General features: G+C 48.9%; 58 protein-coding genes, 1 tRNA gene, 1 other RNA gene and 2 pseudogenes (2 of these 62 running past the window's edge). 36 read left to right on the top strand and 26 right to left on the bottom strand.

Annotation, left to right across the window (positions count from 1 at the left end; all coding sequences use genetic code 11):
- Window positions 1–2,005, top strand: the 3' portion of a protein-coding gene (locus Mpt1_RS02960; protein WP_048111995.1) for an FAD-binding protein. It extends 710 nt beyond the left edge of the window; the window shows 2,005 of its 2,715 coding nt (coding positions 711–2,715); its start codon lies off the left edge, out of view; it ends in the stop codon at window positions 2,003–2,005.
- Window positions 2,006–2,027: 22 nt separating this feature from the next.
- On the opposite strand, the gene Mpt1_RS02955 is transcribed toward Mpt1_RS02960, so the two are convergent.
- Entirely contained in the window at window positions 2,028–2,711 is a 684-nt protein-coding gene (locus Mpt1_RS02955; protein ID WP_052399261.1) for an HAD family hydrolase, read from the bottom strand.
- A gap of 51 nt (window positions 2,712–2,762) precedes the next feature.
- An RNA gene (gene rnpB, locus Mpt1_RS07440) (RNase P RNA component) lies at window positions 2,763–3,052 on the bottom strand.
- Window positions 3,053–3,249: 197 nt separating this feature from the next.
- Here rnpB and Mpt1_RS02945 point away from each other — a divergent pair.
- Window positions 3,250–3,801 carry a TetR/AcrR family transcriptional regulator gene (locus Mpt1_RS02945; RefSeq protein ID WP_048111987.1) on the top strand — a complete coding sequence of 184 codons (552 nt, stop codon included), beginning with the start codon at window positions 3,250–3,252 and terminating at the stop codon, window positions 3,799–3,801.
- A 57-nt stretch (window positions 3,802–3,858) separates the two neighbouring features.
- Entirely contained in the window at window positions 3,859–4,296 is a 438-nt protein-coding gene (locus Mpt1_RS02940; protein WP_048111985.1) for an RrF2 family transcriptional regulator, read from the top strand.
- Between the two features lie 82 nt (window positions 4,297–4,378).
- Here the strand turns inward: Mpt1_RS02940 and nifU are convergent, their stop codons facing one another.
- The 4 genes from nifU to Mpt1_RS02920 all read right to left on the bottom strand — a co-directional run bounded on the left by nifU (window position 4,379) and on the right by Mpt1_RS02920 (window position 6,751).
- The gene (nifU, locus tag Mpt1_RS02935; RefSeq protein WP_048111975.1) at window positions 4,379–4,840 is read right to left on the bottom strand and encodes a Fe-S cluster assembly scaffold protein NifU; all 462 of its coding nucleotides are present in this window, start codon (window positions 4,838–4,840) and stop codon (window positions 4,379–4,381) included.
- Between the two features lie 2 nt (window positions 4,841–4,842).
- A complete protein-coding gene (gene nifS / locus Mpt1_RS02930) occupies window positions 4,843–6,027 on the bottom strand; it encodes a cysteine desulfurase NifS (protein WP_048111962.1) in 1,185 nt (394 codons plus the stop codon).
- A 130-nt stretch (window positions 6,028–6,157) separates the two neighbouring features.
- Complete coding sequence (locus tag Mpt1_RS02925) at window positions 6,158–6,610, bottom strand: DUF3788 family protein (protein ID WP_048111959.1); 453 nt, start codon at window positions 6,608–6,610, stop codon at window positions 6,158–6,160.
- Between the two features lie 67 nt (window positions 6,611–6,677).
- A tRNA-Cys gene (locus Mpt1_RS02920) sits at window positions 6,678–6,751 on the bottom strand.
- A 97-nt stretch (window positions 6,752–6,848) separates the two neighbouring features.
- On the opposite strand from Mpt1_RS02920, the gene Mpt1_RS02915 reads away from it, so the two are divergent.
- Complete coding sequence (locus tag Mpt1_RS02915; protein ID WP_048111956.1) at window positions 6,849–7,688, top strand: DUF7714 family protein; 840 nt, start codon at window positions 6,849–6,851, stop codon at window positions 7,686–7,688.
- On the opposite strand, the gene Mpt1_RS02910 is transcribed toward Mpt1_RS02915, so the two are convergent.
- From Mpt1_RS02910 to Mpt1_RS02900, 3 genes are read right to left on the bottom strand one after another with little or no spacing between them, the layout of a single operon-like run.
- Window positions 7,680–8,066, bottom strand: a complete 387-nt coding sequence (locus tag Mpt1_RS02910) for a tetratricopeptide repeat protein (protein WP_238603145.1) — start codon at window positions 8,064–8,066, stop codon at window positions 7,680–7,682. The genes Mpt1_RS02915 and Mpt1_RS02910 overlap by 9 nt on opposite strands.
- A gap of 31 nt (window positions 8,067–8,097) precedes the next feature.
- On the bottom strand, window positions 8,098–8,862 hold the full coding sequence (locus Mpt1_RS02905) for a dihydroorotate dehydrogenase electron transfer subunit (protein WP_048111938.1): 765 nt from the start codon (window positions 8,860–8,862) through the stop codon (window positions 8,098–8,100).
- The gene (locus tag Mpt1_RS02900) at window positions 8,855–9,754 is read right to left on the bottom strand and encodes a dihydroorotate dehydrogenase (RefSeq protein ID WP_048111931.1); all 900 of its coding nucleotides are present in this window, start codon (window positions 9,752–9,754) and stop codon (window positions 8,855–8,857) included. The genes Mpt1_RS02905 and Mpt1_RS02900 overlap by 8 nt, the downstream gene beginning before the upstream one ends.
- Window positions 9,755–9,814: 60 nt before the next feature.
- Between Mpt1_RS02900 and Mpt1_RS02895 the strand changes: the two genes are divergently transcribed.
- Complete coding sequence (locus tag Mpt1_RS02895) at window positions 9,815–11,026, top strand: aminotransferase class V-fold PLP-dependent enzyme (protein ID WP_048113740.1); 1,212 nt, start codon at window positions 9,815–9,817, stop codon at window positions 11,024–11,026.
- Window positions 11,027–11,099: 73 nt separating this feature from the next.
- Here Mpt1_RS02895 and Mpt1_RS02890 read toward each other — a convergent pair whose 3' ends face one another.
- The 5 genes from Mpt1_RS02890 to Mpt1_RS02870 form a co-directional block, all read right to left on the bottom strand.
- A complete protein-coding gene (locus Mpt1_RS02890) occupies window positions 11,100–11,498 on the bottom strand; it encodes a hypothetical protein (protein ID WP_148305812.1) in 399 nt (132 codons plus the stop codon).
- Complete coding sequence (locus Mpt1_RS02885; protein WP_148305811.1) at window positions 11,491–11,907, bottom strand: hypothetical protein; 417 nt, start codon at window positions 11,905–11,907, stop codon at window positions 11,491–11,493. The genes Mpt1_RS02890 and Mpt1_RS02885 overlap by 8 nt, the downstream gene beginning before the upstream one ends.
- A 17-nt stretch (window positions 11,908–11,924) precedes the next feature.
- On the bottom strand, window positions 11,925–12,392 hold the full coding sequence (locus Mpt1_RS02880; RefSeq protein ID WP_048111925.1) for an Ig-like domain-containing protein: 468 nt from the start codon (window positions 12,390–12,392) through the stop codon (window positions 11,925–11,927).
- 65 nt (window positions 12,393–12,457) lie between these two features.
- Window positions 12,458–13,006: a hypothetical protein gene (locus Mpt1_RS02875; protein ID WP_048111921.1), complete on the bottom strand. Its 549-nt coding sequence runs from the start codon at window positions 13,004–13,006 to the stop codon at window positions 12,458–12,460.
- A 99-nt stretch (window positions 13,007–13,105) separates the two neighbouring features.
- On the bottom strand, window positions 13,106–13,522 hold the full coding sequence (locus Mpt1_RS02870) for an S-adenosylmethionine decarboxylase family protein (protein ID WP_048113739.1): 417 nt from the start codon (window positions 13,520–13,522) through the stop codon (window positions 13,106–13,108).
- A gap of 205 nt (window positions 13,523–13,727) precedes the next feature.
- Here Mpt1_RS02870 and Mpt1_RS02865 point away from each other — a divergent pair, with 205 nt between their 5' ends.
- The 6 genes and pseudogenes from Mpt1_RS02865 to Mpt1_RS02835 all read left to right on the top strand — a co-directional run bounded on the left by Mpt1_RS02865 (window position 13,728) and on the right by Mpt1_RS02835 (window position 22,151).
- Window positions 13,728–14,843, top strand: a complete 1,116-nt coding sequence (locus Mpt1_RS02865) for a DUF362 domain-containing protein (RefSeq protein WP_048111919.1) — start codon at window positions 13,728–13,730, stop codon at window positions 14,841–14,843.
- Between the two features lie 7 nt (window positions 14,844–14,850).
- Window positions 14,851–16,206: an MFS transporter gene (locus tag Mpt1_RS02860; RefSeq protein ID WP_052399260.1), complete on the top strand. Its 1,356-nt coding sequence runs from the start codon at window positions 14,851–14,853 to the stop codon at window positions 16,204–16,206.
- A gap of 37 nt (window positions 16,207–16,243) precedes the next feature.
- Window positions 16,244–18,067, top strand: coding sequence for an SEL1-like repeat protein (locus Mpt1_RS02855; protein ID WP_052399259.1), 1,824 nt, complete (start codon window positions 16,244–16,246; stop codon window positions 18,065–18,067).
- A 738-nt stretch (window positions 18,068–18,805) separates the two neighbouring features.
- Entirely contained in the window at window positions 18,806–19,456 is a 651-nt protein-coding gene (locus Mpt1_RS02850) for a cobalamin B12-binding domain-containing protein (protein WP_048111918.1), read from the top strand.
- A 6-nt stretch (window positions 19,457–19,462) separates the two neighbouring features.
- A pseudogene (locus Mpt1_RS07435) lies at window positions 19,463–20,848 on the top strand (monomethylamine:corrinoid methyltransferase).
- A 55-nt stretch (window positions 20,849–20,903) separates the two neighbouring features.
- Window positions 20,904–22,151, top strand: a complete 1,248-nt coding sequence (locus Mpt1_RS02835; RefSeq protein ID WP_052399258.1) for an ammonium transporter — start codon at window positions 20,904–20,906, stop codon at window positions 22,149–22,151.
- 32 nt (window positions 22,152–22,183) lie between these two features.
- On the opposite strand, the gene Mpt1_RS02830 is transcribed toward Mpt1_RS02835, so the two are convergent.
- The 3 genes and pseudogenes from Mpt1_RS02830 to Mpt1_RS02815 all read right to left on the bottom strand — a co-directional run bounded on the left by Mpt1_RS02830 (window position 22,184) and on the right by Mpt1_RS02815 (window position 25,856).
- Window positions 22,184–23,782, bottom strand: coding sequence for a methylamine methyltransferase corrinoid protein reductive activase (locus Mpt1_RS02830; RefSeq protein WP_238603144.1), 1,599 nt, complete (start codon window positions 23,780–23,782; stop codon window positions 22,184–22,186).
- Between the two features lie 130 nt (window positions 23,783–23,912).
- Window positions 23,913–25,295 (bottom strand): annotated as a pseudogene (locus Mpt1_RS07430) (monomethylamine:corrinoid methyltransferase).
- 153 nt (window positions 25,296–25,448) lie between these two features.
- Complete coding sequence (locus tag Mpt1_RS02815) at window positions 25,449–25,856, bottom strand: hypothetical protein (RefSeq protein WP_148305809.1); 408 nt, start codon at window positions 25,854–25,856, stop codon at window positions 25,449–25,451.
- A gap of 736 nt (window positions 25,857–26,592) precedes the next feature.
- On the opposite strand from Mpt1_RS02815, the gene pylSc reads away from it, so the two are divergent.
- Genes pylSc through Mpt1_RS02790 form a run of 5 tightly spaced genes read left to right on the top strand, consistent with a single transcriptional unit; the run spans window position 26,593 to window position 30,936 of the window.
- Window positions 26,593–27,300: a pyrrolysine--tRNA(Pyl) ligase large subunit gene (pylSc, locus tag Mpt1_RS02810; RefSeq protein WP_238603143.1), complete on the top strand. Its 708-nt coding sequence runs from the start codon at window positions 26,593–26,595 to the stop codon at window positions 27,298–27,300.
- Between the two features lie 10 nt (window positions 27,301–27,310).
- Window positions 27,311–28,372: a methylornithine synthase PylB gene (gene pylB, locus Mpt1_RS02805; protein WP_048111905.1), complete on the top strand. Its 1,062-nt coding sequence runs from the start codon at window positions 27,311–27,313 to the stop codon at window positions 28,370–28,372.
- Window positions 28,369–29,529 carry a 3-methylornithine--L-lysine ligase PylC gene (gene pylC / locus Mpt1_RS02800; protein WP_048111903.1) on the top strand — a complete coding sequence of 387 codons (1,161 nt, stop codon included), beginning with the start codon at window positions 28,369–28,371 and terminating at the stop codon, window positions 29,527–29,529. The genes pylB and pylC overlap by 4 nt, the downstream gene beginning before the upstream one ends.
- On the top strand, window positions 29,529–30,347 hold the full coding sequence (gene pylD / locus Mpt1_RS02795; protein ID WP_048111900.1) for a 3-methylornithyl-N6-L-lysine dehydrogenase PylD: 819 nt from the start codon (window positions 29,529–29,531) through the stop codon (window positions 30,345–30,347). The genes pylC and pylD overlap by 1 nt, the downstream gene beginning before the upstream one ends.
- A 31-nt stretch (window positions 30,348–30,378) precedes the next feature.
- Window positions 30,379–30,936 carry a flavodoxin family protein gene (locus tag Mpt1_RS02790; RefSeq protein ID WP_048111898.1) on the top strand — a complete coding sequence of 186 codons (558 nt, stop codon included), beginning with the start codon at window positions 30,379–30,381 and terminating at the stop codon, window positions 30,934–30,936.
- Here Mpt1_RS02790 and Mpt1_RS02785 read toward each other — a convergent pair whose 3' ends face one another.
- The 4 genes from Mpt1_RS02785 to Mpt1_RS02770 are packed head-to-tail and all read right to left on the bottom strand — an operon-like array spanning window position 30,937 to window position 34,944.
- On the bottom strand, window positions 30,937–32,241 hold the full coding sequence (locus Mpt1_RS02785) for a phenylacetate--CoA ligase family protein (protein WP_048111896.1): 1,305 nt from the start codon (window positions 32,239–32,241) through the stop codon (window positions 30,937–30,939).
- 9 nt (window positions 32,242–32,250) lie between these two features.
- A complete protein-coding gene (locus tag Mpt1_RS02780) occupies window positions 32,251–33,213 on the bottom strand; it encodes an EF-Tu/IF-2/RF-3 family GTPase (protein WP_048111894.1) in 963 nt (320 codons plus the stop codon).
- 4 nt (window positions 33,214–33,217) lie between these two features.
- Entirely contained in the window at window positions 33,218–33,646 is a 429-nt protein-coding gene (locus Mpt1_RS02775) for an ACT domain-containing protein (RefSeq protein ID WP_048111893.1), read from the bottom strand.
- Window positions 33,646–34,944: a phenylacetate--CoA ligase family protein gene (locus Mpt1_RS02770; protein WP_048111891.1), complete on the bottom strand. Its 1,299-nt coding sequence runs from the start codon at window positions 34,942–34,944 to the stop codon at window positions 33,646–33,648. The genes Mpt1_RS02775 and Mpt1_RS02770 overlap by 1 nt, the downstream gene beginning before the upstream one ends.
- A gap of 90 nt (window positions 34,945–35,034) precedes the next feature.
- Here Mpt1_RS02770 and Mpt1_RS02765 point away from each other — a divergent pair, with 90 nt between their 5' ends.
- From Mpt1_RS02765 to Mpt1_RS02755, 3 genes are all read left to right on the top strand, one after another.
- On the top strand, window positions 35,035–35,658 hold the full coding sequence (locus Mpt1_RS02765) for a class I SAM-dependent methyltransferase (protein ID WP_048111888.1): 624 nt from the start codon (window positions 35,035–35,037) through the stop codon (window positions 35,656–35,658).
- A 207-nt stretch (window positions 35,659–35,865) separates the two neighbouring features.
- Window positions 35,866–36,156, top strand: a complete 291-nt coding sequence (locus Mpt1_RS02760) for a hypothetical protein (RefSeq protein WP_148305808.1) — start codon at window positions 35,866–35,868, stop codon at window positions 36,154–36,156.
- A gap of 9 nt (window positions 36,157–36,165) precedes the next feature.
- Window positions 36,166–36,690 carry a YkgJ family cysteine cluster protein gene (locus Mpt1_RS02755; protein WP_048111884.1) on the top strand — a complete coding sequence of 175 codons (525 nt, stop codon included), beginning with the start codon at window positions 36,166–36,168 and terminating at the stop codon, window positions 36,688–36,690.
- Between the two features lie 47 nt (window positions 36,691–36,737).
- On the opposite strand, the gene Mpt1_RS02750 is transcribed toward Mpt1_RS02755, so the two are convergent.
- Complete coding sequence (locus tag Mpt1_RS02750) at window positions 36,738–37,523, bottom strand: alpha/beta fold hydrolase (protein WP_048111882.1); 786 nt, start codon at window positions 37,521–37,523, stop codon at window positions 36,738–36,740.
- Between the two features lie 238 nt (window positions 37,524–37,761).
- Between Mpt1_RS02750 and Mpt1_RS07695 the strand changes: the two genes are divergently transcribed.
- The 13 genes from Mpt1_RS07695 (at window position 37,762) to Mpt1_RS02690 (ending at window position 49,559) form a co-directional block, all read left to right on the top strand.
- Window positions 37,762–37,902 (top strand): hypothetical protein, encoded by a 141-nt coding sequence (locus Mpt1_RS07695; RefSeq protein WP_158386740.1) that lies wholly within the window; start codon window positions 37,762–37,764, stop codon window positions 37,900–37,902.
- 458 nt (window positions 37,903–38,360) lie between these two features.
- Complete coding sequence (locus tag Mpt1_RS02745) at window positions 38,361–39,494, top strand: IS110 family RNA-guided transposase (RefSeq protein WP_048111096.1); 1,134 nt, start codon at window positions 38,361–38,363, stop codon at window positions 39,492–39,494.
- A gap of 1,059 nt (window positions 39,495–40,553) precedes the next feature.
- Window positions 40,554–40,781, top strand: coding sequence for a 4Fe-4S dicluster domain-containing protein (locus Mpt1_RS02740; protein ID WP_048111880.1), 228 nt, complete (start codon window positions 40,554–40,556; stop codon window positions 40,779–40,781).
- A gap of 1 nt (window position 40,782) precedes the next feature.
- Window positions 40,783–41,832, top strand: coding sequence for a 3-methyl-2-oxobutanoate dehydrogenase subunit VorB (gene vorB / locus Mpt1_RS02735; protein ID WP_048111878.1), 1,050 nt, complete (start codon window positions 40,783–40,785; stop codon window positions 41,830–41,832).
- On the top strand, window positions 41,829–43,241 hold the full coding sequence (locus Mpt1_RS02730; RefSeq protein WP_048111876.1) for a 2-oxoacid:acceptor oxidoreductase family protein: 1,413 nt from the start codon (window positions 41,829–41,831) through the stop codon (window positions 43,239–43,241). The genes vorB and Mpt1_RS02730 overlap by 4 nt, the downstream gene beginning before the upstream one ends.
- Before the next feature lie 13 nt (window positions 43,242–43,254).
- Complete coding sequence (locus Mpt1_RS02725) at window positions 43,255–43,806, top strand: helix-turn-helix domain-containing protein (RefSeq protein WP_048111866.1); 552 nt, start codon at window positions 43,255–43,257, stop codon at window positions 43,804–43,806.
- A 9-nt stretch (window positions 43,807–43,815) separates the two neighbouring features.
- Window positions 43,816–45,465 (top strand): AMP-binding protein, encoded by a 1,650-nt coding sequence (locus Mpt1_RS02720; RefSeq protein ID WP_048111864.1) that lies wholly within the window; start codon window positions 43,816–43,818, stop codon window positions 45,463–45,465.
- A 401-nt stretch (window positions 45,466–45,866) separates the two neighbouring features.
- Window positions 45,867–46,091, top strand: a complete 225-nt coding sequence (locus Mpt1_RS02715; RefSeq protein WP_048111860.1) for a hypothetical protein — start codon at window positions 45,867–45,869, stop codon at window positions 46,089–46,091.
- Window positions 46,088–46,627, top strand: a complete 540-nt coding sequence (locus Mpt1_RS02710) for an N-acetyltransferase (protein ID WP_048111857.1) — start codon at window positions 46,088–46,090, stop codon at window positions 46,625–46,627. The genes Mpt1_RS02715 and Mpt1_RS02710 overlap by 4 nt, the downstream gene beginning before the upstream one ends.
- Before the next feature lie 145 nt (window positions 46,628–46,772).
- Window positions 46,773–46,997 carry a hypothetical protein gene (locus Mpt1_RS02705; protein WP_048111854.1) on the top strand — a complete coding sequence of 75 codons (225 nt, stop codon included), beginning with the start codon at window positions 46,773–46,775 and terminating at the stop codon, window positions 46,995–46,997.
- Window positions 46,994–47,530 carry an N-acetyltransferase gene (locus tag Mpt1_RS02700; RefSeq protein ID WP_048111851.1) on the top strand — a complete coding sequence of 179 codons (537 nt, stop codon included), beginning with the start codon at window positions 46,994–46,996 and terminating at the stop codon, window positions 47,528–47,530. The genes Mpt1_RS02705 and Mpt1_RS02700 overlap by 4 nt, the downstream gene beginning before the upstream one ends.
- A gap of 209 nt (window positions 47,531–47,739) precedes the next feature.
- Window positions 47,740–48,318, top strand: coding sequence for a flavodoxin family protein (locus Mpt1_RS02695; protein ID WP_048111845.1), 579 nt, complete (start codon window positions 47,740–47,742; stop codon window positions 48,316–48,318).
- Between the two features lie 2 nt (window positions 48,319–48,320).
- On the top strand, window positions 48,321–49,559 hold the full coding sequence (locus Mpt1_RS02690) for a 2,3-bisphosphoglycerate-independent phosphoglycerate mutase (RefSeq protein WP_238603142.1): 1,239 nt from the start codon (window positions 48,321–48,323) through the stop codon (window positions 49,557–49,559).
- Here the strand turns inward: Mpt1_RS02690 and Mpt1_RS02685 are convergent, their stop codons facing one another.
- The 3 genes from Mpt1_RS02685 to Mpt1_RS02675 all read right to left on the bottom strand — a co-directional run bounded on the left by Mpt1_RS02685 (window position 49,560) and on the right by Mpt1_RS02675 (window position 53,058).
- Entirely contained in the window at window positions 49,560–50,000 is a 441-nt protein-coding gene (locus tag Mpt1_RS02685; RefSeq protein WP_148305807.1) for a hypothetical protein, read from the bottom strand.
- Window positions 49,991–50,398 (bottom strand): hypothetical protein, encoded by a 408-nt coding sequence (locus tag Mpt1_RS02680; RefSeq protein WP_048111841.1) that lies wholly within the window; start codon window positions 50,396–50,398, stop codon window positions 49,991–49,993. Before Mpt1_RS02680 ends, Mpt1_RS02685 begins: the two co-directional genes overlap by 10 nt.
- 755 nt (window positions 50,399–51,153) lie before the next feature.
- Window positions 51,154–53,058 carry a peptidase U32 family protein gene (locus tag Mpt1_RS02675; protein ID WP_048111838.1) on the bottom strand — a complete coding sequence of 635 codons (1,905 nt, stop codon included), beginning with the start codon at window positions 53,056–53,058 and terminating at the stop codon, window positions 51,154–51,156.
- Between the two features lie 136 nt (window positions 53,059–53,194).
- Between Mpt1_RS02675 and Mpt1_RS02670 the strand changes: the two genes are divergently transcribed.
- From Mpt1_RS02670 to Mpt1_RS07255, 4 genes are all read left to right on the top strand, one after another.
- A complete protein-coding gene (locus Mpt1_RS02670; protein ID WP_048111836.1) occupies window positions 53,195–53,728 on the top strand; it encodes a hypothetical protein in 534 nt (177 codons plus the stop codon).
- Window positions 53,728–55,614, top strand: coding sequence for a type II/IV secretion system ATPase subunit (locus Mpt1_RS02665; protein WP_052399257.1), 1,887 nt, complete (start codon window positions 53,728–53,730; stop codon window positions 55,612–55,614). Before Mpt1_RS02670 ends, Mpt1_RS02665 begins: the two co-directional genes overlap by 1 nt.
- A gap of 1 nt (window position 55,615) precedes the next feature.
- A complete protein-coding gene (locus tag Mpt1_RS02660; protein ID WP_048113715.1) occupies window positions 55,616–57,016 on the top strand; it encodes a hypothetical protein in 1,401 nt (466 codons plus the stop codon).
- An 86-nt stretch (window positions 57,017–57,102) separates the two neighbouring features.
- Window positions 57,103–57,633 (top strand): DUF2085 domain-containing protein, encoded by a 531-nt coding sequence (locus tag Mpt1_RS07255; RefSeq protein WP_052399255.1) that lies wholly within the window; start codon window positions 57,103–57,105, stop codon window positions 57,631–57,633.
- Here Mpt1_RS07255 and Mpt1_RS02650 read toward each other — a convergent pair.
- Window positions 57,630–57,671, bottom strand: the 3' end of a protein-coding gene (locus Mpt1_RS02650; RefSeq protein WP_048111835.1) for an adenosylcobalamin-dependent ribonucleoside-diphosphate reductase. Its footprint extends 2,220 nt past the window's final position; the window shows 42 of its 2,262 coding nt (coding positions 2,221–2,262); the start codon falls outside the window, past its right edge; the stop codon is at window positions 57,630–57,632. The genes Mpt1_RS07255 and Mpt1_RS02650 overlap by 4 nt on opposite strands.

Genomic DNA, 57,671 nt, shown 5'->3' with positions numbered 1-57,671 from the left:
ACACCCAAGCATAAAGCCCCGAAACATCATATGGTGCGCAAAGAATCTGACGATCGCTTTTGTACTGGACGGTTCAAAAGGCTCGGTAGACTTGGAAGAACAGTCAATAGATGCGATAATGGAGAAGATCCAAGCTTCAAAACTGGATAAGGCCGAAGCATGCAAGGTATGCAGAGTGGTATGCGGGCCGAAAGCCCCGAAGGCCGCCAAAGCGATAATTCCTCTGCACAACTGGAAATCGATGGTCGAAGCATGCGGCAACAAGGTATACGGGATAATCGCCGACCGCAGCACCGCCTATGTAATGTCACAGGATGAGAAAACCCTCATGGACAACGCCTCAAAGTTCGGAGGGAGGTCCGTCGTGTGCGAATCATTCAGGTGGACCCCGTCAAAGCCCGCAGAAGAAGAAAAGAAAAGTTTCAAGAGAGAGGTAACTGATGAAGTTCTCTCCGAAATTGCGGACATCGTCGGAAAGAACAACATGACCGTCAACGGAATGGACCTCCTGCTTTACAGCAAGGACCTTGCTCCGTTGCCGAAAGAGGCCGGTATGGCATTCAAGAACATCCCGGATGTGGTCGTAAGGCCGTCAACAGTAAGCCACATATCACAAATAGTAAAGATCGCACACAAAAAAGGCATACCCGTGGTACCCAGGGGCAACTCGTCATGGGGACTCGGAGGTTGCATGCCTGCCAACGCAGGAATTGTCCTCGATCTCGCATCAAAAATGAACAAAGTGATGGAGATAAACACCGAAGAAATGTATGTCAAGGTGGGTTCGGGATGCACCTGGAAAGAAGTGCTGGACAAATGCATGAAGAAAGGTTACATCATCGGTTCATACCCATCAAGTTTCCCATCTGCGACCATCGGAGCATGGATCGCAACAAATGGGATGGGAATAGGCTCCTATAAGTATGGGTCCGCAAAAGACAACGTACTGAACATGGAGGTCGTCCTATCGAACGGAGATATGCTGGAGACCGGAGACGACCACATGGGATCGTACGGTATCGGATACAACCTAAATCAAGCGTTCGCAGGTTCAGAGGGAACATTATGTGTCTTCGGGACAGTTACACTCAGGATCTATCCCATGGGAGTTATACACCCATTGGCGTACAGCTATCCGTCATTGGCAGATATGCACGGAACGATCGAAAAGATAGTTAACAATCCGTCTATAAAGCCGCTGCACATAGCTTTCTCGGACGAGCTTCATTTTGCCAACCAGAGGAAAGCAGGAATAAAAGCACCCGATGTGCAAAGCCTGCTGCTTCTCACACTGCAGGGCGACAAGGCCTTTGTAGATAGGGATCTGGCAGAGTTGGATTCAATAACAGCGGGATTCGGCGGCAAGAGGAATGTCGATGCAATTTCGGAGCATGAATGGGACGAGAGATGCTATGAGTTCAGGGCAAGGAAGATCGGTGTCGGAGAGATACCTGCTGAGATAATCGTTCCTACTTCGCAATTCGGCAAATTCACAAAAGAGTGCTACGAAGGCTTCAAGAAGATGAAGATGGAGGCGGGCGGAGTGATAGGTGTGGTCGTAGACCGCAACACTGTAATGTTCATGCCTTACTATTTCAAGGATGACGAGTCCCTGCTGGGAATGGCCGCCTTTGCATTCAACTTCTATCTGGGGGACAGAGCCGTTGAGTACGGCGGAAGGACCACAGGATTCGGAGTTTTCTTCGCTTGGAACCTGGATAACGTGCACGATGCGGCAACCGTCCAATACATGAGGGAAATGAAGACCTCGGCAGATCCGCGCGATATCATCAACCCCGGACATCTCGTATGCGGGAACACAAGATTCGGCATAAAAATGAGCAAGCAGCTGATGGGTATCGGAAGCGCAATGATGCAGATGATGAAGAAGCTTTTGCCCGCGGACACGACGTTTGCCGACAACAAGAAAAGGTTCAGGTACAACGAAGTGGAACACCGCAAGGATGCGGACAGGACCCACAAACTCGGCGACGGGACCCAGTAAACCACTTTCAGCGATCTCTTTTTTATTCTATCATATCGAGCAGCGAAGCCACCCCATCGATCAATTCGATATTCGGGTCGATAGCATTCCATCCCTCGCGGCGCAAGCCTCCTGTAAGCACACCGTAGAATCCCGCACCCGAATCCCTGGCTGTCAACCAGTCCATCTTACTGTCGCCGAGGAAAAGTATCTCTTCGGGTCTGACACCGACAAGATTCCCGAAATTGATCATTGCCTTAGGTGACGGTTTTGCTTCTTCTTCGGGATAATCATCTCTCGCAACGATCGCATCGAACAGGCCGATGACGTTGTTCATGCCGAGGATGCACTCTGCATATTCCCGCCCCCCTTTTGTGACAATGCCCGTCTTATAACCGCGCTCGCGCAACATTCCGACGGCTTCCGCGGCACCGTCGAACGGTCTGGATAAATAAGAGAATTCTTTTTCTATGGAGGTCCAACGTTTCGAAGCATGTTCGTAAACCTTGCATGCATCATCTTTTCTTCCGTTGTCATTGAGCCAATGGATCCCGCTCTCGATTTCTCCTTTTGTTCCGTCTGTTCTGATTATCGCCGATTCCGGCACACCCATGCAGATAAGTTCATCAAAAACGGCGTTGGCCAACTTTATGTAATCTATCTTTGTTTTCATGAACGTCCCATCCATGTCAAAGCCGACAGCCTTATATTTCGGATCCAAAGCCACGGTAATGGGATGGCAACAGTTTTTATTAAACTTAGGATGAGGAATAGTGTCAAGTCATGATAGTACTCCCTCTTCTGTTTCAGGCAGCATTCAACTAAGCGCTCTACCCGCCGGTCTCGGGCGGTCATCCCGACTGTATGAGTTTGCTCCGATGAGGTGTCGCCGTTTCACCATATCCTTGGGAATGTCACTGTCCGCAGATCATCCTTAACCAAGGCTGTGTCGTTTCTGGGCCCTTGCCAAAGCTCTCGCCTTACCGATCTCCCGGTTCATCTTGCCCTGTGGAGGAGGGAAGTTCCTCAGCTGGACTATGTCCTACCGTCGGCTGCCCTTCATCTCTTGACGGTATCTGTACGCACAGTGGGTATTTTTCATTAGTGGTCGGGAAGAGGAAAAGAGGTCTCTCAAAAAACACGGCCATGATCCGACAGTTCTGTAAATAGAACATATTAAACACGTTTAAAAACAAATTAAACATGTTTAACAAAATCTTTTTGCAGAAAAAATTAAATATATTTAAAACATGTTTAGTAATGGAATGCACGTTGAAGAAAAGAAAAAAGAAATAGTCATGAGGACTGCAAATCTCGTTTCTTCAACTGAAGGAAGGGAAATTACCACTCGCAGGATCGCCGAAAACGCCGGCATCAATCCTGCGATGGTAAACTATTACTTCGGTTCCAAAGGCAACCTCCTAAAATTGGTCATGTCGGCAATGACCCGGGATCACATCTCGGATGCTTCTCTCTCACCCGAGATATCCAGAAAAACATTATTCGATCAACTTGTGGGTATATGCGAGACTTCCATGCAGTATGCTAGGTTTGGGATAAGCAGAGATACAGAAACATTTTCAAGAGACGTTTTGGAATATTCACGTAAGATCGTTGAAATGAAAAAGCGGCTAAGCAGGAAGACCAATGATGTTGAGGATAAAATATCAATCTTCAGAACCCTATGCTTCCTGATGATGATTTCTGAGGACCCAGAGGGGTTTGCGTCTTATTCTGGGATAGATGTCCGCGATAAGAGTCAGCTCCGGGTACTTGTTTCAGAACAACTGGATATTCTGTTGGGGGAAGCTCTTTGAAAGATAATACTGTAAATTAGTAGGAAATATTTTACGCTTGAAGAATGATATACATTTGTGCTCATATCTGCCAAGGGACGTTATGCATTGAGATGTATGCTGGACATCTCGCTGAATGGTACAGAGGACAATGTGAAAATAAAAGATATCGCAGAACGGCAGGATATTCCTTTGAAATATCTGGAACAGATCGTTTCTACGCTAAACAAAGCAGGTTTTGTTAAAGGAAAAAAAGGACCAAATGGCGGATATCGTCTCTCAAGACCCCCCGAAGAGTACACAGTCGGGATGATAATAAAAGTCATTGAGGGGAACACAGCCCCCGTATCGTGTTTGGCAGACGACTGCGGCAGATCCGACAAATGTGTTTCGATGATATTATGGAAGAAACTCGACGATGCCGTTAATTCTGTTCTTGACGGAACCACACTCGCAGATATGATGGACTGGAGCTCAAGAGGCCAGCTCATCGAGATCGAAATTCCGGATTACTGAAACATCACCTGAGGAAAGGTTATCATTCGATATCGGCAACGATCTTTGCGTCGATATCAAAGATCCGAAAGGTCCTCTTTGATCATATCATCGGGATGTCATTGTCATGATCGTGACCGTGTTCGTGCTCATCTATATCGGAGACGGGCGGTTTCAGGCCCTCGATCTTAATTCCTTTTTTCTCTGCATAGTCCCAGAGTGCCGCATGTACGGCCTCTTCGGCAAGCAGGGAGCAGTGCACTTTGATGGGAGGAAGACCATCGAGCGCCTCCATCACACTTTTGTTTGTGAGTTTCAAAGCTTCATTAATGCTCTTGCCTTTTATGAGTTCTGTGGCCATGCTGCTTGTTGCCACAGCTGCACCGCACCCGAACGTTTTGAATTTCACATCTCTTATGATGTTGTTATCGTCAATGTTGAGGTATATCCTCATTATGTCCCCGCATTTTGCGTTGCCGACCGTTCCGACGCCGCTCGCGCCTTCTATCTCCCCGACATTCCTTGGATTTGTGAAGTGATCCATCACCTTTGCGCTATATTGCATTCTTATGCCTCCTTTCTTCTTACTGCGTCCTCATACAACGGGGACATTGCTCTCAGTTTTGATACGACCTCTTTCAGTACCCCTACTGTGTAATCAAGGTCTTTTTTCGTTGTGTCTTCCGACATGGTCAATCTTATCGAACCGTGTGCGATCTCATGGGGCAGCCCTATTGCCAGAAGTACGTGTGAAGGGTCAAGCGAGCCCGAAGCGCATGCAGACCCGGTGGATGCGGCAACACCCTTCATATCGACCATCATCAGCATCGATTCTCCCTCTATGAACCTGAAACTTATGTTCACGCTTCCCGGGAGCCTTTTGTCTCTGTCGCCGTTGAGCTTCGAGAACGGGATCTCTTTAAGGATCTTATCCATGAGGTAGTAGTTCATCTCTTTCAGCTTTGCACCGTTGGCTGCCATGTTCTTTTTTGCGATCTCCGCCGCTTTGCCGAACCCCACTATTCCGGGTACATTCATCGTCCCGGCTCTCCTGTTCCTTTCCTGAGCTCCGCCGTGAATGAAAGGGGTCAATTTTATGTTGTTCTTCATATAGAGCATCCCTACGCCTTTTGGACCGTGGAGCTTATGTGCGCTGGCGCTGAGAAGATCTATATTGTCTGCCTCCACATCGATCGGAATGTGTCCGTAAGCTTGAACCGCATCCGTATGGAAGAGTATGCCCTTCGAGCGTGCGAGGGCCCCGATCTCTCTGATAGGCTGTATCGTACCTATTTCGTTGTTTGCGTACATCACCGATATCAGGATGGTATCCTGGCGGATGGCCGCCTTGAGTTCATCCATTTTTATTATTCCTTTATCATCGACGCCGACGAAAGTGATCTCGAAACCGTCTCTTGCCAAGAACTCGCAGGTCTCAAAGATGGCATGATGCTCTATCGCTGACGTGATGATATGCTTTCCTTTGCTCTTTTTCATGTATGCGACGGATTTCAGGGCCCAGTTATCGGATTCTGTGCCTCCCGCCGTAAAGTATATCTCGTTCTCTTTTGCGTTGATAACGCTCGCCACTTTTTTTCTGGCTTCATCGCAGGCTGCGTTGCATGAAGCACCGAAAGAGTGGATGCTTGACGGGTTGCCGTATTTATCCGTCAGATAGGGCATCATTGCGTCAAGGACTTCGGGCAGCATTTTGGTCGTGGCGGCATTGTCAAGATAGACGAGTTCGGGCATTAATTTTCACCATCAGTTTCGTTCATATCGATTCCATACTATTTTGATATGAATTAGGTACGAAGTAGATTTTACAATATTTAATTGTTTGTTGAGTACTCCATGAATTGGGTTCAGATCGATCCGAGCGTCATCGCTTCAGCGTTCTCTTAAAATCGACGAGAATGAATATTTCATCGAACAACTCATCTGAACGGGGTTCGAAGGTCAGCGAGATGGTCTTCATCTTTTCCATCTGCGTTGAATTCTCTATTCTTTTCCTTAATTCATTAGATAATGGAAGGTTCAACGCATCGGCGCGTGAACTCGCCGGGAAGTAAAGGCTTACTTTGAAGAACCCACTCCAGACAGAAAGCCAAAAGGCCGTCATTTCTTTTTGTGTACCTCGGGCGGTCGTCCACTTGTATAATGCCTTTCCGAGCCACCCGCCGTCATTATAGTAGCGCCAATCGACCTGAATATCATGATGTTTCGCTTCCTCGATGAATTTATCGTATGCGGCACCGGCACTGCCGAGCCCCTCAGCAATGGTCTCACCCGTCGGTTCGTTGTTCTTATCGCGCAGTAGTTGCCGCTCTTCCATTCTATTGATCCCGGTTGGATATAGTATTGGATGATATTGTTTGGATATATTCCGGTAAAAAACAGGATGGGGTCGGGAGAGGGAATTGAACCCCCGTATGCGGATCTGCAGTCCGCCACATAGCCACTGTGTTATCCCGACACTGAACATCCCCACATATGACTGATTAATAAACGTTTCGTGTCCGTTGTCTGATGATGGACGGCAGGATTATAGGCAAAACGGAAGATACGGTCGTATGCACTGCAAGGACATTTCACTTCACGATGTAGACTTTCCTTTAACAAAGAATAATATTGTTAAAGAAGTGTCAAAATGGAAGGTCTATGTCCGGACAGAGTATTTTGTGTTGAAGAACGGGAATGAACTGGCTACCGTCAGGGTGGACAGAAGTGAACCGGAAGGCCTTTTCAGAAAGGTGACCGGCGTGGAGGTGATATCCCTGCCGAAAGATACTGTTTTTGTAAGGGATCCGAGTATAGATGTTCTTAATGTCCCCGCTGTTGCTTCTGTGCAGGAGAAATATCCGGGTAAGACCGTCGTGATAGAAGGGATGTTCTCGTACATGAGTTTTATATCCGGAATGAGGCCGCTTAAGCTGAGGGCGATAGATAACATACCTCCCGGACCATCCAGATTGCGCATTCTTGTAGACAAAGCATTATCTTCCGGAATGATAGAGCACCCGATAATACCCGAATTTGTGGATATGGATTTGGAAGACAAGATCAAATACGTCAAGACAGAAGCGGTGATGTTCCCGTGCAGAGTATCCGGTCTGAAAGCGGAGATGCCATACTATTTCCTGGATAGGGCTCCGGAGGTGAAGCATGATGTAACGCTCATCGGCTGCAGTTTATCCAACAGGATATATCAGGCGATCTATGACAGAGATGTTCCACTTATCAACGTATGTCCGGTCGATGCCGTCCCTAAAGACGGGACAAAAACGATAGTCAGATGCTGCACCGTAAAGAACGGCCATGAGATAGACGGGAACATCGCGAAAGTACCATGGGGAACGACAGTTCCGGAAGTGATCGACGCGATCAATGCTTTGTACGCTGATTCAGAATAATTCTCTTCCCCTCGCAAACGCTCTGTAGCCCTCTTCCGTTTTGCCTGTTTTACAGAGAAGCTCTCCGAGTGCGTACCATAGATCAGGATCGTCGGCATCCATCTCCAAGCGCCTTCTCAGGTGTTTGATCGCTTCTTCGGGTCTGCCCTGTGATTCCAATTCTCTGCTCACGGAAAGGCCGTTCGTTTCCTCATTGCGTATCTCGACCACGGTCTTTCTGGCCTTTTCCATCAAGACATCGAGAGAATTGTCGGTGAGCCAGGGATATCTCTGCTTCAGAATCTCTCTGAAAGCGGCAGCCTTTTCCTTATCGATCGTTGCACCGTCTCCTTTGAAGATATTTCTCGGAACGTTGACAGCAAGTTTGCCGTGGGTCACCTCGAAATAACCTTCCGGGGTCGAGATATTATCACCCGAGCTTCACAAGACGTCCGCATTCATCTCTCTTCGATACACCGAAGTCGCTCATCTTTGAGATCTGTTCCTTTGTGAAGACCGGACCGTCCTTGCATACACGCATATCATCCATCATGCAGCATCCGCAGACGCCGGCACCGCACTTCATGTATCTCTCCAATGACAGTTGGCAGTCGATGTTCAATTCAACGCACGCTTTGTAGAGATGATATTGCATTATCTCGGGGCCGCAGGCAATGACCATATCGTACTTGTTCTCCCGAACCTTTTCTTTCATCAGTTGTACGACATTCCCGCGGAACCCTTTGGTACCGTCATCTGTAGCAAGCCACAGATTCTTAGCGTATTTCCCCGCGACCTCATCCATGATGATATCCTTGGCGGATCTGGCACCGATTATCGTATCTGCACCGGTCTCTTTCACAACGGGTATGACTGCGGCGGTCCCCACTCCTCCGCCTATTATCAGCATATTCTTGCTTTTCTTCATATCGAAGCCTTTACCGTAAGGGCCTCTGATCCGGATAGGGTCTCCGAGACCCAATTCACACAATTTTTGAGTATCTTTTCCGATATTCTTTACCGTGATGCTTTTTATACGGCTCGTTTTGGAAAGGGACATGGGTATCTCTTCCATTCCGGGCTTCCAAACCATAATGAACTGTCCCGGGCTCACTTTATCATCCCACTGGAATTCGAACGTCTTTGTATCGTGGGAGTCGGTGATAATACTCATGATCTTTACTGTATCACTCATGGGCAACACCTACCATATCTGCGATGCTGTTGTAACCGAAATCCTTCATGAATCTTTCAAGTTCAGTGTTGATCGTATCGAATATCTCTATCCCTTTCATGCCGATAGCGCTTCCGATCTGGAATGCGCAGGCACCCGCCATAAGATACTGAGCGGCATCCTTCCAGTCCGATATCCCTCCGACCCCCACGATCGGGATATCGACAACCATTTTGATGTCGAATACAGCCCTGACGCCTATAGAACGTATGGCGGGACCGGAAAGCCCGCCGAACTTATTGCTCAGAATGGGTTTTCCCAATTGAGGGGAGATGATCATGGCCTTGACTGTATTAATGGCGACAATAGCGTCGCCGTTCGCTCCCTGAACAGCTAATGCCAGGTCTTTGATCATATGTGTGTTGGGAGTAAGTTTCGTCCAGACGGGTATCGATACCGATGACTTAACTGCCGAAACAATGGTCTTGATCACTTTTGGGTCAGTCCCCAACTCCATCCCGTAACCGGTCGCATGCGGGCACGACAGATTAAGCTCTACTGCCGCGGCGCCGTAATCTTCCATCTTACCCGCTAATATCGAGAACTGTTCCGGCGACGATCCGTATATCGAACCTATTATGTTCCCGGCTTTCGCCGCAATCTCCATCTCTTTCCCGAAAAGTTCTATCCCCGGATTGGGAAGGCCCATTGCATTGATGTACCCGCCCTTCACTTCAGAGAATGTCGGATTAGGGTGTCCTTTGTTCGGTTCCATCCCGATGGATTTTGTTACAACGGCACCCGCGCCCGATCTCAGCATCCTCACCATCGACGGGCCGGTCTCATCCATTATGCCGGATGCCACCATTCCCGGTCTTTCGAGCCTGAGTTTTCCCACAGAGGTCGTCAGCATTTTATCAGATAGGGATACACATAACCGATTATTAAATAATACTAAGTAATGGGCTGCAACATGAACATGTCCGCTGTCAGAAACGATTTTCCTACTATTCGTAAGGGAGGGGGAGTTTACCTGGACAGCGCATGTCAGTCGCTCAGGCCCGACCAGGTGATCAGAGCAGTAACCGAATATTATGAGAATTACCCTTCCTGCGGAGGAAGAAGCATTCACGGAATGTCGGCAAAGGTATCGCTTGTCACCGACGAGGCCAGAGAAAAGGCGGCCGGATTCTTCGGCACAGACGACCCTGAGTGTTATATCTTCACAAAAAACTGTACAGAGGGGATAAACACCGTTGCAAAAGGTTTCAGATTCAGAAAAGGCGATGCGGTTGTTACCACCGACACAGAACACAACTCCAACCATGCCCCATGGACAGTTTTGTCCGAAGAAATAGGGTTAAAGAGAAGGTATTCCAAAGCCCGGGACGATGGGGAGTTCGATATCGAGAGCTTCAAAAAGGTCATGGGGAAGGATGTAAAACTGGTATCTGTGCATCATGCGAGCAATGTCACAGGATGTGTAGTGCCGATCAAAGAAATAACGGAGATAGCTCACGATATCGGTGCAAAGGTCCTTGTGGACGGGTCTCAGGCAGCACCGCACATGAAGACAGACCTGAAGAGAATGGATGTGGATTATTATTCGCTCTCTGTGCATAAGATGCTGGGTCCTTCTGGAATGGGCATATTATACGGGAAAAGAGAATGCCTGGAATCTCTCAAACCGCTGACCACGGGGGGAGGCACGGTCGGCATGGCAACATATGAGCGTGTAACATCCGCGCCGATACCGGACAAATTCGAAGCGGGGCTGCAGAACTATTCCGGCATAGCCGGAACAAAAGCAGCTCTGGAATACCTAACATCGGTGGGAATGGACAAGATCCTTGAACATGACAGAGATATGATGAGATCCATATTCAAAAGGGTCGGCGAAATAGAAGGATTGAGCGTCATAGGGCCGAACGACCCGGACAGAAGATGCGGGGTCTTCTCTTTTAATGTCGAGGGTCTGTCGCCGCATGATGTGGCGATGATGCTGGATAAGATGGACAACATCATGATAAGGTCCGGCATGCACTGTACCCATCCATTCTTTGTATCAAAAGGCATCGAGGGCAGTGCCAGAGCTTCTGTGTATCTTTACAATAACGAGGAAGACATTGAAAGGTTCGCGGCTGCGTTGATAAATATCGCAGAAACATTCGGCGATAAGAAATAAAAAATACGAACCCATCCGCAGGGCATTCGTTATCTTCCTGCGGCGGTATTTTTTGTGTAATGTTTAATGGCACTCAAACAGTTGCATCTATGTCGTTGCTGCCCAAGTTTTTCGCTGCCGAAGGCTCATTTTTGGATATAGTCACAACATCCCCGTAGCCGATAACGATCTTGTCCATATTCTCTGCGATCATCGCATGATATGTTCTGTCTCCCAGAAGGACTGTGAGTTTGTGGCCTTCTATCTCGATCGAACAATCTGATGACGGCAATATCTCCCATCCCCTGATCGTCATTGTGTCAGCATTTGATGCCCAGAACTCATCTAATATGAACGAGATATGATCTGCGGTATCCTCCATCGAACTGTCGTAGCTTACATCATAGAATGACTGTATAGGCACCGCAATTGCGGCGAGGATCGCCACACCGCATACGATCAGCATAACCCTTGACAATGTGAACTCAATCAATCACGCTCACCTCCACGCCGTAGACGCCTCCAACTATCACGCACTCAATGGAAAGCGTTCTATTTCCCATGACATAGAGCGGGTCTCCCAGGAACTTCACCGAAGGTCTTTGGAGATAGTTCTTCTCTACGACCGTGTCGTCGTGCATTATCGAAATGCAGTATGAATCGGAACCTCCCCCTCCCAGCAACAGACACATTCCTCCGGATAGAGATATCGAGACCGTATCGGTACTTCCGGCGCCGGAATAGTATGTCCTCTTCACGGCATCCTCGATCTTTTCCGATTCAGCCCTTGCGGCAGATACGGCAGAGTCATCCTGCAGATCACCCATCATATTGAGGGCTACCGGCACGAAAACAGCTAAAATCAAAAAGGTCACGACCAGCCAGATAGGCAGGTCGATCACACCTTTTCTGTTTAATTTTATGAGATCACCGCCACCCTTGTGGAGTTGTTCTCACCATATTCCGACATCGATACGTTGACGGTAATGAAACCTATATCGGCGCCCCTCAGCGTCAGACATAACCCATCGAACTTTGCGTACCCCTTGCTGTCTGTGTTGGCATATGCGGTCTTTCCGTTCTTGTCGCTTACTCCGAGGCCTGAAAGCACGACCGTCGCACCGCTCAGAGGATTACCGTCCTGATCGGAGACGTATACTTCTATCATCCCGTCGGTAGTGCTGTTGCCGTCAAGTATTATGTCTCCCGAGACGACCTCGACCGAACCGATGCTCTTCGGAGAATCGATGTTCCCCATCCATCCGACGAGGATGGCGGTACCTATCGTCGCAATGATGATCATTATCATCAGCTGCAGCGGCAGCCCCTCGATACTCCCCTTCTTATTCTTGTTCAATTTCCTAATGAGACGTTCTGTTTTTCTCATGCTTCATTGATTGTCTGCATGAGTGTATATAATGAGTATAGTACAGTTATACTACGTTTTCATTTTTACAGGATGTTGAAAGCCATGATCGCCGATGCGATCCTCGCATCCCCGAGAGGGATCCCGAAATGTTTTCTGAGCATAATGTCGGTCGATGTCGCGGGATACATTATTACGGGGTCTTTCACCCCTTCGCTCTCGCCTACGCATTTTACCCTCAGAGGAAGCATGGCCATCACCATTTCATGTGATACCGCCCTGTTGGGGTATATCGCAAAATCATCGCAAAGCCAAATGATATCGGGATCGTCCTTCTTGTACTGGTGCATCTTGCAGGAAGGAACATCGTGCCCGATCCAATTACCGCAGCAATCTTCCATTACCATGACGTGGTCCGAAGGGGGCTCGAAGGAGCCGTAGCAGAAAATACAAATGGCCATCTCTTTTGTTTTGATCTCTTTCAGCGCCCTGTTATCTAAAGGCATTCCGAAGGTGCATTCTATGATGCTGCTTTCTTCTTCAATGACCTCTTCATAAAATTCCCCTTCTAACAGGAATGCCGAATTCACATTCTTGTCCGCGCAGATCTTTGAGAGGACCTCCTCTAAGCCCATATCCTCCCGTATACATTCTGTAATAATATTTTATTGTAATACAGAAAAAGGCCGTCCGGCCCGTAAGTTAAAAATCGCCGGCTTTGCCGGCATTGAAGTTTAAATGTCCCTGAAGCAGAATGAGAATTCCATCTTCTTTGCGCCGAAGTACTTTTTGACGTACTCCGCAGTCTTTTTCGCTGGGAATCCTTTGCATGAGAACACATCTATGAACGCTCTGTTCGTGTCCTCGGCAAAGTGTCCAGAGATCTGAGACGTCTCGATCAGCTGTACCAGGGAATACCCCTGCACTTTGGGCTCAGCTCCGAAGAATACGACTATCGGATCGCCGTACCTCTTCATTTTGATCTCGTCGGCAAGGTCGATAGCGAACTTAGTAATGTGCTCTTTGGACGAGACCTTAGCGTGATCGCATTCGCCGAGGTCGATGCATATGGCAAGCCCCCATTTCTTCTCTTTGTCATATCTTTTCATTATCTCCTCGTCCGAAGCGAGGTTGCCGTTCTTAGAACTCATTATTTCCATTGGAATCCACTCTGATTTCTATTTAAAGACTAAGTTCATTTTCAGTATTTTAAGTATTTGCCGCTACAAATTGACCGATATCCGACAAGAGACATAAGGGCAGGCAAACTGTCTCAAATGCGATTTTTGCTATTCTTTTTCGACATTCCATCTCCGGTCGCAAACCCTATTTATAGTAAACCGAGATACTGGTCTGATGCCCAAGGGAACACCAAAAGTGTATTACACGAGCATGCACACAGAATTAGAGGACAGTCTTTTGGACAAGTTCGGAAGATTGATCGATGCAGCCGGCATAAAAAGCATCAAAATGGATAAAAAGTTCGTCGCAATCAAGATGCACTTCGGCGAAATGGGAAATCTGGCCTTTTTGAGACCGAATTATTCAAAGGTCATTGCCGACAAGGTCTCGGAGAAAGGAGGGGTACCGTTCCTGACGGACTGCAGCACGCTGTATCCGGGGAAGAGGAAGAATGCGATAGAGCATCTCAACACGGCGAACTACAACGGTTTTAACACAATGTCCGCAGGCTGCCAGATAGTTATCGGGGACGGACTGAAAGGAACTAACGATGTTGAAATTCCGATCAACGGCGATTACGTGGAAACCGCAAAGATCGGCCGCGAGATATACGATGCGGACGTTCTGATAACGCTCAATCACTTCAAATGCCATGAACTCACGGGGTTCGGCGGCGCATTAAAGAACATAGGTATGGGCTGCGCATCAAAAAGAGGGAAGATGGAACTCCATACTTCCGGCAAGCCGAGCGTGGACCAGGAGGAATGCAGAGGCTGCAAAAAGTGCCTTCAGGCATGCGCTCATTCCGCAATAACAGTCAACAAAAAAGCATCGATCGACCACAACATCTGCGTCGGGTGCGGAAGATGCATCGGCATGTGCCCCTTTGACGCGATCAGCGCCAATATGGACGAGGCAATGGACATAATCTGCTGTAAGATAGTGGAATACTCCGCAGCACTCTTGAAGGACAGACCCAATTTCCATGTTTCGATAATAGCGGATGTCTCGCCCTTCTGCGATTGTCACAAAGAGAACGATCTTCCGATAATACCGAACGTCGGGATGCTGGCATCCTTCGATCCGGTAGCTTTGGATAAGGCATGCGTAGATCTCTCCCAGAAACAGCCAATGATAGTCGGAAGCAGGCTGTATGTCAATTCCAAAGGAAAGAGGCCGGCCGACATCTTCAGGTGTGTACATCCCAACACAAAATGGCAGTCAACGTTCGAACACGCTGAAAAAATGAAACTCGGTTCATCTGATTATGAGCTCATAGAGGTCAAGTGAGCCCATCATGAAGATTACAGCACTATTCAAAAAAGATACTTTCGCTGACGTAAAAAGTCAAAGCTCAAAAACGCCACAGGAACTGAAAAGGACTCTGTACAGATATCGCTGGGTCATATTCATCATACTTACCACAGCGTACTTCTTTGTCTATTTCCACAGGATCTCCGTCGGCACTGTCGGCAAGGAAATAGTGGCAGATGTCGGCGGTACAGTGGGACTACTGAGCACGACCTATTTTTGGGTATATGCGGCGATGCAGATACCAAGCGGACTGCTCGCAGATCATCTGGGTCCCAGGAAAGCAGCCTTCATATTCATGATGATCGCAACAGTGGGTTCATTCCTGACATTCTTAGGAACAGAATTCTGGATGATCTTATTGGGAAAAATTATGATCGCTGCCGGAATGGCGGTCATTTATATCCCATTGATGAAGATCATTTCTGTCTGGTTTGGAAAGAAGGATTTCCCACAACTCGCTGGTATAGTGGTCGCAGTAGGCAATGTGGGGGCGATAGCTGCAACGGCACCACTGGATATTCTTGCGGACGCAGTGGGTTGGAGAAATGTGTTCCTGCTCCTGGGACTGGTGACCTTGACAATAGCGTTGCTTTGTTATGCGTTCGTTAGGGACCACCCGCATAAAATGGGTCTTCCCGCCATCGAAGAGATAGAAAAAGAGGAGCAGGGAACACATACAACGGATGCAACAAATGCAAAGATCTCTGTGGTCAAAGGACTGATCACCGTTTTTATGAGCGGCAGGAAGTTCTGGACCATGGCAATGGCATACTTCTTTGTCTACGGATCGATAATGGTCTTTCAAAGCACATGGGCAACAATTTACTTCAACGAGGTGTACGATTTCGCTTTGGCGGCATCGTGGCTGATTCTTGCTTTGGGTATAGGAAAGATATTGAGCTCGGCGATAATAGGTATTTTGAATGGGAGAGGCATCGTTAAATCAAAACGTACAGCGATGTTCTGGGGAACTCTGTTGTTCGCAGCCACATGGGGAATAATATGGGGATTCGCAGGAGAAATGGACAACTACTGGTTCTGGATGGCCATATGTTTCGTTTTTGGGTTCTCCGGAGGATTCATGACATTGTCCTACACTCAGGTGAGGGAGTGGTATCCGACAGCGATATCAGGAACGTCGGTGTCTGCGTTGAATTTCTTCCTTTTCCTGGGAGCAGGAGTTTTCACACTGATTACCGATCCGATAATAAAGGCCTCTTACACACTGGGCAACTTCGCCTTGGTTTGGGGGATAATGTTCATTGCGACGGTCGTAGCGCTGATTATGATAGCGCTCTCTGTAGAAAAGAAAGATAGCGACCCCCTTGTTGGGACATAAGTTAGATTAATATAATGTAGGCTGATAATGGGTATCGATGGAAATTCTGGAAGAAATGATTTCCAAAGCTGAAGCGAACGATGTAAATTCCTGCTTCAAACTGGGGCAGAAATACGCAATCGGCGACGGCCTGGATGTTAACGAGGCGGAAGCATTCAGATGGTACATGAAGGCCGCATCATTAGGGCACACGGACTCGGAATTCATCATTGGAAAATGCTATGCCGAGGGTATTGCAGTCACAAAAGATGTCGACGAATCCATTATGTGGTTCTCGAAAGCCGCTCTGAAAGGCTACCATGAGGCAGTCAGAGAATTGAACATCATTTTCAAAGAAACAGATGTCCCCAGGGACAAAAAACTTTTTGAATACCATTCAAAGAAGGCCGGGGAAGGTTCTCCCAGCTCAATGTACATGCTTGGTGTGTTCTATGACCTCGGCATCGGCACCGATTGGAATGCGGAAAAGGCGTTCCAAATGTTCTCCTCTTCTGCGGAGAAAGGAAACATCGATGGGGAGTACTCGACCGCACTATGTATTCTCAAAGGCAACGGGATCGCCCGTGACAGAAACAAAGGTGCATCATTGCTGAAAATATGCGCAGACAAAGGCTCTGAAAGAGCAAAATGCGAGTATGCAAGATGCTATGAGCATGGGATAGGCGTTCCGAGGGATATGAAAGCGGCATTTGATATATATTCAAAGATGGCCGATGCGGGATCGCCAATGGGGCAATATCATTTGGGAAGATGCTACATGGACGGCATCGCCGTCGAAAAAGACCCGATCTTCTCGAACAGTTGGTTCACAGTGGCGGCAAAGAACGGCTCTATTGACGGAGAATTCGGGCTTGCCAGATGTTATATGGGCGGGATAGGTGTCGATAAGAACAGGGACGAAGGCCTGAAAAGACTGAAAGACGCCGCAGAGAAAGGGCAGACAGATGCCATGATCATGCTCGGCAACCTCTACGCAAAAGGAGGCCAGGTCGCAAAGAGCGATACCGCTTCGGCGGAATGGTTCAGAAAAGCGGCAGATATGGGCGACCCGTATGCAGAGTATACGACAGGCATGAACTATACCGACGGAATAGGGGTAAGGAAGAATCCGAAGAAAGCAGCGTATTACTTTGAAAGGTCCGCTAATCACGGGAACACCACCGCATGCCACATGATAGGCAGTGCCTATATGTCCGGGAATGGGGTGGAAAAGAACGAGAAAAAAGGATTCGACTGGTGTTCCAGATCTGCGGATGACGGGTATCTAAAATCACAATTCATAATAGCGGAATGCTACGCCAAGGGCAGAGGGGTGAAAAAGGATCCTCAAAAGGCGTTCGAGCTTCATTCATTCCTGGGAGAGAAAGGTTACGGTAAATCCCAGCTCTATGTAGGTTCTTATTATTTTGATAACAGAGAAGTTAAAGGAAACGATAAGAAGGCCATTGAATGGTTCACAAAAGGCGCAGAGAACTCCAACCCGATATGCCAGTACTATTTGGGATACTGTTATGCGAACGGCATCGGCGTGAAAGCCGATGAGAAGAAAGCACTCCTCTGGTATACTCGTGCCGCAGAAAAGGGGCACACAGTGTCAAAGAATATCGTCGAAGAGTACACAGGCAACGCTGTGGTCGTAAAAGGAGAAGCGTCACCATTCGAATCATACAAATATGCGGCAGAGAACAACGATCCAGAAGCGATGTTCATTCTTGCAAGATATTATGAAGAAGGCATCGGTGTTGAGAAAGATATCAACGAGGCGAAAAAGTGGTATAATAAGGCCGCATCGCTTGGACACTTCGGTGCGAAGAAAGCAATGCTCCGTTTCAGGAACAAGGAACGCCTGGACAAGGTCTGAGATCCATATGTTTATTTGATGATCTCAAAGTAAACAACAACGATCATTACCAATACGATCGCGAACGCTATTGCGGGAAAAGCATTCATCAATCTCGATCCCGTTGTTTTTTTGAAGGTGTCTGCCATGAGCACTTGAATGGTCATTAAGGTATAAAGCTGTGTGTAAAAAAAGACGTCCGAACACCTCTAATGAAAAACCGATCGATTGTGTGCATTATACAAACGATAAACTACCATGGCAGGATGACCTCTTTTCTTAAATGAGCACCATAAAATGAAAGTTAAATGTTGGATGGATTCGCATCCATCCCGGATACCGGGTAAGATGTCCGATCCGAAGATCATTTTTTTTTCAAATACGAAGTGCGGACATTTGAAAAGTTGTAAAAAAAATAGCAGTATTCTGAGACCTCTTATAGGAATAATATAGTAAAAATATAACTCATAGAAAGGGTCTTTTTTTAAATAAATTTGTATTATAATTTAAAGGTTCTTGCTGACTGTATACGTTGTATTTTTATATATGAACATAAATTGATGAAAAATTGTAAGATAGTTTTATATACATTATAAGCAGATATTTTTTCGGCAAGGTTTGTATGATGAGTCCCAAATCCGAATAGGCATTGTTGCAGGTTTCGATGAGAGGCTCTATTGTCTTTCCTTGACAGCCTAAATCCGAAACCCGAGCGACAAACAACGTTTATGGATCAGGATTTGGCAAAGTGGTGATTAGATGAGTGGAAAAGAAAAAATAATAGCAGACCTCAAAAAGGCCGTCGAAACGTGGGATTTTAAACTTGCTGAGAGTGCCACAAAAGCGGCAATCGAGGCCAAGATCGATCCCAAAGTGATAGTACAGGACGGTCTTGGAAAAGGAATGGAAACGATCGGTGAGCGTTTCGACAAAGCAGAGATCTATCTCCCGCAGGTAGTTGCGGCTTCGAAAGCAATGGAAAAGGGGCTTGCAATACTCGCACCGCTCATGACCGCCGGTAACAATGTGATGAAGGGTACCATAATAATGGGGACCGTTCAGGGGGATATCCACGAGATTGGCAAAAACGTTTGTTGCGCAATGCTCCGTGGGGCCGGTTACAAGGTCTATGATCTGGGACCCGATGTATCGCCGGAGGCGTTCATGGAAGCAGGCGCAGAACACGGTGCACAGGTGCTCGGCGGTTCGGCGCTTATGACAACGACCATGATTGTACAGGGCGAAATGGTCAAAGCGGTGAAAGAAGCAAAAGCGGCTTTCAAGGTGATCATCGGTGGCGCACCGGTTACACAAAAGTGGTGCGACGAGATAAAAGCCGACGGATACTCTGAGAACGGTGCCGAGATCGTTGAGCTCGTGAACAAACTAATGGCAAAAATGAAGGGGTGAATGAAAATGGCAGCAGAAAGACCGCTTAACATATGCGACGTGTATGATAGGTTCATCGCCGGAAAGAAAGTCTCCGAAGAAGAGTGGGACTATTCGACAATTCCGAACAACGCGACAAAACTTAAAGAAAAATACAAGCTGAACTTCGGCAAGAAGATCATACCGGAAGACAAAACAACGATGAACAACTTGTTCAACGCCGGTTTGGAAATGCTGGTTCAGACCGGATTCTACAACCAGGACCTCAAGAGGGTATTGAAAATTACCGAAGAGGAAGTATGGGAAGGAATAAAAAAGACCCCCAAACAATTGATACTCGGAGAGGGAAGAGACTGCGCGCGCTTCTACCCCCGCAGAGGTAACAGTCCAGTTAAGCCGATAATCCAGGGAGGACCCACAGGTGCCCCGGTTACGGAAACGATATTTGTTCAAGTCATGCAGAGTTATGCACAGGAGTCGGTCGTCGACACACTCGTCAACGGTGTTATGTCAACGATCGAGGGACACCCTGCGCTAACGAACACCCCCTATGAGATACGCGCCATGATGGCAGAGATCAGGGGAGTGGATGAGGCGAGGACAAGGGCAGGCAGGCCATATATGGCTATGTAGGGACCGGAGACGCCGCTGTCCGCAGCTGGACGTCTCGCCTCTGACATGAGATACACGGGAATGAGACCGTGCGACTCACACGAATGCTCGCAGTTGAACGAATTGAAAGTGGACATGGCCGCACTGAACATGCTCGCAGGATGGACCGCCAACGGTAACACCATCATGATCGAGCAGATGCCGATTTTCGGAGGATATTGCGGCGGTATCGAAGAGACAGCGATCTGCGACGTTGCAACAACACTCGCATCCTTCGCTCTGTTCTCGGGGAACTACCACCTCGACGGACCTATCCACATAAGGTGGGGAATAACCACGGCAAGGGAGACCTTGCAGATAGCCGCGCACGCGGCGGCAGCGATCGATGCAAACACCGACCTGCTTCTGGCAAACCAGTACTATCCGATCGCAGGACCCTGCACAGAGATGTGTCTCCTCGAGACGGCCGCACAGGCAATTGCCGACACGGGATCAGGAAGAGAGCTTCTCTCCGGTTCCGCTGCCGCAAAGGGTGTGGCAATGGATAAGACAACAGGTATGGAAGCCAGGATCATGGGAGAGGCTGCAATAGCCACTGCCGGCATGAAGATACCCGATGTCAATGCGGTTCTTGAGAAGCTTGTCTCAGGCTACGAGAAGAACTACACCAAAGCGCCTCCCGGAAAGACATTCAGCGAGTGTTATGACGTATTAACCGTCAAGCCGACCGCCGAATACCTGAAGGTATACGCAGGTGCAGTCAAGAAGCTGAGGGAAGCCGGTCTGGACATAAAGCACTGAGTATCCCCTTACCCAAACCTTTTATTTTCCTTTATTAGAGAAAAGGGGTGAAAAGATGAAAATGTATGTAAAGACTGTGGTGGCTCTGGCGGCCTTCCTGATGGTAGCAGTCATTTCTTTTGTACTGTTCTTATCCGGCGATTCTTCTGCTTCGTCGGGTTATACTACCACCGGCGATACCGGCCTGGAGAACTTCAAGTTTGTAAAGAATATAATGATCTGGTTCATGTTGATGCTGGTCGCATTCTTGATGCTCTTCATTAAGAAATATGAGTGGGGAGTCGCACTTGCGGTGCTTCTGTCCGCAGCCGGCAGCTTTGTTGTCTACTTGGCAATAAAGCAGTTCCTGTTCGGAGTGTCCATAGAGGAAGCTTGGAATCAGGATCTGATGCTGATGGGCGTGATATGCGCGATCACTGTGGTCATTGCGATAGGATGCTTCCTCGGAAAACTGAAGATGTGGCAATACTTCGTTGCAGGTATTTTGTTCGCACCGGTGTTCCTGATAGTTGAATGGTTCCTGTTCGGCATAGGCCTGGAACACGAAGGCTTGCTCCACATGGTTTTCGGATTCAATGCTTCGGATGCCGGAGGATCGATGCTGGTCCACATGTGTGCGGCATACTTCGGCCTTGGTGTAGCAATAGCACTGAGAGAAAAGAGAGCGTTCAACGAACCCATGTATACGACGACGCACAGCGTATCGTTCGTATGGCTGGCATCAATGCTGCTGTGGGTCCTCTGGCCGTCTTTCGTTACCGCACTGCTGCCCGCAGACCAGGTGTTCTGGGGAATGATGGTGTGCTACCTTGCCGGAATCGGATCGATAATAAGCGCATGGATAGTGTGCACCGCGATACAGAAGAAGGTCAACCCGCTGATATACACATATGCGATGCTTGCCGGTCCGGTCGCGATCGGTGCGCCTTTGCTGATGATCGGTCCGTGGGCGGCACTCGTAATCGGTCTGATCGCAGGAGTGATCTCGGCACTGAGTTTCATATACCTGCATCCGAGGCTTACAAAGGCGATCGGCGCGTTGGATGTCATGGGCGTACACAACCTGCACGGAGTGGCAGGATGGTTCGGTGCGATCGTGGCAGTAATAGCAATACCGCTGTACGGAATCGATGGTGCTGACTCTCTGACGAATCTCGTCGGTGCGATAGGCGTATTCGCCATTTCGATAGCACTTGGTATCGTGATAGGGTTCGTACTCAAGCTCACCCGCGGAAAGTTCCCCGATGAGCACATGTTCAGCGATGATGCCGACTTTATCAAGAGCGAAAAACCAGCCGAATAAAAAATAAACAGTGCGCCCAGAGGGCGCACATCTTAATTTTCTTTTATTCTCAGTGTTTTTATCTGCAGCACCTTTTCGGGACATATCATCTCGCAGCGTTTGCACGCAGTGCCCATGCATCTGTCCGACTTGATCGTGATAGCGGCTTTTTCCACACTTATCGCCGACTCTGGACATTCTTTGACGCATTTTCTGCACGAGATACAACCTTGAACCAGGCCGGAGAGCTCCACACCCGCGTTCTCAAGGATCGATACCTTTTTCCCCCTCAGTTCCGGGAGATCGGTGGCAGACCTGCGCTCGGATGTCGATCTCTCAGGCTCTGCAGGCACGTGCTTAAGACCATACACATCCATCATCTCATTGTATGCTGACCACGGCATCCCATATGACCACAGGGATATCTCTACCGAATAGATGTCTTTAAAAGCGTCGGACGAGGCGAACATGCAGTGTTTTGCTCTCAGCTTCTTTGTCATATCCCTAAGTTCATCCAGCGTTTTCTCTCCAGTCACCATCTTTCTTGCCAGCATGATCGAAGTGTTCCCATACTGCACTATCTCCGTTGCACCAGGGGTCACCATACCTATCTTCTGTGCCTTTTTGGCATCGACATAAAGGCCGGAAGCGCCGGACATATATGCGGTCTTTACATCATCGACCCAAATGCCGGCTTCCAACATCAGCGTAAGATATCCGGCACGTAAGGCGCCGATGGCCTTTCCGGCCTCATCGATGTCTTTTGATGTTATGTTCACACCGTCCTGCAGATGCAGCGTGCCGTCCGGGGTGAGTATCTTGGAACCCGAAACGAGACCCGATTCGAAACCGCATGCTATTGCCGCAACGACTCCTGTGCCGGTGATCCCGACCGCTTTTCCGTCCATCTTGCCCTTTGAAACGATCTTTCCGGAGACCGGGTCGATCAGATCGCCCGTCTGCGGAGTGAGTGCATCGTCAAGAACATAACAGAGCCACCCATTTTCTTTTATCTCAATGTTCGAAATGGCACCGGGTGCCGCAAGCATACCGTCCTTTATCTGCTGGCCCTCCAGTGCGGGACCGGCCGCAGCCGAACCGGTCAATATATTGTCCCCATGGATCAATGCCATTTCGGCGTTGGTCCCATAGTCGACCACGATCCTGATCCCTTCTTTCTCAAGGACGCCTGTCTCTGTAAGCATGGCCATTGCGTCAGCGCCGATCTCATGTGTCACAGCCGGAGGTATGATCACATCGGCGTCAATGCCCTCGATCCCCAGAAGGGAGGTTTTTATGACCGCACCGTTCCTGTCGGGAGGAGTAATGCCAAGTTTTTTTATCATGGATTTTCCTGCAAACGCGAGGTCCCTGATCTCAATGTTCTGGAACAATGACATCTGGAACGGATTCCCGCAAACTGCGATCCTGCATACTTTTGAAAGATCCACTTCTAAAAGTTTAAAGAGATTATTGATCGCCCCGATCATAAGTTTGTTCGCAACATCCCTGCCGGCATCCATTGCAAAATTCACATGGTCTATTACATTCATCCCCGGGATGGGATGACGGGAGGTCATTGCCGACGATAAGGTCTCTTTTGTTTCAAGATCAATCGCCTGGCACCTCAATCCGCTTGTTCCAATATCCAAAGCTATTCCATACTACATCTTATCACCGACCTAATAACTGTGCAGAGCCTGCCTTAAGCTCCGACACCTAATATGAGAAAATGTTTGTAAAAACTTTTTTTTCTGTGAAAAGTTCGATCATAACACCGCCTCAATTTTTTATGTACAGGCCCAACTCGCTGAGCAGATTGATGCTGTTCTCATACACTCCGAGGTATTCGTCGGAAGGCGTGATCGTCTTAAGATCATAACAATCCTGGAAACGTTTGCTCTTTGGAGGGTGGTGGAATTCCGTCTCGTAGCTTCCGATAAGGCGGTCTAAGATCTCATTCACATCTGTGATCTTCATACCGGCGGTGGCGATCGCAGCCTCTCCCATGATCCTCGCTTCGAGCGGTGTTACTTTGTCTCTCGCGACACCCTTAGATGCCGCTGACCCGGATATCAGTTCTCTTCCCGAGGCGGTATCCGCTATCGACTGCGCTGCGGTCTCGAGCAGACACATTTCTGTGCACGGTCCCGCCAAAGGATAATACTGGTTCGAGAGCAAAAGGTCTGTGTTCAGATCCAATGCGGCCCCAACATGGGATGATATCTGGAGGGTCTCTCTCGCCGTCGTTATTCCCCATCTGATGTGTATCGGGCCGTCCAAATGGATGTGCGATCCGAACATTACGAATGAAGCAAGGGTGGTTGCGACGTCACATATCGCCGTTTCTTCCGCTTCGCCGCAATACCCTCCGAAAATGGGCATCTGTTCCATCAGGATCGTGTCCCCATTTACGGCCCAGCCGGATAGCATGTTCAATCCCGTCATGTCCAATTTCATCTCGTTAAGCTGAGAGCATTCATGAAGATCGGTCTTTTCCAGACCGGAATGAAGGCTCGAAACGAGTCGTCCGGCAGCGGACAGCGGGGTATTCGGTCCCTATATGGCCATACCGGGACGTTCTGCCAGCGTCATTCCTTCTCTCACTGCACGGATCTCAGCTAAAGTAGCTTTGATCTCCCAGGGAGTATTGACGGTCGGTGCATGACCGCCCACCGTAGACATAACGCCGCTGACCAATGTATCAACAGTCGATTCTTGAGCGTACCCCTGCATCATCGGAACGAATACCTCTTCCGACACGGGGGCACCCGTCGGCCCTCCCTGAATGATAGGCTTTGTAGGAGCGTTCCCGCGGCGCCGTTGGCACATAACTTCATCTCTACCGCTCCCCAATCTCAGATATTTCGGAGCTTTTTTTATGCCCTCAAGTACTTCAGACTCAGTGACATACATGACCCTTCCCAGATCGGGATTGAAGAATCCGGTCTCGACAAGCATTTCTACTCCTGCGAGGAAGAGTCTGTTCATCTCATCCTTGTCTTCCGGGATAATGTTCTTTCCGAACTCTATCTTGTATTTTTCTTTCATCTTTGTGGCATTGTTCGGAATTGTCACATAGTCCCAAGTGTCCTCGCGCTCTTTTTTTCCATTTAGAAATCGGTCGTATGCTTCGAATATTGTTATAGGTTTTGCCGCCACCATCTTATCACCGAATAACATTCTTTTTTAATATATCCTTGACGTGGTTATTGATATATAAACATATGGAATATGTTTTTATAATATGTTTTTCGCAATGATTTTTTAAAAGAAATTACTATATATTGTTATCTGAATTTTTGAACATACTGCGACTCAATCAGACAAATTCTCGTCAACAAATGCAGAACAACTGAGCCCGCCGAAACTATTCAAGACAGGTTCTTTAAAACAGACAGGCACTTGGTGGCAGATCTCTTTCGCTTTGAGCACCTTTGCGTCGGGAAATGCGGCAATTATGTTCGCTGCGTCAATATCGACATAAAGGAGTATGAAGTTATTTTTCTTCATTGTAATCATTGAATGGATATAATTCAACGAGTTCTTCTCATGCTCTTCTGTTACACGAATGATGTTCACAGAATCGTCGATGGATATCCGATCGGCTATCATATCTAAGAGCGCCCCCGTCCCCATTCTTCTGTCTCCCCTGAGCGTTTTCGCATCAGAACGAGAAAGGAACGAATCTATTCTGCCTATGATCGGGGGTTGAGTGTTCCTCACATTGTTTTTGATTGTTTCCTGGATATTAAACATATCTCTTTAATAGATGCTTCTTTTTTCTTTGATCCGGAGTCGGAATCACTCGATGTCAAAAATACCGAACATTGTTGAGCCGACGGCAGTTTCGGCCGAGGGGCCGATCTTATCTGTGCATCCTGTGCCGATCCAAAAAATATGGTCTGCCTGCATTCACAGTATTTAATAGTATTCTACAACTTGTTTATGGCAATTAATTACTTTTAAATATAACTTTATACAAATATCAAATAATAATAGTAATATTTATATACAAACACTAAGATATTATTATTAGGTGGCATATGAGCAGAATGCCGCTGCAGATCTATCCCGTTAAGGATCGACCTCGTCTGACTCTCATTCGGGGACCCTGTCTGCATACGGGCGCTCTACTCCTCCTCCTATAAATAGAAAGATATGCGGACAGGAAAAACCCCTTTCAAGCTGAAACCCAGATGTTCACAGAAATAAAATATTCAGGAGAAACAATCATGATGTACGATCAATGTGAAGGGAGACGGTCTGGGACCAGTAGGCCTCTAAAGCTCAACCAGCGGGGTTCGATCCCCCGGTCTCTCGCCAGGACAAGGGTGGTGTTACTATCAGTATAGGATTCACCCCTTCTCAGATCCAGAAGTTAAGGGAGTTCGGAGAAGACCCGAGAGACAATTCCACATATCAAAATGTTGAGCAGAGGGATAAGGCATTCTCAAAATTAATGTCCGACCTGGTCTCATCGAACGAAAAAGAGATAGCCGGAATGTTAAGGTCGCCTTCAAGACATCAGCTTGCCGCACTTGAAGAGGATCTTGCCGCAGCGCTTATTGCAAGAGGGTTCATCGAAGTGAAGACCCCGGCTTTTGTTTCTGTCGCTTCCCTTGAAAAAATGACGATAACGCCGGAACACCCACTGTACAAACAGGTCTTCATGATAGACGACAAACGATGTCTGCGCCCGATGCACGCAATGAACCTGTATTATGTGATGAGAAAGCTCAGGGACCACACAGACGGTCCTGTGAAGATATTCGAGATCGGTTCATGTTTTAGGAAAGAATCTCACAGCGGTTCCCACCTGGAAGAGTTCACAATGCTGAATCTTGTCGAGCTCGGGCCGGAGGGCGACGCTACCGAAGCCCTGAAAGACCATATTGGTGCTGTGATGAAGGTCACGGGCCTTGAATATACTCTTGTCAGGGAGGAGTCCGATGTATATGTCGAGACCCTTGATGTGGAGATCGACGGCGGCGAAGTAGCTTCAGGCGCCGTCGGTCCGCATGTACTCGATAATGCGCACGATATACACGAACCGTGGTCCGGCATCGGATTCGGGTTAGAAAGATTACTTATGATAATGAACGAAAAAAGTACAGTTAAGAAGACTGGCAGGAGCCTGAGTTACTTGAACGGTGCGAAAATAAACTGAAGGGAAAGTGATGAGTGTTTCTGATATAATAGAGCAAATAGAAATGGGCGGAAGCGCATCGACGGGAGATGTTGCAGAGCTCCTCTCCGTTCGGAGCGAAGATGACATATCCAGACTGTTCTCGGCGGCAGCCTCTGTAAGAGACAGGTTCTTCGGGAAAAAGGTGTTTATGTACGGGTTCGTTTATTTTTCGACCCATTGCAGGAACAACTGTGCGTTCTGCTACTACAGAAGAACAAACGATCTTCCCAGGTACAGGAAGACAAAAGAAGAGGTTCTGGCGTTATCGGCAAGCCTCAAGGATGCCGGGATAAATCTTGTGGATCTGACAATGGGCGAGGACCCGTTCATGTGCGCTAACGATTATGAGGAGTTCTTGGATATAACAAGGACGATCAAGGATGAGATCGATATATCTGTAATGGCATCTCCGGGAGCCGTTCCTAGCGGTTCTTTCGTAAAATTCAAGGAAGCTGGAACAGATTGGTTCGCCTGTTACCAAGAGACATACAATCGAGAACTTTTCAATAAACTTCGCCTCGAACAGAATTTTGACAACAGATTGAGTCAGAAGATATGGGCAAGGGAGGCCGGCATTCTGGCGGAGGACGGGATCATGGTCGGTCTCGGAGAGAGCCTTAAGGACAGAGCGGATTCCATAATAAAAATGGGGTCACTCGGCTGCGAACAGATCAGGGCAATGACGTTCGTCCCGCAGAAAGGGACGCCGATGGAGAAAATGAAACCGTCCAGACCAATTGATGAACTTATTGCGATCGCAGTCATGCGCCTTATATACCCAGACAGGCTGATCCCCGCTTCCCTTGATGTGGAAGGGATCGCGGGGTTAAAGAGCAGATTGGATGCCGGGGCCAATGTGATAACATCGATAGTTCCGCCCCATCAGGATCTCGCCGGAGTGGCTCAGCATGAATTGGACATCGAGAACGGTCACAGGTCGGTCGCACACGTGATGCACCTCCTTGATGAGATGGGAAAGAAGGCCGCCTCAAACACAGAATATGAAAGTCTTCTGAAAAAATTGAAGGAACAACAGCCGGTGGTAGGATGAAGATCGGAATCGTAGGCGGGGCTCTGCAGGGGATGGAGGCGGCGTTCCTTTCAAAGAAAGCGGGATTTGAAACAATGGTGATCGACAGGAAAGGCACCGCTCCCGCACTGTCGCTGTCAGACTCACACGAGATACTGGATGTGACCAAGGATACCGAAAAAGCGAGAAAGGTCCTTCATGACTGTGATGTTGTGATCCCCGCATGCGAAGAGATCGACGCTCTGACCGTGTTGGACAAAATGATGAAAGGATCGGACATCCCGTTCCTTTTCGATCTTCATGCCTATAGATTTTCTTGTTCAAAGAAGAGGACCAACGATGTCATGGAAAAAATAGGCGTACCGATGCCGCAGCCGTGGCCGGAATGCGGGTTCCCCATAATAGTCAAACCATCTTCTCAGAGCGGAAGCGTAGGAGTTTCCGCGGTCAACGACGAACAGGAAATGAAAGCCGCGCTGAAGATCGTCAAAGATCTCGGTGATATACCGATAATGCAGGAGTTCGTTTCCGGAAAAAGTGTTTCCATCGAGGTGGTCGGAAAGGGGGTTGCGGCAAGATCCTTCGTCACGACCGAGGTCATACTCGACTATAATTACGACTGTAAGATGGTAGAATGCAGACCGAACATTTTACCGAAAGAAGATGACGACCTGTTCAAGGATATCGGACAGAACATTGCAAAGGCCATCGAACTGAAGGGGCTGATGGATGTGGAAGCGATATACACGAAAAAAGGGCTCAGGGTGTTGGAGGTTGATGCCCGTATCCCCAGTCAGACCCCGGCGGCGATATGGGCCGCCACCGACATAAATATCCTGGAAGAGCTTGCGTTCTCATTCATGGACAAAAGCACGGGAAGGAAGAACAGAAACGAATGTTCCGCATATGAACATTATGTAGTCGAGAACGGACGCTTATGCACCTCCGGTGAAAAGGTCTTCGGAAAAGTGAACGGACCGAGGTTCGAAGAGAGGCTTTTCGGTGCGGACGAGGCGATAACCGACTACGCCCCGGGCAAAGATGTATGGAGGGCAACGGTGATGACAAAGGGAAAGACCCCGGCCGAGGTCCTCGAAAAGAGGAAGAAGTTCATCAGGAACGTGATGGACGAATGCGAACTGGATGAATATGTCGACAGGTCTCCGAGGATGGTATAATGACAAGACTTACCGACGGAATGGTCAAGGATATCATCAGGTCCCTGGACAGTGCCAACGAGATGCTGATAACCCTGACGGGCATGGATACGATAGAGCTGGCGTGCGATGCGATCGGCATCACGCCCGATATGATCGACCTTGACGGGATCAAGGTGGGAGTAGTGCCTATCACGGCCGGTAAAGGAACTATTTCAAAATTCTCCGAATCTGTTGCGGAAATAGTCAGAAGGATAGGGATGGAACCGTTCGTCACAAACGGGACCGATGTGAACGGCCTCGCAGAAGCCCTCTCCGCCAAGGCGGATATTGTTTTTATGGCAGACGATATCAAATTCATCGCAGTCAACACTAAAGACGGAAGATATTCGGACAATTCGTTCGCAACGGCTGCAGGGTACGTCTCGGCACTCAAAGGAGCGGCAAAAGGACTCAAAGGGAAAGATGTCCTTGTACTTGGGGCGGGGAGAGTGGGAAGCATCGCCGCCGAACTCATGAACGAGATGGGTGCGGCAGTGACAGTTTACGATATAGACAGAAAGGCTGCGGAAGAACTTTCTCTCCGTGTTCCGATAAAGATCGCAGACGATGCTAATGCGGCCCTGTCATCGCATCTGCTTGTGCTCAACGCATGCCCGGGTGCGATAGACGGGAGATTTGTGAAAAAAGGAGCAATAATATCATCTCCGGGGATACCGTTCCCCTTTGATGGGCTGGGGATCAAAAGGGCGGAGACAATAATCAACGACCCCCTGGACATAGGGGTTGTTGTCATGGCGGTGCAGAGCGCATCTTTCACAAGACTCAAAAATCTATAAGGGGCGGCATATCGATACAGTTACGATAAAAATGAAGATAACTGTAATGAACGGTTCTCCCCGCCCCAACGGCAACACGTCCGAACTCGTAAAACAATTCCTGAAAGAGGCGGATGACAAAGCAAAGATCGAAGAGGTGCGGATATTCGAAATGAACATCAAAGGCTGCAGCAACTGCGGCTCTTGCCAACGGGGTGAGATCAGAAATCATTGCACAATGAAGGATGACATGTCCATCCTTTATCAAAAGTTCTTGTCATCGGACATGATAATCTTGGCATCTCCCATATATATGTGGCAGCTCACCCCCTGTACTCTGGCATTTTTGAACAGGTTACATGCCCTTTGTTCACATTCAAAAGATTCACCGTATAATCACATGGAAGGAAAAAAGATTGCCCTGCTCATTACATTGGGTGATGAAGAAGAGATCGCAGACTATGCCGTGAACGCAATGAAGGACTTCTGCGAATATTTCCTGATCGATTACAAAGGAGATCTCAGAATACCCTTTGCCGAGAAGGAAAAGATATCTTCCGGTGAATATGAACTGGAGTTGAAGGAATTCGCCGCAAAGATCCTCGGATGATCACCAATCGTATCTGCGGTTGTCCGTTACGTGCTGTGATTTTCCCTCAAACCTCTTCAATGTTCCAGGCAGGACAAGTTTGACCTTAATGGTCAGATTAAGAACGCTTTTCATACGTTCTTCGACCTGTCTGACCATTTTCACAAGATCCACCATGTCGTCCTTCAGAGACGACTCGTTGAGTTCTATCTCTACGATCATATCATCCCTGTAGTCTTTGTTCTCTACGGTAATGTGGTAGAATGTGCTCAGGAAAGGCATCTCGCCGATGACGCTCTCTATCTGCGACGGGAACACATTTATGCCGCGTATCGACAGCATGTCATCAGTCCTTCCGGATATCCTCATCAGGCGCGGGTGCGTCCTTCCGCATTCGCATTTTTCCCAAACGAGAGATGATATGTCCCCTATTCTGTATCTTATGAGCGGGAACGCCTCTTTTTTCAGCATGGTGAAGACCATTTCCCCTCTTTCGCCATCCGCACAAGGGTCGCCGTTATCATCCAATATTTCCATCAAGCATATATCGGCCCAGACATGGACGCCCGCTTGTTTTTCACATTCAAGGAAGGACGGTCCGTATAGCTCGCTCGCACCGTAGCAGTTGTGGACGCGAAGCCCTGTTTTATTTTGGATCTTCACCCTCATACTTTCTGACCACGGCTCGCCGCCTGCGATCGCAAGCCTGACCTTTGTATCCCTTTGAAGGTTTACGCCGATCCTGTCGCATTCGTCTGCGATGTGGAACAGATATGACGGGGTTCCCACGAATGTGGTCACGGGAACATCCCTCATAAGCTGGATCTGTCTGTCTGTGTTACCCGTGCTTGCCGGGATCACCGTAGCGCCTATCTTCTCCGCTCCGTAGTGAATTCCCAGACCGCCGGTGAAAAGTCCGTACCCGTGCGAGTTCTGCACGATGTCCCTGCGGGACATTCCGAATGATATCATTCCTCTTGCCAGTGATTCTGCCCAATCGTCGAGATCGTTCCTCGTATACCCGACGATCTTCGGCTTCCCCGTTGTTCCGGATGATACATGCAGTCTCACAAGTTCATCGTAGGGTCTGACAAAAAGGTGATCTGGATAATTCTTGGTGAAGTCCTTCCTGTCCATGAACGGGATCTTCCGGAAGGTATCGAGGTCGACCACGTCCTCGGGGAGTATGCCTGTGGCCTTCATGCCGTCGTGCACGAATTTCGAGGAATCGTACATTGTGCGCAATTGTTTCCTTAGAAGGCTCATCTGCAGCTTCTCAAGCTCTCTGCGCGGCATCGTCTCTATTTTTTTGTTCCAAAAATCCATTGTATCACATCATTCTAACTTTACAGATCCGACGATCCTCAGCTTCCCGCCTTCCAGATACATCATGACCGATGTATCGCCGGGTTTGTGTATCATTTCCGTTTCCATCTCTATCGTAAGGGAAGGGTTCCTGAAATCGCTTCCGTTATCGACGCCGGTGATGCGGCAGGGGATCATCTGCATCCAATGACCCAGATGAAGGACCATTCCTTCCTTCAGAGGTGCGGGCCAATATTTTATCAGCTCCGCTTTTCCGACTACCTTTTTGGTCATTTTCATTTTCGGATCCGTTGTGAGAACATACCCTCTGTCCAGTTCTTCGGATTCTATCCCTCTCAGGGCCAATCCGACATGATCTCCCTTTACGCCGTTATCCGCATCGATGTCGTGTTTCTGTATAGACTTCAGCACGACCTCTTTTTTTATCGGGAACACCTGCATCTTGTCATGTTTCCTGAAATATCCGTCGATGACCGACCCGAGGACCACTGTTCCGACGCCCTTAACGTTGAAGTGGCTGTCGACCGGGCAAGACCCGCAGGTACCGTCGCCGGGCTTGCGGGCCTCTTTCTGAGCGATATCGAGGATATCTTCTCTCATTTTTACGTGGTCTTCTTCTATATAAACAAATTTTTCAAGAGAAGTGCCTGCGATCAAAGGAGCAAGCTGCTCTTTTTGAATGTAATTCCTGAGGATTATCCACCCGTTCCTTATTTTGAATATATCTGCCATCAGGATGGATTCTCCCAGGAAGGAGTCTATCTTATCCACTACCAATATCGCAAACTCGGACATACCCACAGAATAGAAAAGCGACGAGAGCTTCTCCGGATACTTCGACGGCTCTATCAGAGTTGCGGAATCGTTCCCTCTTTTTATCTCGAAGAACGTGACATCCGTGACGGTACCTTTCTTTCCTATTTTCTCGGCGAGGTCTTTTGCCCCGAGTACCGCAACGTTCAGGTTCCCCATCGGATCATATCTCCGATCTCTTGATCAGCCTTATTTTAGCCTCTTTCAGCACCTTGATCGCTTTATCGATGTCATCTACCTTCACAAAAAGATAATTGAGGTTCTTGCCGCTGTACGCATACGCATATTCCACATTTATCTTCGATCTTCCTAGCACATCGGCAGCCACAAAGAAAGAGCCGGGGGAATCGCCGAGGGCGACCGCTATCATGTCAGTCTTTTTTACGATCATACCTTTTGACCGTATCTGTTCGAACGCTCTGTCCGGTTCATCCACAATCGTTCTCAATATTCCGAATTCCGATGACTCGGCGAGATTGAATCCTTTGATGTTGATCTTGAAATCACCTAATACGCTCGCTATGGCGGCCAACCGCCCCGGCTCATTGCTTACGAATATCGAAAGCTGTGTGATAATATTCTCATTTTCCATCAGATCACCCTCTTATCAATCACTCTTTTTGCTTTACCCTCAAATCTGGGAAGCTCGCCGGGGGCTTTAAGCTCTACCGCGGCCGCTATCTCCAGATGTTTCTTCAACTCTGTCTCTATGCGCGCTCTTAGTTTCACCATATCAGTGACGCTGTCGCTGAACATTTCCGGTTTCAGCTCGACCTGTATCTTCATGTTGTCGAGAGGTCCTTCCCTGGTCACTTCTATCATATACTGATCGCCGATCTCTGGGATCCTCATCAGTGTGTATTCGATCTGCGACGGGAAGACGTTGATCCCGCGGATGATCAGCATATCATCGGTCCTGCCGCTGATTCTGGTAATCCTCGGCGATGTTCTTCCGCAGGGACAGTCTCCCTTTAAGATCGACGAGACATCCTTTATCCGGAATCTTACAATGGGGAGAGCTTCCTTTTTGAGCATAGTCACCACCATTTCACCCTTCTCGCCGTCCTCCAGCACTTCGCCGGTATCCGGATCCAATATCTCCACATACATTATGTCCCCGCAGATGTGGATGCCGTTCCTCTCCTCGCATTCTGTGAACATCGGACCGGCCAGTTCCGATGTGCCGTAGATGTCATACGCTTTGATGCCCATTGTTTCTTCCATCTTTGTACGCATGCTTTCGGACCAAGGCTCGGCGCCGAGGACGGCTTTTTTCAAGCATGTATCCCGCCTGAAATCTATACCCATTTTCGCCGCCACGCCCATCAGGTACATCAGATACGATGGCGTGCAGGCTATCACGGTCACGCCCAGGTCCTGCATAAGTTCGATCTGCCTTTCGGTGTTGCCGGTGCTGGTGGGTAAAACGGTGGCCCCGACCCTTTCTGCTCCGTAGTGGAGTCCCAAACCTCCGGTGAAAAGTCCATAACCGTAAGAGACCTGCAGAGTATCTTCTTTACCGACGCCGATCGAGGTAAGGGATCTGGCGAGAGCGTCGCTCCAATAATCGATGTCGTTTGGTGTGTACCCCACAACAGTAGGTTTTCCGCTGGTCCCCGATGAAACATGATATCTTGTCATTTCGGTGTTGGGCACGCTGAACAGCTTTGTGGGATAATTCTCCCTCAGGTCCTGCTTGTACATGAATGGAAGCTTTTGAACATCCTTCAGCGAAGCGATGTCGGAGGGAAGCACTCCAACACTTTTCATCCTGTCATGGTAGAATCGGTTGGAAGCGTAAAGTTTCTCTATAAGAGTTTTGAAACTCCGATATTGAAGCTTCTTCAGGTCTTTGGCGGGCATACATTCGACATCTTTATTCCAATACATGTTCAACACTCCTACAATTGCATTTTGAGCACACTTATCCTATTCTATCCTAATGTTGGTCTTATTATTTATGAGTGTCATATTCTCCCTATGAGTGACGGGCGGGAGGAACCGGAAGGCGGCAGACAGGCCGACCACTGGGAAAGGTTCTATACAGAGCATAAACGTCCGTGGAGAGGGATAGGGAAGGTGGCCCTCGATATAGGGCCGGGTTCTAAGGTATTGGATGTCGGGTGCGGCACCGGGAAGACGACAGCGGCTCTTCTGAAATCAGGGGCGGATGTCACAGGATTGGACTTCTCACCGTCTGCGATAAGCCAATGCATCAGTGTTTTCGGGGATAAGGCAAAATTCATAATAGCGGAATGTGACAAGATGCCGTTCCCAGACGATCATTTCGACGCTGCCGCGGCCGTTCACATCTTGGAACATCTGGACGACACTCAGTTGAGAGATACGGTAAAAGAGATATCGAGGGTGCTGGTCCCCGGCGGGCTCGTGTTCGTAAGAGTTTTCGCCGTGGAGGATATGAGGGCCAAAGGCGAGAACAGGAACACGAGAGGCAACGGGATCGAATACAGATACTTCACGGAAGAGGAGATGAAAGACATCTTCAGGGGATTCGAGCTGATAAGCTCTGAAAGGAAAGACGAGACGATGCTCTTCGGTGCGGTGAGAGTGAAGATCGAATGTCTTTTCCGTCTGCCGCGCTGAAGTGTTGAATTTCAGGATGGTCTTAGGAATAATATGCGCAACAGGCTATTGTCTGGCCGAGGCTTTTTATTGATAGATAATATATGTTTTAGGCATCGTTCATTCCTGTAAATGACAGAAACGCTGCGAGAATAATGCTTCCCATCCTCTCACCAACACACCTTTTTGATGAGAAATATCTTTATCGGGATAGCCTGTTCAGTGTTCATGGATAATCTATTGGATGACTACAACGACATCCCCAAAAACCCTCTCGGATATGCGTTGACCTCTCTGTTCTGCGGAATAGTGGGAGTGGCGATATTGTTCATACTCAGGGATTACGCCATAGCGGCGGTCGCCTTGGGAGGAGTTGGATTGGTCGTGGGAGGATATGCGATCGGCGTGGCGAACCACTTCCCCGGCAGGAGCAGGGTGCAATATATGGTCCTTGCGGGAGCTGGGTTGATCGCATCGGTGATGGCTTTCATGTTAGGCTTCGCATACATGGTATCGTAAAGTGTTCAAATGGCCGTATACAGAGGAAAATACGTACTGCAGGGTCTGAAAGAGATCACTCCAGAGATGAAGAAGGATCTCGATCTGGCATATGAGATATGTATGAGCTATAATGACAATTTCCCATGCGAGATGTGCGGGAAATGCTGCCGCCAGCCGAATATTCTGGTGCTCCCGGAAGAGGTCGACAGGATCTCGTCCGCAGCGAAGATACCCCTTCACGAATTCGTTTCAAAGTACCTCGTAAGGACATCCGACGGGAGAATGCTTTTTGCGAAAACAGATCCGTGTGCCTTCCTTAGTGTAGATAACAGATGTAAGATATGGAAGGACAGGCCCGAAGTGTGCAGGGATTTTCCTTATGCGGTATCGATGTTCATGAGCAGGGCCTACATCGCGCTCACAGATGAAAATGCAGATATTATCAAACTCACTGAGTACATGGACGAGACATGGCCGTGCACAAAGGTGATCAGAGGCACTGTATCAGAGAAAATAAATGAGGCAAGAAAGTCAAGAGAACTGCAGCCTTGATCAATGATATTTGGGACAGTCTATTCCGAACAGGCAGTATCAATGCTTTATCCGATCGGATGTTTCAACACGTGTTCCACGACAGCCCACGCATACTCTTTCGAAGGCATTGTGTGTCCGCACCCTTCGATTAACACGAAGTCAGCTCCGTCGATCTCCGCCGCAAGCTCTTCCCCCATGCGCGGAGGGACCATTATATCGTCTTTTCCGTGTATGACTCTGGTCGGCACTCGGATGTTCTTTGCTCTGTCTCTGCTGTCGAACCCGTCCACAGCCGCCATCTGATATTCGAATCGTTCAAGAGTAAGTTCTGCCTTCGCCGGAGAGTACGATCCTCTTTCCTCCATTTTTCTGTAGGATTCCTCGGTCATGCAGAGTGCCTGCATGATCTTAAAAACGTAGATGAGGTCCCCCCCGGAACGAACGGATTCCGCCATCGTGTTCATCATGTAACTCGACCTGGAAGGGCGTCTCATGTATGTGGAGACCAATATCAGAGATGCGACCCTTTCCGGATGACCCAGAGCCATCTCTTGGGCGACATTCCCGCCCATAGACCACCCCAAGATATGCGCTTTTTTTATTGAAAGTTTATCCAACAGCTCAACGACATCTTCACACAACATCTTTATGTCAAACGGCCCGTCCGGGCATTCCGTAAGGCCGGACCCTCTGGCGTCGAGAGTGATCACCTTGAATCTGTCCGAAAGGAGAGGGACCATACTGCGCCAGAAAGAAATATCTCCTCCCAGCCCGGTTATCAATACTATAGGTTCCCCGTTACCTCTGACCTCGTAATTCATTTTGATCTGTCTGAGGGATTCTTTAGGCATTTTTCGTTCTCCGATAGGTAAGATATTCCCCAAGATTGGACACCTTCTACAAAAATGTAATGCCAAAGGTTGCGCTTAGTCCTCATCACATTTTACAGAAATGCCACCGTATACAGCGATAACATTATCTTTTTTCCCGGCCCTATTCTGATTTGATTGGATATCATGTAGACGGACTCTGATTCTTGTTTGCGGATCTTATTGGGTTTTGGGAACGCCTCCTTGATCTGGAGGATCCATGGAGGGTATCGGATGTGGGCCTGAAAGTATCGCCAGTATGATTGGGGGGCACATAGAGCACAAGAAAGATGCCGAGAACGCATACCACGAACGCTTTGCGATAATAGCCCAGAAGATCAGAGAGATCGTTGAGAAATAAAGAGAGCCCACGGCCTGAAGGGTTTTTGACCCGCCATGAGCAGGAAAGTCGCCGCGTAATTGTAACGACCCCGTTCAGGACTTACTCTTGGACAATATCTCATGGTGATGGTAGTATATATCATTCGTTCTCTCACGGGCTTTGCACCTAAAGTGTCTGTTGCACACAAAGGACAATCGCTGCACCTAAAGTAACAAATCTGCACCTAAAGTGGCATGTTTGCACTTAAAAGGTACCGAAAAAACGACTTTACGTGCAAAGCCATAGAAAGCGTCTTATCTTAAATAAAAATAAATCTCAAATGAAGAAAATCCGCCCTCATTAAAAGTTGGTCTGTGATATTAGTTTACCACAACAGAAAACCACAGACCGTATGTATGATGGGCGGCAAGGTTATAAAATAACCGATTTCCGGTGCGTACGGAAGCGGTCCTCTGTTTTGGAGGAGGAACGCATAGATGAAAATAGCGATCGGGATAGATGTGCATAAGGAAAAATGTGCGGCGTTTGCAGTGTACGCAGGCAAAGAAGAGCCGAGAAAGAAGAACCTGGATTTTTTGGAAAGATTCAACGCCGATTTCCGGAGGTTCCCTTCGGACGCTGCGGGAATGGTAGGACTGACGAACCGTCTTCACGGTCAGGATGCGTATATTCTGATAGAGAATTCGACCAAGTCTCACGACGTCTATTGGATGCTGACCAATCTCGGGTTCAGAGTGACGGTGGCCCATGCCGCCGACCTGTACAGGATAACCAGGTCCAAAACAAAGAACGATGATAACGACGCTGCTGAACTGGCGGGGTATATGCGCAGGCGGCTGATGGGGGAGATCGAGTTCGCCGTCGCCCATATGCCTTCGCGGGAGGTGCTGGTGCAGAGGGAATTGTGCAGGTTCGATATCAACGACAGGAACGATCTGACCGCTTTGAAAAAACAGATCAGATCCCATCTTCTGATAAGAGGAATGAAGCTGTCCCGCGATTACTCCGACATCACCTGTGTTCTTGCCCTCAGGGAGCTGAAGGCAACGGGGGACCACATTCTCATTCTGGATGCGGCGAAGGCCGAGAGTATCAAAGCGAGGAAGTCTCAGACGGAGAAGATGATCCGATACAGGATGGAAGGCAACAGGATGTTCGATATCGTTTGGTCGGTCCCCGGATTCGGTATCCTGTCTGCGGCGTATGTCACGTGCATGGCCGATGATATGACACGTTTCGTGGATGGGCGGGCATTCGCCGCATCTGCCGGTATAACTCCCAAACTTGACGAATCCGCCGACAGACCGAAGAACTGCGGGATCAGCCGCAGAGGGGACCCAGAACTCAGGAGGCTGTTGTGCCAGGCAACGTTCGTTCACATAAACCATGCGGACTCGTTCATATCCGAGAAATACAAACGTCTGAAGGCCAACGGCAAACATCACAACGAGGCGTTGGTGGCATGTGCGAATTCCATGGCCCGTATGATCTGGGCCATGGTGACCCGGGACAGGAAGTATTCCGCAGACCCGACAGTGATGGCTGTGACAAGATATCTCGCCGATTCCGACGAGATAGAGGATGAGATGGAGGCAGCGCAGACAGAATGATCATGAACGATCGGGATGCGGTGAAGCACAGCCGGACGGGAAAGGATGTCGGCTTCTTTTTGGCCTTCGTGGTCGCTTAGAAAATCGATACAGTATCGTCGGGCATATCGGGAACGCGGAAATGGCCTTCGGGGCCGGGCAATAAATCGATGATGCGGAACTGCGGGGGACCCGACCGCATGGGTTAATGGATATCACAGACCGATGCCTCCACGGTCGGCATCGGAACATGGGGACGACCTTAGGTTGTTTTTATGGGTAGGATCAGCGGATGCGGTAACAACCTTTATCAAAAACGAGTGGCTATAGTGGTGACAGACCAACTTTTAATGGAATAATAATAGATTGCTGCGGTCCGGGCCCTCTGTATCAAAGCAGGGGGTTATCCGATACCGCGCAATAAATTATGATAAAAAACTATTTAAATGCTATGGAAAGGGGGGCTTTGCACCTAAAGTGTCTGTTGCACACAAAGGACAATCACTGCACCTAAAGTAACAAATCTGCACCTAAAGTGGCATGTTTGCACTTAAAAGGTACCGAAAAAACGACTTTACGTGCAAAGCCTCTCTCACGATCCTATTCCGATTTGAGTGGGTCGCACGAAGACAGTTTCTGATACCATCGCCTATGTAATTCTCAGATGATGTATAGATCGGCTCCGTTTGCTCTTAACAGGCTCTTCGACACGGGCCGGTCCACGGATGATACGTGTAAATATCTTCACTGCGGGTATGGCTCGCATCGGGTCCCACTCAAATCAAAATAGAACCTTTTTCCCACAATATTCATATTTTTCGACCTAATAAAGAATAAATCAGGCACACTCGGGGTGCCATTAAGTGCACCAGTATCCGTTCTGGTGGTTTTAAATGCAAAAATCAGATCTTGGAGCAGAAAACCTAATTTAAGTGCAAGTGCCGCTTTCGGTGCTAAGCCGCAAAAAGGGTGTGTATCAGACAAACATGATACATTCTCTCGGCAGTCGCAGTATCTGTCGTTATAATCTTTAAGTATCTTCGTCCCCTTTCATTATACATATCAGGCGTGTGAAATAAAGTGGAAGACAGACCTTTTCCGACAATAACAGCGGACGAATGCAAAGGCTGCGGCAGATGTGTTGCGGCATGTCCGAAAAAAGTTCTTAAGATGTCAGAGGTTTTGAACAAGAGAGGGTTCAAATATTCAAAATACACGGGAGAAGGATGTACAGGCTGTTTCATTTGCTTCTACAACTGTCCTGAACCCTATGCTATAGAAGTGTATAAACCCGGGAAGGGGGATTGAAATGCGCAAATTTATGAAAGGGAATGATGCGGTGATGATCGGTGCGATCTATGCCGGGGTCGATGCATATTTCGGATATCCTATCACGCCGGCGAGCGAGATAGCACATGCGGCGGCGGAACATCTTCCATGTCTCGGGAAAGTGTTCCTTCAGGCGGAATGCGAGACAGGGTCCGCAAACATGATGTACGGTGCCGCAAGCGCCGGAAAAAAGGTCATGTCCGCATCATCCGGACCGGGAATGAGCCTTATGCAGGAGGGCCTGTCATATATGGCGGGATCACAGTTACCTGCGGTCATCGTCGATATTATGCGCGCCGGCCCCGGACTCGGCAACATATTCCCCGAACAGGGCGATTATAATCAAGCTGTAAAGGGAGGCGGTCACGGTAACTACAAACCCATAACTCTGGCGCCGGCCTCGGTCCAGGAAATGTGCGACCTCACCATTCTTGCTTTCGATCTCGCATTCAAATACAGGAATCCCGCAGTGGTCCTGGCAGATGCGGTGCTGGGTCAAATGATGGAATCCATAACAGTGCCCGAAAAGGTCTCCGGAACATACGAAACAGATGCGTGGTCGGTGAAAGGCACGGCAAAAACAAAGAACAATCTCATATGCTCGATATTCCTTGATGCGGACAGGCAGGAGATGCACAACGTCCGTCTGGATAAAAAATATAAAGAGATGGAAAAAGAAGCGAGGGCCGAGCTATACCTTACGGAGGATGCGGAAATAATCCTGACAGGTTACGGCACCAGCGCCAGGATAGCGAGATCGGCTGTGGATGCCCTAAGAGAGAAAGGGGTCAAGGCAGGTCTTTTCCGCCCGATAACATTGTCTCCGTTCCCGACCGGCAAATTGAACTCCTGCGCTTCCGGGAAAAAGATAATCGTTGTGGAAATGAGCAACGGGCAGTACAGGGACGACATAATCATGCACCTTGAAAAGAAGAAGCAGGTCATATTGTTCAACAGGATGGGCGGGAACCTGCCCAAGGTCTCCGAACTTGTGGAGACCGCCGAAAAAGCAGCGGGAGGGAAAGCATGATAAAAAGAGCTACAGGCATGTACGAGCACTTTTCCCGCAATGGGAGGGAAGCCGGCGACGATCGTGCAACACACTATTGTGCCGGCTGCGGACACGGAATAATCCTTAAACTCATAGGAGAGGCGATGGCCGACCTCGGCATACAGAATGATTCCGTATTTGTGGGGCCGGTCGGATGCGCCACATTCTGTTATTATTATATCGACTGCGGGCATATTTCCGCACCTCACGGAAGGGCATCCGCAGTTGCCACAGGCCTTTCCAGGGTCTTGCCGGATAAACCGGTGATCGCATACCAAGGAGACGGAGATCTGGGAGCGATAGGGTTCAACAACGCTTTCCAGGCAGCGAACAGAGGGGAGAATTTCGCGTTATTCTTTGTGAACAACGCACTTTTCGCTATGACCGGCGGGCAGATGGCACCGACCACACTGGAAGGCCAGGTCACAACAACAACCCCATATGGAAGGGATGTCGTTGCGGCAGGGTATCCTCTGAGGGTTTGCGAGGTATTCGAAACACTGGAAGCGCCGGTGTTCATAGAAAGAGTATCGGTCGCCGATACCAAAAGGATAATGCAGGCAAAGAAAGCGATAAGGAAAGCTCTCGAGATCCAAAAAGAGAAGAAAGGTTTCGCATTCGTAGAGATACTCTCCCCATGTCCGAACAACATGAGGGAGGACCCGGTCAAAGCGGCGGAGTCATTCACCCAAATAATGGAGAAGACCTACCCCCTCGGGAATTTCAAGGACAGATCGGAAAAAGCGGCACCGGTACCTAAGAATGTTCCTCATAAGACCGTGAAAGAACTGATGGCCGGCGGTAAAGAAACGGTACCCATGAAGTATAATCCTTCATTCAGAGAAAGGAGGTTCAAATTCTCCGGCTTCGGAGGGCAGGGCATCCTGAGCCTTGGACTGGTAGTAGCGGAAGCGGCCGCATCGGAAGGAAAATTCGTTTCCTGGATGCCGAGTTACGGCCCCGAGCAGAGGGGCGGTTCCGCCTCCTGCGCCGTCAGGGTCTGGGCCAAAGAGATCGGGTCGCCCACCGTTGATGACCCGGATGTGCTGATCGCCATGAACCAGCCGTCGCTGGAGAGATTCGCCCCCACCGTAGCAAAGGGGGGCACTTTACTTTTTGAGGCGTCAATAAAAGCCGATATAAAATCTCCACCCGGAGTAAGAGTGATACCCTTCCCCGCCTCGGCTGTCGCGAACGAGAGCGGTGTTCCCAAAGCAAGCAATACCGCTTTCCTTGGGGCGATGACGGGGTTGGGCCTCTTACCATTCAGCGAAAAGAATATCAAGGATGCACTTGCGGAAAGCTTCTCTGCAAAGCCCGCACTGGTGGAACCGAACATGAGGGTGTTCGAGGCTGCTAAAAAATGGATATCGGATAATATAAACTGAAAGAGGAAGAACAATGGAAGAAACAAATAAGGTTGGCTCAAGGATCCGGATGTACAGAGAGAGGCTGGGCATCACACAGGAGGAACTTGCCGAAAGAGCAGGGCTGGATGTTGCCTTTATCAAAGATGTCGAGGAGGGGAGAACATACCCGGCCGTGGGAATGTTGATCAAGCTGTCAAGAGCATTGGGCAAACGCCTCGGGACATTCACAGACGATATTGAAGTGAAGGATCCTTTGATAACAAAAGCCTCGAAGAAAGAGGAAGAGGGATCGAAGGGGAAATCCCACTACCATTATTTCCCTCTGGGTAAAGGTAAGATCGACAGAAGCATGGACCCCATGTTCATAAGGATCGACCCGGCATGCGGAGAGAAATTATCATCGCACGAAGGAGAGGAATTCATCATGGTCCTTTCGGGAAAGATCGAATTGACATACGGCAAAGAGAAGCATACTCTCGGACCGGGGGACACAGTGTACTATAATTCTCTCGTGCCTCATAAGGTAAGCGCAGCGGACAATCGTCCGGCCGAGATACTGGCCGTGATATACGTTCCCTTCTGAGGTCGTATCATGCCGAGGGAAAATATAACCAGGGAAGCGACGCTGGGTCAGCTGCTCGACGAGGTCGTCGCCAAGTACCCGGACAACGACGCTGTTGTGTATGTCGACAGAGATTACAGGCAGACGTGGAAGGAGTTCAAGGAGACCGTTGACACCATTGCCAAAGGACTTATGGCCATGGGTGTCAAAAGAGGCGAGAAGGTCGCTCTCTGGGCAACGAACGTACCGCACTGGGTAGCTTTGCAGTTCGCCACAGCGAAGATCGGCGCCATACTGCTTACAATTAATACAAATAACAAATCAAAAGAGATCGATTACATTCTCCGCCAATCGGAAACAGAGAATATATTCATCATCAACGGCAGCAGGGATTCCGATTATGTGGCGATCCTTTATGAGCTGGTACCGGAACTCAAGGTCCAGCCCAGAGGGATGCTGAAGTCGGAGAATTACCCGCACCTCAAGAGAGTGATGTTCCTCGGTTCGGAAAAACACCGCGGAATGTTCTCGATGCCAGAGGTGATGCTGATGGCATGTCAGATCACCGATGAAGAATACAAAAAAAGGCAGAAAGAACTTACCCCGAACGACACAGTGAATATGCAATACACATCCGGTACCACCGGCTTCCCCAAAGGCGTCATGCTTACCCACTTCAATCTGGGGAACAACGGCTACTGGGTGGGGATAAATCAAAATTTCGATTCGAATGACAGGGTCTGCCTGCCTGTCCCGCTGTTCCACTGTTTCGGATGCAGCCTGGGGGTGATGGCATGCATCAACCACGGATCGGCGATGGTGATAGTCGAAGAATATGATCCTTTGATAGTGATGATGTCGATCGAAAAAGAAAGATGCACCGCCTTATACGGAGTGCCGACCATGTTCATATCGATAATGGAGAACAAAATGTTCGATAAATTCGACTTCAGCACCCTCAGGACGGGAATAATGGCCGGTTCTCCCTGCCCCACAAAGACGATGGAGGAAGCGGTAAGAAGGATGAACATGAGAGAAGTGACGATCGTGTTCGGTCTCACGGAATCCTCTCCTGCAATGACCCAATCGATGTACGACGAGCCGAGCATCGAAAAGAAGTGCTCTACCGTCGGAAAGGCGATACCCGGGATAGAAGTGGAGATAATCGACAATGAGACAGGAAAGATATGCGAGGTCGGTGTACCCGGAGAATTCTGCTGCCGCGGACACAATGTTATGAAAGGGTACTATAAAATGCCGGAAGAGACCGCCAAAGCAATAGACGAGGATGGATGGCTGCACTCCGGGGACATCGGAGTGAAGGATAAGGACGGATACTTTGCGGTCACCGGAAGGATAAAAGATATGATCATCAGGGGCGGGGAGAACATCTATCCGAAGGAATTGGAGGATTTCATTCACCACGTCGAAGGGGTCAAAGATGTGCAGGTGGTCGGTGTACCGGATTACAAATACGGAGAGGTACCCGGCGCTTTCATAATACTGAAAGAGGGATACGACCTGACCGCAGACGATATCAAGGATTATTGCCGCGGGAAGATAGCGAGATACAAGACCCCGGTCTATGTCGCCTTCGTTAAAGAGTATCCTATGACGGCAAGCGGCAAGATAATGAAATTCAAGCTCAGAGAGACGGCGGCAAAGATGTGGGCGAAATAATAAGGTCGCACGGTCCAAACGGATCACGAGACATAATTCAGAACAAAACCTCATCTTAACATGGGAGCAGGCTCCCATTCATTTTCATTTCAAGTTCATACACAGAGAGTACAGCCGCGGCAATGTTTTACAATATGTTCGAATGATCCCGTCCGACCCCTAAGAGGGCGGGGATCGTTCGTGACCATCGTCCCGATAAGTTGACGATCGAACCATCAGTGGCCATCACTGCAGAGATATCCCATGAATTATCACAGTCACATCGATCCGAACCGCATTTTTACCTACTCAAAGACCGGGGCTCTGCGCAACAAATTTTAACTACTGAAAGGAAGTTAGTATACATGTAATATACCCGTGCTAAATACTCGGAACGTAAATTGAGAAAGAGGTGACAAAAAATGCCGATAGAATCGTTCTATGAGATGATGGTGATAGATACCAAGGAAGCAGCGGAGAATTTAGTGGCAGCTTTCAGGGCAGCGGAAAAGAGGGGGCCGTTCGTCCCGGAGTACGACGTTTTGAAGTTGCTCGAAGAAGACAGGAAGGACAACCCCGAGCTTAAGAAGAGACTCGAAAAGCGGAGAGCAGAATTTGAACAGAGAAGGGAGAGCGAGTCTCAATGAATCTCTCTGTACGAAAGCTTGATGAAATAAGGGCAGACATCGGAGAGGATGATCTTAATAATCTCCTTAGCACATTCAAATGCTCAGCCGAACCTGCAGCTGAACGCTTTCTTAAGAAAACAGCCATCAAACACGATAGAGAGAGCATATCCAGAACTTATCTTGCAGTAGGAGAGGACGAATCTGGGTTGGACACAATCAAAGGTTTCTTCACACTTGCAATAAAGTGTATCTCGGTCGAAGAATACGATCCCATTCCCAAAGATATATTGGAACAGATGAATGTCAATAATAAGATCGCACAGGCTTACCTATTGGGACAGCTTGCAAAAGCGGACGGTGTCGAGAAAGGATTCGGAAGAGAAATGATCAAGCGCGCTTTTCACTACTTCGCTAAAGGCAATGAGATGTTCGGATGCAGAGTTGCTCGTCTGGACTGCAGGGACAGTTTGATCGATTATTACGAATCCTGCGGGTTCACGTTCATCAGGAAGAATTTTGACAAAGAACTGAACCAGATGGTCGCGATAATATGATCGTTGTCGCAATGAACGGCACCAAAAAAGATTTACTGACAGCCCTCTGCGCAACAAATTTTAACTACTGAAAGGAAGTCAGTATACCTGTAGTATATCTGCACTAAATACTCGGAACGTAAATTGAGAAAGAGGTGACAAAAACATGCCGATAGAATCGTTCTATGAGATGCTGGTGATAGAGACCCGTGAACAGGGGAAGAGATTAGAGGAAGCTTTCGAGGCCGCGGAAAGGAGAGGCCCGTTCGTTCCCGAATACGACATAATGAAAGTACTCGAGGAGGGAGAAAAACGTATTCCCGAACTCAAAGAGAGGCTTGAAAGACAGAGGAAGAAAGCGGAGCAATTCGGGGAGAGTGTCCCTGAATGAGCTTATACGTCACCAGACTTGACAAGTTGAAGGCCGAGATCGGTGAAGAGAATCTTCACGCATTCTTGTCCTCGTTCAAATGTTCGGCAGAACCCGCTGCCGAACAATTTTTGAAAAGAAGTGCGATAAGACACGACAGCGAAAGCATATCCAGAACGCATCTTGCGTTAGGGCAGGACGCAACCGGCGCAGATGTGATCAATGGATTCTTCACACTGGCGATCAAATGTTTATCAGTGGAAAAAGAGAGTGTGTCTAAAAAGACATTCAAACTGATGAATGTCAGCGACAATATTGCACAAGCCTACCTCCTGGGGCAACTGGCGAAGGCGGACGGCGTCGAGAGAGGATTCGGAAGAGAGATGATCAAACAAGCTTTCCATACTTTCGCAAAAGGTAAAGAGATGTTCGGGTGCAGAGTTGTCAGACTCGATTGCAGGGACAGTTTGATTGATTATTACGATTCCTGCGGGTTCACGTTCATCAGGAAGAATTTAGACAAAGAACTGAACCAGATGGTTGCGATAATATGATCGTCGTCGCAATGAACGGCAACGAAAAATGAGTTCCTGAGCAGGCGGAGGAGCTTGATGACGATTCCGTATACGGCCTCGGAGATTGTTTTGAACGGCGTGGATCCATAGCCTTTGTGCGGAATCGACACGCACAGTTTCCACTCAATTTTTGCAAGAGCCTTTTATTTATTTGTAAGGTATTTAGGCAGTTAATATCAGGTGATTAAATGAAGGTAGTAGGTTTTAACTGCAGCCCCAGAAAAGAGGGCAACACCAGCCACATGATCAAGGAAGTATTCAAGGTTCTGAATGCGGAAGGAATAGAGACCGAGATGATACAGGTAGGCGGAAAGGATCTTCACGGATGCAGAGCCTGCGGCGCATGCGGGAAGAACAAGAACATGCGCTGTATCATGGACGACGACGTCCTCAATATGTGCATACAGAAAATGGTCAATGCCGATGGTATAATCATAGGTTCTCCCACATATTTCGCCGATGTCACAGCGGAGACGAAAGCACTCATCGACCGTTCCGGGTATGTCACAAGGCCGAACGGAATGGCCCTCAGAAGGAAAGTAGGGGCGGCGGTCGTTCCTATGAGGCGCGCCGGCGGTATACATGCATTCGACACCATCAATCACTTCTTCTCGGTAAATGAGATGATAACGATCGGCTCATCCTATTGGAACGTAAGCACGGCCAGGGCGGAAGGCGAATTCGAGAAAGATGAAGAAGGCCTAAAGACCATGAAATGTCTCGGAGAGAACATGGCCTGGATCCTCAAAAAGATCAAAGAGGATTGAAATTGTCCGCAACAAAGAAAAAGATATTCATTGTTGTGATGGACGGACTCGGCGACAGGGGTTGCAAAGAACTGAACGGCCTCACTCCTCTTCAGGCAACAGATACTCCCAACTTAGACTGGTTCACAAAGAATGGCATCGCCGGAACGTGCGATACCGTCGACATAGGGATACGTCCGGGAAGCGACACGTCCCACTTATCCATACTGGGATATGATCCGCTTGAGGTTTACACGGGAAGAGGGCCGTTCGAAGCCGCAGGAATAGGTCTTATCGGGAAATACGGCGATGTTGCGTTCAGGTGCAATTTTTCGACCTGCGACAGCGATCTGAATATCACAGACCGACGTGCGGGAAGGATAGACAAACCCGACACAACGGAATTGGTCAAAGCGCTCAGCGGAATGACCATCGACGGCGTCGAAGTGATCATTAAAGAGGGTACGGAACACAGGGCGGCGCTGATACTGAGAGGAAAGGGCCTGAGCCCGGATGTGACCGATGTGGATTCCCACGACCTCGGCCCGCTGAATAAGGCAAAAGGAAAGACAAAGGAAGCGGAGTTCACCGCAAATGTGATCAACAAATTCGTCAAAGAGTCCTATAAAAGATTAAAGGACCATCCGGTGAACAAAAGGAGAGTAAAGGAAGGGTTGCTCCCGGCGAACATCATTGTTCCCAGAGGCGCCGGCGATTTCCCCAACATACAACCTTTTCCCGAGAAGTACGATCTAAAGGCCGCATGTGTGGCCGGTGTGGGAATGATCAAAGGAATATGTGCGATATGCGGATTGGACGTTATCGATCTTCCCCCATCTTGCACGGGAGGATATAATTCGGACTTTATCGCAAAAGCGAAAGTTGCGATGGAGACCCTGAAAACATATGATTTCATCCTCATGAATGTGAAAGCGCCGGATGTGTGCGGTCATGACCGCGACCCCATAAGGAAATGTGAAGTCGTGAAGCGTCTGGACCAAATGGCAGGTTATATCAAAGACAACTTCAGGGATGACCTTGTCATTGTTTTCACCGCTGACCACAGCACTCCGTGTTCTCTCGGCGACCACAGCGGAGATCCGGTCCCGATCGCTGTTTATACACCCGGGAACGTAATGGATGAAGCGGTCAAATTCAGCGAGTCGGGGTGCTCCCGCGGCCGCATCGGCCGCATCAGAGGAAAGTACATCGTGCAGATGTGCATGGACCTTGCCGAACGCACGGAGAAGTTCGGCGCATGATCAATACAGCATAAGCGATGTCCTGATCGAACCTCCGTATGTAACGGTGAATTCCTTCACAGAACCGGATATAGGATCACCTTTATCGGTCCCGATCGAGACGGTCCTGCCCTGATACTCTATCTCCATATAATATGCGCCGTCGCGTTGCATCGCCGAGTCCAGTATTTCCTTGATATAATCAATAACTGTCCCTTCTCCCGTGAGGATGAAGACTGCGACCATGTCCGGAATACCCACAAGCCCGGACTCATCGGCCTCGATAAGGTCGTTCGTTCTTATTTTCGCGGTGAAAATACTTTCCAACATTGAGGAGGCGTCGTTTGTTCCTTTTTCATTGTTGTTGAAAGAGAACATCGCGGTGACGGCCAATCCGATGATGACGATGAATATCATCGCATCGACCATTGCCGTCATCCCTCTCTTATTTTTCAGATGCATACTGCCACCTCCATCACTGTCGGAACGGTCCTGCCGTCGGAAGACCTCAGAGGCATAACGAACCTCTCGCTGCTGATCTTACCTGTCATCTCTCCGACCAAAATATGTCTGGCCTCGAACCCGAACTCCCCAGGAACCTCGCATGTAAAAGATACCCCTTTGTATCCGTGTCTTTCCGACTCCGATATAAGTTGCTGTTCGATATCGCCGGTTATTTTTCCGTCTTCCAGTATCAGACCTTCAAAGACCCTGTGGTCGATGTTCACTTCTGGGTCACTCTTCTCGTTCGCGGCATTGAGAACGAACAATCCCATGTACATCGTCAGCACAAGGGTGACGATCATCGCCGCCATTATGGCCTCGGGGAATCCGAGGCTCCCTTTATTGTTGAACTTCATGTATGATGATTTTTCTTAAAGTGTATTAAAAGGGAGTACTACAGTTATATTACGTTTCCATTTTTACGGTTCTGTTCTGAGCGGGAACCGATGCGGGCCGAGTCCGCAACGGAGATGTCTTACACACTGTGTCCGTACATGTCGGCCATTCCACACGAATAGGGAAGGATCTGAGCAAAGGGCCCTCTTAAGCGAGGAATGTGTTTTTGCAACATAGGTTTATATTCTCGATCAATCTTATGAAATCAGGAAGGTGGTTTAACGTCCTCTCCCCGAAGGGAGAAGACGGACCCATAAGGCGGGATCATTCCTGCTTCCGCTTTACGGTGGTTCGAGAATGATCTCGATCACCAAAGGACCTAAGCATATCCTGAGTCGGACGTAGCCGGTCTTGTTGGCGGTAATATTACCACCCCCTACCCGGATGGTCCGGACGTGCCGCGGTTTGGAGAACCGGTACGTCCGGCTTCCCATCCTCGGGCACTTTTCATTATACACTTCAAATTGATATAGCCAGCAGTAGAAATACCCCATTCGGTAGTGATCGGACAAATTAAGGTCTTTAGGCTTTTTCCAAATCTTTTTCTGAACGCTTACCGGACAGCACATCGGGATCGGGTTCTCCGTATCCCCGTAATCTGCGCCGACGATTTTCTATGAATCTTCCGGCCGGGCCGCGTCCCGGAATTCCCATTGTTTAACGAATGGTATCAGAGTTATCTATAGGGATCCATACGAAACAGAGAAGGATCTTTTCACTCTACGCCGCGGAGATAATGGCCGTAGTTGATCAACCCGCACATCTCAGTTATCTTTCCTTTTTTGCTTATATCCCTGTTCCTATATGCCTCGGCAACTATCTTTGCGAGGGAAGCGGGTCTTTTTCTCAGGTCGATGCCGAACGAGTCGATACCCATCGAACCCAGCTCGTTCAGATACTGCAGCAGGAGCAGATCGGACGAATTCAAAACATGGGCAAGACCGAAATTATCTCTGTATATGGGGAAATCATGCTCGAGTTCGTCCCTTATGGTTCCGGCAGTCAGTCCGGTATCGCGCGTGCACATAAGTTCGGTCCTTCCGAACACCATCAGTTCGATCCGCCCGCTGTGATATTCTGCCAAATTCTTTATCTCGGGCTTTGAAAGTTCCACGGAAACAGTTGTCTGGGACATGGCCGGCGGGAAGTAAGAGTTGAACATGTTCATGTGGTAGCTTCCGAACATTTTCCTTTGTTTGAAATGATGCATTTGGTCCGGGGTGTTCACCATCACGGCGTATTCGCCCACATTCAGATCCATAAGCGGCCTGAAACGCGGAAGGTTGACAACGAACTCCACATCATTCTCCTCACACATCTTCCCCGCGGCCTCCGTACTGTCGTTGAGGTCGTAGTAGACCCTGTCGGCATTCCCGATCACCGAATCCAAAACTTTGACCGAACTTACGTAGAAGGATATCTTCGGGACTGTCGCCTTCCTGTCGCTTGGTTTAAGCTCTTTCTGATACGATCTCCTTTTTGTCTCTCCCTTTAACTTAGGGGGGTCGCCGACCAGATTCTTTATTTCGTCTATGCGTGGGTCGAATGTTCTGTACACCTCATATGTTCCGTCAGGTATCTTGAACGGAGCGGTCACTTTCCCGAGAGAGCTGACCTTGAACCCTCCGATCTTATCTTTTCCTTTGAATATCGAGAGCCCGTCCCTTATGTTCACTTTCTCCTTCAGATCGGACAGGTCGAACTTTCTGTCCGATATAGAGACGGAACCCAAAAGGAAACCTCTGTTATCGGCATATTTGGGCTGGACCAAGCTGGACACTCCGGGGAAATACCCTTCGCAGAATCCGCGGTTGAATACCGTTTTCAGAAGGTCGGCCGTATCGGAAATCTTTTCCCACGGTTCCCCGTTGTTAAGCATGGAGTAGACCTTGGTGGCAAGGTATGCGTAGGCATGACTTCTCATCCTTCCCTCGATCTTAACGGCGGATATGCCTGCCGCCTTAAGGCGTTCCATCCAATCCACACCGTAAAGGTCCGCGTTGCTCAGGAAGAATCCTTCTTCGTCCTTCATAAGATATGATTTCCTGCACGGCTGGGCGCATTGGCCGCGGTTGCCGCTCCTCCCGCCGGCTATGCTGGAGAACAGACATCCTCCGGAGATGCAGTAGCACATTGCGCCCTGAACGAACACTTCCGTCTCTATCTTCGAATCTTTGATAACAGAAGATATCTCGTCGAAAGTAAGTTCTCTTGCCAGAACGGCTCTGTCGATGCCGTTCTCGTAGCACCATTCGAGGCCGGAAGCCGAATGGATCCCCATTTGGGTGGAAGCATGTTTCTTGATCTCGAATCTGTGAAGACTCTTCAAAAGCCCCAGATCTTGGATCAGTATGGCATCTGCGCCTATGTCGTTAAGGAAACCGACGTACGATATCGCATCGTTCATCTCGCTGTCTTTGATAAGGGTATTGACCGTAACATAAACCTTGACGTTGTTGTCGTGAGCGTAATTCACGGCGCCTTCCAGTTCGCCGTCGGTGAAATTCTGAGTGAAAGCTCTCGCTCCGAACGCTTTACCTCCTAGGTAGACGGCGTCACAGCCTCCTTTGATCGAGGCGACCAGTCCTTCCGGCGAGCCCGCGGGCGAAAGTATCTCCACGCCTTAACCTATTTCCTCAAGGTTTAAAATCCCTCAGTATCGTTGCGCTTGTTTTTCGTTCCGAACGAACAAAAAATGAAAACGTAGTCTACGTGTACGCTGCTCGTTTAATACTCTTTGAGAAAAATCATCAATCATGGAGTTAGAATCTATAATTTCAGCGATAAGTAAAAAGAAACCCGAAACGGCAGATGCCGAATTAGACGAGGATGTTCTGTCGATAAATTGCAGAAAATGCAAATTGGCGCCGGATTTCAGATCGCCGAGCTGTCTGAAGTGCATCATACAGCACATCTCACAGCAGGGCAATGCGGAAAGGATACGGCTGAGGACCAGTAAGGACATTGAGATATTCGGACCGGCGGCGGAGACACTCTGCGAGCTGGCCGTTTTCTATAATTCGACTGCGTTGAGCTCTCACAAAGAAGAAGGCAGATCGTGTGCGGACTGCAACAACTCCGGTTCAAAGATAATGGATGCCGTTTGGACGGGATTCCCGGATCCGAACTTTGATACGGTAAGGGGGAGACTGGCGAACTTCCGTCCTTCGGATAATAAGTGTCTGTCCTGCATCCAAAAGACATACAGAGCATTGGACCAAGCGGAACACGGCGTCAACAACCTCAAAAAAAGGATATCGATCGAGACGGCAAGGACCGGTGGTGTCTGATGCCCAGGATATTGTCCGGGGTCAGGGGGAGGATCAACAGAAGGAATATCGAAGAAGTGAGCTACAACGACAGACTCATAATAACGGATTACAGCGACGTCGAGAACAGCATGCAGACCAGAGCACCATTCCAAGAACCGGGCCCGGTGAATGACGACAACGCATCATATCAATGCGAGATACCGATCCGGCCGAGGCAGGTAGACGTTCCGAAACAAGAAAGGAGCATTCCCCAGCTGACCGACAGGAAATCCTTGCTTGAAGGACTCATCGCCCTTTCCGAAGGAAATGTCAGGTTCAAACCGATATACTCGGACTGCTGGCTGGTCGGAAAGAAAGGCGATCTCGAGAACATGCTCGAATACAGTTCGCCGGGCGGAAAGGTCGCTATCGGGACGGCGGCGGACGGCGAGATCGAATACAATCTCACGCCTTCCGAATACTCCTTCCCGGATTCGGTGAACGCTGTGATCGAAGCGGTCATAAACGGCATCAGGGAGAAGTACAGGACATTCGGGGGGAGGATGGATAAACAAAGTGTGATAGGCACCGCCAGAGGCATGCTTATCGATCATTCTGACACGATCGAAGCGGTCTTCGGAAGGGATACGGAGACCGTGGAGAAGGTCATAGAGGATATGTGCGGGATAATTTACAGGTATACGGTAGGGATGGGAGTCTTCGAAGTACTGCTTGCGGATCCGAAACTGGAGGACATTTACATCGACGCGCCGTGCGACAGGAACAGGATCCACGTAACGATGAACGGCATAGAAGGGAACAATTCGCACATCAAATGCAGGACGAACCTTGTTGTGGACAAGAAGGAGGTGATGAACCTCCTCAACATACTGAAAAGGGACAGCGGGCTGCAGTTCTGCGAGTCCAATCCTATTTTGGAAACGGATATAAAAAGTCATGACGCAAGGGCGACGGTCGTCGGGTATCCTTTGAGTCCGAACGGGGATGCCGTTGCGATAAGGAAGCACTCCGTTAGACCGTGGACGCTGACAAGATTGATCGCGAACGGTACGATGGACCCGAGGATAGCAGGCATATTGTCATTTTTGGTCGATAACCGGGCAACATTCCTGATATGCGGTGCGAGGGGTGCGGGAAAGAGTTCGCTTTTATCTTCGCTTATGTTCGAATTCCCTCTTTCACAGAGGATATTGACCATCGAGGACACAATGGAACTCCCCACGGCGCTGATGAGGAAGATGGGATACAAGGTGCAGTCGATGCTCATCGACGACAGAATGGGGGGCGACAGTCTCTCCAGGTCGAATGAGGCGCTCAGAGTGTCTTTGAGGATGGGAGAGTCCGCGATCGTTCTCGGAGAGGTAAGGGGCGAGGAAGCGAAGACGCTGTATCAGAGCATGAGGACAGGCCGTGCCGGAAGTTCGATCATGGGGACGATACACGGAGACTCCGCCAGATCGGTTTACGAAAGAGTGGTTCACGATATGAACATCTCGCCGGAAGCTTTCATGGCAACGGACATACTCGTAACGCTGGGAACGATAAGGGACCGGAGAACGGGGAACCAGCTGAGAAGAGTGAACGAACTTGTCGCAACATCAGATACGGCGGGAGAGTTCGTCGATGCGACCGATAATTCGACGCTTTTCCTGTCGCCTGTAATGAGGCGCATATTGGCATCGTCGCAAATGAGCAAAGCGGATATAATGAAAGAGATCAGAGCAAGGGCCGTGATACGATCGTTCTTGGCGGAAATGGGAAAGATCCAGAGCGAGGAATACCTCGGCCCCGAATGGATCGGTATCGCCAATGAGCATACATCGAGATCCAACGGAAAGACAGCGGAGGATGTTCTGAATTCATTCAAGGTGAAGTTCCGCGACCTGACCGGGATAAGTGTTTGATATGGCCGTAAAGAAGATGAAGAACCCGAATGTTCTGCTGAACGAAACGCCTACGGTGATAGGTATGATGTATGCCGTGATCGAGGGAGGAGGTTCCATAGATTCGGCGGTAAGGGATGTGGCAAAGAACGGGCCCGAAAGGTCTGCGGCGATGTTCGGTGCGATCGTTGTCAGGGCGGATACCAGACAGATAAGGGACATATCTCACGGGTTATCCGAGATGTTGGCCTCCGTCCCGGCAGAGGCGGCGGCGTTCAGACGCTCGATACAAATGGTGGTCGCATCCGCAGCCTCGTCGGACCAAGCCGAAAGGAAAAGGATGCTCAACGAGGCATCGGAGATAGCAATGAACGGGCTCAAGGAGATCGGTGAGAATTACAGCACGTCCCTGAACCTCCCATGCATGATGATCTTCGGTCTGGGTATAATGGTGCCGATGGTGCTTATGTCGATACTTCCGATGCTAAGTTTAGGGGGGATATTCGGAAGTTCCTCAATAGGAAGCATGCCGATCATGGTCGCGACCTTGGTGTTCATACCCGCGGTGATACTCGTTTTGATCGTTTCGATAAAAGAAAAGAACCCCTTTATGAAGCCGTCATCGAATCTCGATCCGAAATACATCCTCCCCGGCCTTGCTTCGGTGCCAGTAGCATTCATCACCTATCAGGTGACCGGGGACCTTCAGTTATCTCTCACCGCAGCGGCATTGGCCGCGGGTGCTGCGATCCTGATATACGCCGCGCCGTACATAAGGTCCGAAAGGACAAGGGAGAAGCAGGAGCTGTGCCTTCAGGATTCCGTATTCGAATTGGGGAACCGTTTGATAGCGGGTGAGAACTTCGAGACCTCTATCGTCAGGGCGATAGGTGCGAGGGCGGAGTGTGCAACTGTTGCGGAGAGCGTTTACAGAGAGATGGGGATATGCAGAGGCGATGCGTGTTCGGCGATCAGAGCATCGGTCGGGAAAATATCAACCCGCATTTCCGGAGTATTCTGTGACGTCTACAGATGTTCTCAGAAGGATGTGAGGGACGCGGGAAGGCTTGCGGTATCGGTGGGGAGACAGATACAGGACCAGGACATCGTCAGAAAGGGGATAAGGAACAAACTGAAGAGCATGACCGACATGATGACGGGGACCGCGGCGATATTCGCACCCTTGGTCCTCGGTATGAGCGTGACAATGCTCGGGCCCATATCCAGAGTGATGGACGGGGTTGACTTTGGGAACACATCGGCCATACTTTCGGTATATCTGATCGAGCTGTGCATACTCGTGTCGATACTGACATCGTTCCTGAACGGGAAAGTGGATATCAGGGACATCGCATACAGATTGGGATTCATGCTTCCGGTGTCTCTGATAGTGTTCGTGCTGTGTTCGAGCATCGGGTTGTGATACGTCAAAACTTTGTTATTATTTCGGGCGGAACGGCGGTTCCGCCCGTCAATCAACAATAAATACAGCAAGACCAATTGAACGGCATGAAAGTATCATCGCCGGGCAGAGCTATACTCCTGTTCCTGGCAGTTTTCCTACTGCTGATGATACTGCTGCCTTTGCTGCATCCGTACGGTTCCTTCACGGATCTGGACGGCAGGGCGGGGGTGATCGACAATTGGAGCAAACTTTCCTTTGCCGACCCTCTTTCGAGAGGCGTTTATTTCTTGGGCGACCTGTTCTGCCATCAGGAGACATCGCGATCATTCATTATCAACGGTTCGCAGATGGCCTTCTGCCAGAGGGACGTTTCCATTTTGACAGGGGCGATCGTAGGCCTTATTGCGACAGATGAAAAAATATCTGTGATCCCGATTAAGAACAAAACGATCCCGTTGATAGGAGTTCTGATGATCGTTTCGACCCTTATCGAATGGGGCATCGAGTTTGTTTTCAATGTCGATCTCCTTGCCGGAAGGGTCGCCACTGGCTTGCTGGCGGGAGCGGGCATAGCATTGATCTTTCAATATTTCATAACAAAAGAATATGAAAAAGTGGTTTTTAAGAGGGATTAATCACACTTGGTCCATCCGCATGTCTTACAGATGTTGCA

The sequence above is a fragment of the Candidatus Methanoplasma termitum genome (genome assembly GCF_000800805.1).
Classification (GTDB): Archaea; Thermoplasmatota; Thermoplasmata; order Methanomassiliicoccales; family Methanomethylophilaceae; genus Methanoplasma; species Methanoplasma termitum.
This window is presented reverse-complemented; position numbering and strand designations above follow the sequence as displayed.

Coding starts and splice junctions, on each gene's coding strand:
- Mpt1_RS02945 (WP_048111987.1), top strand. CDS start 3,250: ATGCACGTTGAAGAAAAGAAAAAAGAAATAGTCATGAGGACTGCAAAT.
- nifU (WP_048111975.1), bottom strand. CDS start 4,840: ATGCAATATAGCGCAAAGGTGATGGATCACTTCACAAATCCAAGGAAT.
- nifS (WP_048111962.1), bottom strand. CDS start 6,027: ATGCCCGAACTCGTCTATCTTGACAATGCCGCCACGACCAAAATGCTG.
- Mpt1_RS02925 (WP_048111959.1), bottom strand. CDS start 6,610: ATGGAAGAGCGGCAACTACTGCGCGATAAGAACAACGAACCGACGGGT.
- Mpt1_RS02915 (WP_048111956.1), top strand. CDS start 6,849: ATGCACTGCAAGGACATTTCACTTCACGATGTAGACTTTCCTTTAACA.
- Mpt1_RS02905 (WP_048111938.1), bottom strand. CDS start 8,862: ATGAGTGATACAGTAAAGATCATGAGTATTATCACCGACTCCCACGAT.
- Mpt1_RS02900 (WP_048111931.1), bottom strand. CDS start 9,754: ATGCTGACGACCTCTGTGGGAAAACTCAGGCTCGAAAGACCGGGAATG.
- Mpt1_RS02895 (WP_048113740.1), top strand. CDS start 9,815: ATGAACATGTCCGCTGTCAGAAACGATTTTCCTACTATTCGTAAGGGA.
- Mpt1_RS02880 (WP_048111925.1), bottom strand. CDS start 12,392: ATGAGAAAAACAGAACGTCTCATTAGGAAATTGAACAAGAATAAGAAG.
- Mpt1_RS02875 (WP_048111921.1), bottom strand. CDS start 13,006: ATGGGCTTAGAGGAGGTCCTCTCAAAGATCTGCGCGGACAAGAATGTG.
- Mpt1_RS02870 (WP_048113739.1), bottom strand. CDS start 13,522: ATGAGTTCTAAGAACGGCAACCTCGCTTCGGACGAGGAGATAATGAAA.
- Mpt1_RS02865 (WP_048111919.1), top strand. CDS start 13,728: ATGCCCAAGGGAACACCAAAAGTGTATTACACGAGCATGCACACAGAA.
- Mpt1_RS02860 (WP_052399260.1), top strand. CDS start 14,851: ATGAAGATTACAGCACTATTCAAAAAAGATACTTTCGCTGACGTAAAA.
- Mpt1_RS02855 (WP_052399259.1), top strand. CDS start 16,244: ATGGAAATTCTGGAAGAAATGATTTCCAAAGCTGAAGCGAACGATGTA.
- Mpt1_RS02850 (WP_048111918.1), top strand. CDS start 18,806: ATGAGTGGAAAAGAAAAAATAATAGCAGACCTCAAAAAGGCCGTCGAA.
- Mpt1_RS02835 (WP_052399258.1), top strand. CDS start 20,904: ATGAAAATGTATGTAAAGACTGTGGTGGCTCTGGCGGCCTTCCTGATG.
- pylSc (WP_238603143.1), top strand. CDS start 26,593: ATGTCCGACCTGGTCTCATCGAACGAAAAAGAGATAGCCGGAATGTTA.
- pylB (WP_048111905.1), top strand. CDS start 27,311: ATGAGTGTTTCTGATATAATAGAGCAAATAGAAATGGGCGGAAGCGCA.
- pylC (WP_048111903.1), top strand. CDS start 28,369: ATGAAGATCGGAATCGTAGGCGGGGCTCTGCAGGGGATGGAGGCGGCG.
- pylD (WP_048111900.1), top strand. CDS start 29,529: ATGACAAGACTTACCGACGGAATGGTCAAGGATATCATCAGGTCCCTG.
- Mpt1_RS02790 (WP_048111898.1), top strand. CDS start 30,379: ATGAAGATAACTGTAATGAACGGTTCTCCCCGCCCCAACGGCAACACG.
- Mpt1_RS02785 (WP_048111896.1), bottom strand. CDS start 32,241: ATGGATTTTTGGAACAAAAAAATAGAGACGATGCCGCGCAGAGAGCTT.
- Mpt1_RS02780 (WP_048111894.1), bottom strand. CDS start 33,213: ATGGGGAACCTGAACGTTGCGGTACTCGGGGCAAAAGACCTCGCCGAG.
- Mpt1_RS02775 (WP_048111893.1), bottom strand. CDS start 33,646: ATGGAAAATGAGAATATTATCACACAGCTTTCGATATTCGTAAGCAAT.
- Mpt1_RS02770 (WP_048111891.1), bottom strand. CDS start 34,944: ATGTATTGGAATAAAGATGTCGAATGTATGCCCGCCAAAGACCTGAAG.
- Mpt1_RS02765 (WP_048111888.1), top strand. CDS start 35,035: ATGAGTGACGGGCGGGAGGAACCGGAAGGCGGCAGACAGGCCGACCAC.
- Mpt1_RS02760 (WP_148305808.1), top strand. CDS start 35,866: ATGGATAATCTATTGGATGACTACAACGACATCCCCAAAAACCCTCTC.
- Mpt1_RS02755 (WP_048111884.1), top strand. CDS start 36,166: ATGGCCGTATACAGAGGAAAATACGTACTGCAGGGTCTGAAAGAGATC.
- Mpt1_RS02750 (WP_048111882.1), bottom strand. CDS start 37,523: ATGCCTAAAGAATCCCTCAGACAGATCAAAATGAATTACGAGGTCAGA.
- Mpt1_RS07695 (WP_158386740.1), top strand. CDS start 37,762: ATGGAGGGTATCGGATGTGGGCCTGAAAGTATCGCCAGTATGATTGGG.
- Mpt1_RS02745 (WP_048111096.1), top strand. CDS start 38,361: ATGAAAATAGCGATCGGGATAGATGTGCATAAGGAAAAATGTGCGGCG.
- vorB (WP_048111878.1), top strand. CDS start 40,783: ATGCGCAAATTTATGAAAGGGAATGATGCGGTGATGATCGGTGCGATC.
- Mpt1_RS02730 (WP_048111876.1), top strand. CDS start 41,829: ATGATAAAAAGAGCTACAGGCATGTACGAGCACTTTTCCCGCAATGGG.
- Mpt1_RS02725 (WP_048111866.1), top strand. CDS start 43,255: ATGGAAGAAACAAATAAGGTTGGCTCAAGGATCCGGATGTACAGAGAG.
- Mpt1_RS02720 (WP_048111864.1), top strand. CDS start 43,816: ATGCCGAGGGAAAATATAACCAGGGAAGCGACGCTGGGTCAGCTGCTC.
- Mpt1_RS02715 (WP_048111860.1), top strand. CDS start 45,867: ATGCCGATAGAATCGTTCTATGAGATGATGGTGATAGATACCAAGGAA.
- Mpt1_RS02710 (WP_048111857.1), top strand. CDS start 46,088: ATGAATCTCTCTGTACGAAAGCTTGATGAAATAAGGGCAGACATCGGA.
- Mpt1_RS02705 (WP_048111854.1), top strand. CDS start 46,773: ATGCCGATAGAATCGTTCTATGAGATGCTGGTGATAGAGACCCGTGAA.
- Mpt1_RS02700 (WP_048111851.1), top strand. CDS start 46,994: ATGAGCTTATACGTCACCAGACTTGACAAGTTGAAGGCCGAGATCGGT.
- Mpt1_RS02695 (WP_048111845.1), top strand. CDS start 47,740: ATGAAGGTAGTAGGTTTTAACTGCAGCCCCAGAAAAGAGGGCAACACC.
- Mpt1_RS02685 (WP_148305807.1), bottom strand. CDS start 50,000: ATGCATCTGAAAAATAAGAGAGGGATGACGGCAATGGTCGATGCGATG.
- Mpt1_RS02680 (WP_048111841.1), bottom strand. CDS start 50,398: ATGAAGTTCAACAATAAAGGGAGCCTCGGATTCCCCGAGGCCATAATG.
- Mpt1_RS02670 (WP_048111836.1), top strand. CDS start 53,195: ATGGAGTTAGAATCTATAATTTCAGCGATAAGTAAAAAGAAACCCGAA.
- Mpt1_RS02665 (WP_052399257.1), top strand. CDS start 53,728: ATGCCCAGGATATTGTCCGGGGTCAGGGGGAGGATCAACAGAAGGAAT.
- Mpt1_RS02660 (WP_048113715.1), top strand. CDS start 55,616: ATGGCCGTAAAGAAGATGAAGAACCCGAATGTTCTGCTGAACGAAACG.
- Mpt1_RS07255 (WP_052399255.1), top strand. CDS start 57,103: ATGAAAGTATCATCGCCGGGCAGAGCTATACTCCTGTTCCTGGCAGTT.